This window comes from Xylanibacter ruminicola Ga6B6, assembly GCF_000687715.1.
Taxonomy (GTDB): domain Bacteria; phylum Bacteroidota; class Bacteroidia; order Bacteroidales; family Bacteroidaceae; genus Prevotella; species Prevotella ruminicola_B.
Genome location: NZ_JHXD01000010.1, coordinates 57,672 through 109,937, shown reverse-complemented (window position 1 = coordinate 109,937; position 52,266 = coordinate 57,672). Strand labels below are relative to the sequence as shown.

The following is a 52,266-nucleotide window of genomic DNA, read 5'->3' as shown; positions in this document are numbered from 1 at the left end:
TGTCAGGGCGGTGTACAACTCCGGCATCATGATGTAGCGATAAGTGCCCTCATACTTGCCAATCTTCTGCAACTTTTCCTGTGCTTTAACTTTCAGTGCCATAATGCTAAATTTTAAGTTTGTAAAAATAATTTTAATAGTTAATGTTTAATGTTTAATGTCTCAATGTTTAATGTAGATTTGCGCCCTCGCGAGGGAGAAATTCTTAGTGCACGTGGGAAATTATTTTGCCGCGCGCGGCCGCCATCTGTCTCATTCATTTCAACACTGCAAAGGTACGATATTTTGATTGCGGTTCACGAATCATCCGCACAAAAATACAGTGTGACAGTTAAAATTCTCGCCCTTCCACTACTGTCTGTACTGCTATATATTTATATATATAAATATATAGATATACTTTTGCACCATCACACCCTCGTATTTCTAACTGTCACACTGTATCACTGTATCAACCTGTTGTCTTTTCCTTGTGTCGGCGAATTCTGTGGCATCTTTAAGTTCAAGTGCTCTGCGTCGATGAAGCGCTTTTTTTTGTTGCTTTTTGTGAAATTTGGGGTGATTTTACTTAAAATACCTTAAAAGTTAGAGGGGTGTCCTGAGTTCTGGGACACCCTTGTTTTAGTTTTGCGCCCTGAAATGCTTCTGGCAGGATGCTATGCCGGGGGCGAAAATAATTAATAAACCAACTTTTAAAAAAAGAAAGAAGAAATGAATCAAAACTTTAACGATTTAATGGACTGGAGCGATGGCGCCAGGCGTACGCTCGACAGGGAGCGCGAAAAGATGATGGAACGAGTGGAACTGATCGACGGTCTTTCGCAGGCTATGCAGGCCGTTGACGAGATTCTAACCGAGAACAAAAGTTTGAAAACGGAGCTGGAGAGCTTGCGAACGCAACTGCAGATGGAGAAGGACTTGCGCACCAAGGCTGAGATACAGTTGGGCGAGATGAGCAAGCTGTCGGCAGGCATGGCCAAGAAGGCTTCGCAGGATGAGGTGCTGCAGGCGCTGCGTGTATTCGTCAACAAGTCGAAACGCAAGAAGGTTGAGAAGCGCATCGCCATTAAGGAGATGGTGCTGGAGATGGCGAATGCCAACGGTGTGCTATTGCCCGAAGACCTGGCAACGGCTATCGACAGCCTGGACGACGAGCAGTTGGAACCCAAGGTGGTGAACGTGGCTGGCAACTATAACGACATCCACGATAACAGTAGTGTGACCCGTATATAAAACTATAAAAACTATGGCAGGAAATAACATTTATGTACAAGGATCGTATGTCGACATTCACGACAACGAGGTGGTGAATCTTTCGGTTGATAAGGCGCAGGTGCGCGTGGGCGACCAACAGTTGCAGGCCCAGGCGAGTGATGTGCCCGAGGTGTTGGCCGATAGCGAACAGTGGCAAAAGGTGATGCAGGCAGGTTTGGTGGATGCCGACGGACAGCCCACCGTGTCGCGTACCGAGGCTGCGATGATAGCCGATATGTTGGCCGATAGGTTGGGTATTGCCAATAAGTGGAAGTTTTTTGAGCAGTTGTGGCATCGTAACAATATGCGTGGCGACTACAATACTGCTCTCGACCAACGAAAGACGCTGAAATTCCAAGAACGACTGAAAATTATTCTAGGCTGATAATCAGCTGCTTACGTTAATCCGTACCCCCTACGCGTACCCCCAGCGTAGGGGGTATTTGTGTTTTATTCGCCGTACCTTTGCACTCGCAAACCTGAGGTTGCAAGCGATAATTTGACTTATTGATACAAACATTATGGAAACAAAGATTTTAAAAGTGGTGCGCCAGGGCGAAGCCTTTGGTGTACAGTCGTCGAAAACAGAAAACGGTTCCATCCAGAAGTGCAACATTGTGCTGCGCGAGATGGGTGGATCGAAGTTCGAAAACGAGTATGTGTGCGCCATGCTGGGTAATCTGGCGGCGTGCAGGTTCTACGAAGGTGATGTGGTGGCAGCCACACTTCGTTTCTCTACCCACGAATATCAGAACCAGGTGTTCCAAGAAATACTGGTTACAGACGTGGTGAAGATTTCTAATGTAAAAATGTAACAATTAAATTTTTAACCATGAGTTGAGGGTGAGGAGGATATTCTCGAGTAAATGGCCAAGGAATCCGAAACTTCTTCTCGCTTAAACAACTCAAAATTATGACACAGATTATTAATATTAATACAGTACAAACAATCACGTCGCTCGAAATAGCCGAGCTGACAGGTAAGCAACACAAAAACCTGATGCGAGACATCCGTAAAATGGAGATAGCATGGGAAAAAATATGTGGGCTCAAATTTGAGCTGACATCCCGAACCATCGTTCAGCCTAACGGCGGAACCCGTGAGGTGCCCTGCTATCAGCTAACCAAAACCGAGTGCCTCTACATCGCCACGAAGTTTAACGATGAGCAGCGTGCCAAGTTGGTGCTGCGCTGGGAAGAACTCGAGCTGGAAAGATTAGAAAGATTACCCGCATTGCAAGTTCAGAAAAAGATTCTGGCGCTGGCCGATGGGATTATCGGCGAGGGGCTGCGACTGCTGAACGAGCCAGCAGAAGATACGTTGACTGCCACCCAAGTGGCCAAGACGTTTAACATGACCACCTTCGACTTTAACGCCATACTGCGCGACATGGGCATACAGTACCGCCGCGATGGCCACTGGAACATCAGCGACGATCTGGCCGACCGCAACCTTACACGCCTGCGCACGCACGTATCCTATAGTTTAAAGGGCGTGAAGAAGATAAAGACCTACATGACGTGGACCCTTGATGGTGTAAGATTCCTGAATTCTAAACTTGGTTATCCTAACTTCTAACATTGACCATTATGAGTGTATATACATTGAACAACGACGGGGTGAAGATGATGCGCCCCGTACATTCTAGAGAGGAGTACTTGGCGCTGCGCAACGGCGGGCGCCAGATGGAGTACATGAGGCGCATACGTGCTGGCGAGGAGCGACTGAAATCGGAACTGGTGCAGATGAACTACAGCTGCCTGCCCAACGACGACGGTACGCTGAAAGGTAGCAAGCGCATGAGCACCACCGTAGGCATGGATATCGACCACCTTACAGCCGAAGAGATGCCGGCCGTGCGTGAGCGCATACTGGACAAGAAAGATGAGCTGGGGCTGAAGATGCTTGAGGAGAGTGCCCGCGGCGGTGGTTACCACCTGGTGTTTGCGCGAAAGCCCGAACTGAGCCAGGAGGAGAACCTGAAATGGGCGAGCAATCTGCTGGGTGTGGCCTACGATGCGCAGGCCAAGGATATCACGCGTGTGTTCTTTACAACTACTGAGGCAGAATTACTATATCTGGATGATGGTCTGTTTGCAATAGATGAAGCCGTTTCGACCGAACAGGTTGATACAGTGATACAGTGTGACAGTTTAATTTCTTTGCCTACCCCCACTTACGATGCCTATGCCAAGTACAACGGCATACCGTTTACAGAGATTATTGCCAAGTACTGGGAGCTGTACAATGGCGGCAAGGTGCCTACGGTGGGCGATAGGAATGCGCTCACCTTCGAGCTGGCCGTTACCATCCGCAGTATCTGCGGTTACGATCTGGAGCAGCTGATGCAGGTGATACCCAACTACTGGGCGGCGCCCGACGGCACCTGCACCCAGGACGATATGGACGAATATCAGAAAACCATCGAGAACGCCCTGAAAGAGCCGCGTAAGGGTATGCCGTACCGACTGAAACAGGTGCTGCAAGCACTTAAATCGCAGGCAGGCATCAAGGCCTGTGGCGGCACCATGACCACACCGCCACCCATGCCTAAAAAGCTGCCACCGCTTATAAAACTGCTTACCAAAAACGTGCCATGGTATTACAAACCTGCCGTGGCCAGCGCCGTATTCCCCGCATTGGGTGCCCATCTGCACGGCGTAAAATTCCGCTATTGGGATAACGTTGAGCACGAGGCTACGTTTATGAATCTGCTGGTGGGTCGCCAATCCATCGGTAAGGGCTCGATCAAAAAGCCCATCGATTACATTATGGAGGACATTAAGCAGCGCGACCAGCCCAACCGTGAGCGCGAGGCTGAGTGGAAACGCAAGAATCCACCTGGTAAGCAGAAGAAGGACCCGCGCCCTGCGGATATCTGCATTCAGATGCTGATTGATAACCTGACCGATGCGGTGTTTAACCAGCGCATAGTAGATGTTAACAACAACGGCGAGCGTTACATTTTTACCATCGTAGATGAGGTGGAGGCGCTCAAGAAGGTAACATCTAAATGCTCGGTTGATGAAGTGGGCTTGCTGATACGTAAGGCCTTTGATAATTCGCTGGCTGGTCAGGAGCGCGTGGGTGCCGATAGCGTATCGGGTATCGCTCCGCTCAGATGGAACTTCAATGCCAGCACCACGCCGCCAAACGCCCGTAAGTTCTTCTATAAGATGGTGAACGATGGTACCGTGGGCCGACTGGATGTGGCCACCATTATCCGCAACGATGATGACGACGACGAACCGCCTATTCAGGGCATCTACGACGAGCAGTTTGCTGCCGAACTGAAGCCTTATATCGACCGGTTGGAGGCTGCCAACGGACTGATAGAGTGCCCGCAGGCCAAGAAACTCTCGCTCGATATCCGTATAGAAAACAAGGAGGCTGCCAAGCTGTTCGAGAGTGAGGCCTATCGCGTGCTGTCGTATCGTGCCAACGTTATCTCGTGGCTAAAAGGCATGCTGCTGTATGTGGCCCACGGCTATAGATGGGACAGGACGATAGCCGACTTTGTGCGTTGGAGCGAGCAGTACAACCTGTGGTGCAAGATGCTGTACTTTGGCGACCAGCTGGAGAAGGAGTTGCGTGAGGAAGTAGAGATACAGCGCCGCTCGGGCCCCAAGAACCTGTTGCGCCTGCTGCCCGATGAGTTTACCCGCGAGCAGTATATGCTGATGCGTCAGCAGCAAGGCAGGCAAGGCGATGGCGATAGTGCCCTGCGCCAATGGCAAACCCGCGGCCATCTGGTGTACGACGAGGTGAGTCGGCGCTATTGTAAAACCGAACAGTTTAAACAAAAATACGCCAACCTATGATACAAGTAGATAATACCCGCGAATGCTTTGTGCAGCTCTGGCTACGGCTGGAGCGCACAAGGCGCCTGCTTGGCATGCAGTGCAAACGCTACTGCATACGTAACATACTGAAAGCGTGGTTCGGTCCACAGGCTACCGATGATATGATTTGGGAGGTATGCCACCTGTGCGAGCAGGAAGGTTGGAACGAGTTGCCTCTGCCCAGTCTCTATCCGCGCAAGCACCGCGAACTGCTGCGCGCTATTGTAGCTGTAAGCACAGGCATCAGCTTTTACAAGATCGACCTGAAAGCCCTCGATGCCGCCTACAGCCAGGCCTTCCCCCACAGCACACCCCTCAACGTGAACAAGAAGAGAAAGGTAAATTAAACATTAAACAATATGGAACCAATCATACAATTAAACAGTGAAGCTAAGTTGAGTGATCACTTCACTCTAGGTGAGATGACAAAGAGTAGTAGTCACCCCGAAGTGTATAACATCCCTAGCCATGAGGCGATTGCAAACCTGAGGCGATTATGCGTTTGGCTGGAAGTGCTGAGAGAACGGGCCGGACGATCTATTGTGATCAACTCGGGCTATCGCTCGCCGCAGTTGAACCGGAAGGTTGGGGGAGCGCCCACCAGCAACCATCTGACAGGTTGCGCCGCCGACATCCGTACCAGCGGGATGGAGCAAGCCATCACCTATGCCGCCATCCTGCTGGCCTACGCCCGGGAATCGCAGCAGGAGTTCGACGAGCTGCTGATAGAAAAGAATCGCTACGGTGCCGTGTGGCTGCATTTTGCGGTGCGGCCAAAAGAAAATAGGCGCAAGGTGGCGTTTATAAATTGATGATTCTGGGATAGAGGCCTGCAGTGATTGCAAGCCTCTGTTATTTTTTTACTGTTTCAGCACAGGTTGATAGGTGATCTTCTGTACAATCTGTCCTGGATCTACAATCGAGAGCGTGATAACATGCTGCCCTCGGGCCTTATCGAGTGGCAACGTAAGCACGAAATCCTTGCGGTTCTCAAGAATCTGTATCTTCCATTCGCGCCCCCATTCCTTGAATTTATTCTCTAAGGTGGCGGCCTTACCCTGGTCGATGCTCACGGCCAAACGGTTGCTGCGATCGGTAGAAACGGGCCACATGGGTACCACCGAGATGCACAGCTGGATGGAGTCGGCACTGGCTGGCAGCGATGGGATAGGGATATTGATGCTGCCCGATGCTTTCTGGTCGAGCGGCTGTCCCATCTGCAGCACCTGCCAGTCGGTACCCATACCATCTAACAACTTGAAGGGGGCTTTGACATCGAGATCGCCCAAGTTGATTTTATGCTCGAACTCGGGATGGCGCTGGTTGTCGGGCAGGCGATAGGCCGTGGTAGGCTGGGTGGTAAGTGTGGGCATCTGATGGTAGAGTGCGGTATAGCCAGGTGTAACCTCCGACATCATCTGGTTCCACTTGCCGCCTAATTGTGTGTTGTAGCGCTCCAACAGCAGGTTTATCTGGCGGTTGGCATCCCTGCATTGCTCGGCATACAGCACGTTGCCTGTTTCGTGGTTGGCCTGTGCGTACAGGTACTTACGATTCATCTGGTAGGCTGAGTGTACGGCATAGCCTAACATCTCGAACAGGGCAGGGCGTTGTTCGGGTGCGAGGGCCTGCTCGATGGCATCGTAGGCAAAGCAGATGTTCTGATAGTCGACCAATCGTTTCTGAGCGGTACCGGTTTCGAAGCTGAAGTCGGTATCGTAGAGTCGGGCAAACTCAGGGGTGTCCCATTCCATCTCATAGCCCATGAACTCTGGCTTGCGGTCCCATGCCAGGCGGTAGTAGTTGTCGAGGATGTATTGGAACGCCTCCTGATGCTGCTGTCCGAACACTTTTGCCAGCCACTGTGCCTGATAGGCATTGGCATTATCGTAGCTGAACTGCTTGAAGTTGTAGGCCATGTCCATGAACATCTGTGTCTCGATTTCCATGGGCTTGATATCGCCTACGTTCAGCAGCCAGTAGCGGTCGGCACCGGCGGTATAGGCTTTCAGCAGCTCTTCGTACATGAGCATGGGGGCTGTAGAGAAAATCCACAGATTGTCGTGGGGCACCCCGCAGTAGCTTATGTGGTAGTACACGCCGCTGCCACCGCTGCGCTGCTGTTCGCGGGTGTTGCTAACACGCTTCATATAGCCGTAGTTGTCGTCGGGCCACACCAGGGTGATGTCGTCGGGTACGCGCAATCCGGCATCATAGATGTCGAGTGTTTCTTTGTAGGGCACGAATATCTGCGGCAGCTGGGTGGCTTTCTTTTCCTTATATTTCTCGAGTATCTCACGCTGCTTGGCAAACACATTCTCGAGCGTGCGGGCGCGATCCTTGGGATCGGTACTGCCTTTCATCGCCTCGTCGTGCAATCCGCGCAAGCCCATGGTGTAGATGTTGTCGAAGGCTTTGGTATCGCGAATGCGGTCGTCGAGCTTCTTCAGGATAGTGGCGCTGTTGGTTTCGTAGTTCCATTCGCCATCGCGCTGCTTGTTCCACTCCGATTCCGCGGCGTTGTTGAACAGCAGGGGCTCGCAGTGGCTGGTGGTGATCATAATGCCATAGGCATCGGCCACCTGCTGACTCTCGGGATGGCTGTAGAAAGCACCCGTGCAGGAGTGCATGGCTGGGGCCAGCATGTTGGCCTTGAGGCGCAGCAGCAGCTCGCAAACCTTGGCATAGGTCTTGGGGCCAATATCGCCTAACTCCTTCTCGAAAGTTTTGGCGGCCCAGGGCTTCAGTCCCCAGTCTTCGTCGTTAATAAAGATACCACGGTATTTTACCGAAGGCTCGCCCGAGGCATAGTAATCGCAATCTACGGCTGCATCGGGGTTTTTAGGTACAGCTACGTCGGCCCACCAGTACCAGGGTGATACGCCAATGCGTTGCGACACGTCGTAGATACCGTAGATGGTGCCACGCTTATCGCTGCCTGCTATCACCAGGCGCGGCTGTTTCTCGTTTGTGATGCTGATAACGTAGCTTTCCCATTTGCCTCTCAGGTCCTTATCCTTCAGTACACCCTTGGCAATAAGCTGTTTGATAGTCTTACTTCCATAGGTGCCTACGATGATTTGCGACGGATTGCCAGAGGCTGAACCTGTAACCATGGCTATATCGTGCTTCAGGTCGCCGATGGCACGTATTACCTGTGGTGATTCTGTTTTGTCGTAACTCACAGTTGCATTTGCAACTTTGAACGTCCTGCCTTGCATGCAGAGCGGAACAAGTAGTAATAACCATAAAAATCTTTTCATAACAAATCTAGTATTTGAGTGCAAAGATAGAAAAAAAATTAAAAGTAAAGCCCAGACTTTCACAAGCCTAGGCTTTTTTTATCAATTACTAACTAATTATATTAATTATTCAAATTAATAACCAGGATTCTGTTCGAGAACACCGTCCTTGTTGGCTTGGATGGCCGACAGTGGGATGGGGAACAGGTCGAAGTGGGCATCGTAATCCTTCTTGTCGGCGCTGTTGGCTGCGTTGAAGTAAGGATTGTACTTCTTGATGCGCTCGGCCAGCTTGCCTACACGCGACAGGGTGAGGCGGCGCTTCTCCTCGCAAACCAGCTCGCGGAGACGCTCATCCAGAATGAAGTCGATGTCCATCTGGTCGGCAGTTACAGCCTTGGCCTTGGCACGGGTGCGCAGCACGTTGATGTCGGCTGCAGCCTCGGCTTTCTTACCCAGATTTACATATGCCTCGGCACGCAGCAGATAGGCTTCGGCCAGACGGAAGAAATACTGATCGGTGAAAGTCTTACCGCCGGTTCCTGCCAGCTGGTAGGTGGCCTTGTCCTGATACTGGGCATCGGGATAGTGGAATGGTGTGGTCATCTTGGTAGAGTAGCCGCACATAAAGCGGTTAGGCAGCTGGTTGGTGGCATTTACACCGCCGTCGAAACCTGTGGTCATCGAGTAGCCAGCGGGCAGTACGGTGTGCTCAAGGTCGAAATAGCCATCAGGCATGGCAGCTGCCAGCTCAGGACGGTCGGCCAGCACGTTGGTGCGATGAATCTTGAAACGGCGAGGCCAGTTGAACTCTGAGTTACGCATATCGTTGAAGTCGTCGGCCCAGATGCCGTTATACAGATGATCTACAGCATAGTGTGTACCGATACCACGGCCACCGGTCATATCGCCGATAGGCCAGTTGAACAGCTGCACGTTGGTGCCGTCGGGGGCAATGAGCTGGAACTTGTCGACCTGAGGAGCAAAGAAACGCTCGCCCCAGAAGCTACCGGGATTCCAGAAGAAATGACTGGTGTTGTTACCACCACCATCAACGTTGGTCTCGAACTGAATCACCCAGATACCCTCGGTATTGCCTGCCGAACGGTTCTGATTGTTGGGGCGGAACAGATCGTAGAACACGTCGCCATCCTCCTTGGCCTGCGAACCGAAACGCTGGGTCATCAGGGCCAGGTTGGTGTTGTTGATAACAGCCGAAGCGGCATTCACAGCCTTGTCGTTAGCGCCTGTTGCCAGGTAGGCCTCGGCCAGCAGCATGTTGGCGGCAGGTTTGCTGATCTCACCATCCTTTACGGCGTTGATCTCGGGCAGATTGGCTGCGGCATACTCCAGGTCTTCGATCACCTGAGCCCATACCTTATCTTTCGACTCGCGTGTGAAATCGGTCTTGGGGGCTGTTACCTCCTCAATCTGTAGGGGCACATTGCCATAGAGCAGAACCAGCGTGCGATAACCTAATGCGCGGAAGAAACGGCCTTTGGCTTCGAACTCTTTCTTCTGATCGTCGGTCAGAGCGGTTGCGTTAGGCACACGGCTGATAACGGTGTTGGCCTGGGCAATCAGCTTGTAGTTCTCGTCCCAGTAGAACTTGGCAATGGCGCCCGAGGGAGAGAGGTCGGCAGTTATGTTCGACTTGAGCGGGTCGGCAGTAATCCACATATCTGCAAACTTCGAAAGGTCGGTGGTGCGGTCGTATGTGGTGTAGAACTCCTCACGTGTAAGGTAATAGAGTTCGGTGGTAGCAGCATCAAAGTCTGCTTTCGTATTGTATGAGTTGGATGCCGAATTAAAGTCAAGGGCTTTCTCCTCCAGGAACTTGTCTTCGTTGCATCCTGTCAGCGTCAAAGCTGAGATAACGGTGAATAATAATATCTTTTTCATGTGTAATGGCAATTAAAGATTGATATTGATACCAAATGTCACGCTCTTCATAACCGGGCGGTTGTCGTAGCAGCTACCGGTTGTACGGTTCTGGCCGTTGATGTCCTGATAGGTCATGTTAGGCTCGGGATCCCAACCATGCCAGCCGGTGATGGTGAGCAGGTTCTTGCAGCTCATGTAAACATTGATGCCGTCGATACCGATGGTGCGCATCCACTGCTTGGGCAGGTCGTAAGAGAGGGTGATATCCTGCAGGCGCAAGAACGAGCGGTTCTCGTAGCGATAAGGATTGATGGCAGGGTTGGCATTGTAGAGCGCGTAGATACCACCAGGATTGCTTGGTGTCCAGAAATTGTCCACCTGTTGGGTCAAGCGGTTGTGACGCAGTGTGTTATCGTTGACGAGCTCGGCAAACGAGTTCTTACCCATAAAGCTCTTGCTGCCACCCAGAACGGCGTTGAGGAAAAAGCTCAGTGTAAGGTCCTTGTACTTGAACGAGTTGAGCAAGCCCATGCGTACCGATGGATCGGTCTTACCGATGATGCTGCGGTCCTTCTCGTTAATCTCGCCATCATCGTTGATATCTACGATGCGGTAGTTACCTGGGTGATAGCCCTCGGGGATATTGTCGCCTACCTGCCAGATGCCATCGATGGTGTAGTCGTAGATAGCCGAGAGCGACTCGCCGATGAACAGTGATGATGAGGTGAGGTCGTCTTCCTTACCGTCGCCGTTGGTGTCAAGACCTGCCAGCTTGTTGATTTTGTTGCTGTTGGTTGAGAGGTTGAACATTGATGTCCACTCAAAGTCCTTGGTCACAATGTTGCGAGAGTTGATGGTAATCTCGAAACCGTTGTTCTGAATCTCACCTACATTCGACATGATAGATGTGAAACCGGTGATTGAAGGAATCTGTACAGCATAGAGCAGATCCTTGGTCTTGGTGGTGTAGTACTCGATATTACCCGAAATGCGGTTGTTCAGCAGGGCAAAGTCGATACCAAAGTTGAAACCTGCAGTCTTCTCCCATTTCAGGTTGGCATTCTCCATCGAAGCCAGCTCCTGGCGCATAGATCCGCTAACGCCATCGCCGAAGATGTAGCCGATAGAAGAGTTAACACGGGCCAGTGAAGAGTAGCGTGAGGTCTGGTTTCCGCTCATACCCCAACCGGCGCGCAGTTTCAGGTAATCCAGCTGTGGCACCTTGAACCACTCCTCGTTGGTGAGAACCCAACCCAGAGCTACTGATGGGAATACGGCACTCTTGTTGTTGGCCGAGAAGCCTGAGTAACCATCTCGACGTACGGTGGCGGTCAGCAGATAACGGCCGTCGTAAGAGTAGTTTACGCGAGCCATCTGGTAGAGCAATGTCTCCAGCCAGGCATCCGAATTTGTATTCTGAGTAGAAGCCAGCTCCAGTGAGTTGTAACCCAGCGTCATACGTGGGAACAGCTTGGCATCGGCACCAGTGTAGCTGTACTTGCGGCGTGAAGCACCGTAAACCAATGTGGCACCAACACTGTGCTTGCCAAAGTCGTTCATATAATTCAGAATGTTATCAAGCGTATAATCATAATAGGTAGTGTGGTGCTTGTAAGCCTGACCATTGTTGTTCTCGGCAAACTCGCTGGCATAGTTATGCTCGCCAATGCGGTAGTTGTTACCGAAGTTAAGGCGATAGGTGAGGCCCTTCAGAGGCAGCTGCACCTCGGTGTAGAGGTTGGCAAAGAATGAGTTAGAACGATCGTAGTCGTCAACCAGCGAGCCATGGTATGGATTCTCGCGGGCATCGTGAGCGGGATAGTGAATCATATCGCCGTTCTCATCGTAAGGCTTGGTAAGTGGGCTGCACTCGATGAGGAATGGCAGATAGGTTTCCTGGCCATCGCGGTTCTCGAACGAACCGAATGCCTGTACACCTGCCTTCAGCCATTTTACTGGCTGGATGTCTAAGTTAACGCGGATTGAGTTACGGCTGTAGTCGTCGTTAAGCAGATAGTTCTTCTGCTTGGTATTACCCAGTGAGATCAGGTACGACATGGCATCGCTACCACCCGAAATATTCATCTTGTTCTCCCAGATAGAACCATTGCGGGTAAAGTCGCTCCACCAATCGTAGTCGCCAGGAACAATGTTGCCCTGGTCGTCGGTCATCCAGGCATCCGGCATGCGCTCAGAGAGCTTGAAGTTGGGATTCTGCTGGGTGTAGCCCGACTCTGCCGTCTTAGAATACTGCCACAAACACTCATTGTCGAAGTTCAGCATTTCGCTGCGGTTCATGGTGTGCATCTTTTTGGTAGGTGTCTGGAAGCTGTAACTGCTCGAGAACGATACCTTGGCCTTGCCCTTGGCGCCCTTCTTACTGGTGATGAGCAGTACACCATTGGCTGCCTGTGCACCGTAAACGGCTGTAGCCGAAGCGTCCTTCAGTACGTCTACGCTTTCGATATCGGCAGGGTTGATGCTCGACAGATTGCCTGTGAAGATGATACCATCGAGGATGATCAGTACGCTGGTGTTACCCGAGATGGTATTGGCACCACGGATAGAAAGCTCGGGACTTGAACCGGCAGAACTGGCCTGACCTACATTCAAGCCAGGTACTGTTCCCTGTAACGACTGCAGAAGGTTAGTGTTAGGACTCTTTTCGAAGGCCTGGATGTTGGCACGGCTCACTGCACCGGTAACATCGCTCTTTCGCATGGTACCATAACCTACTACAACAACCTCGTCGAGCAGCTTCTGGTCGTTCTCCATCTTAATCTCCAAAAAGCTCTTGCCTTTTACCGATACTTTCTGAGTAAGAAAGCCTACAAAAGAAATCTGAATCTCACCTTTTGTGATGTTTTTCAGTTCAAATTTTCCGTCGAAGTCGGTCACGGTACCATTCGATGTACCAACTTCTCTTACAGTGGCACCGATAACGGGCTCGCCCGCATCGTCTTTCACAACACCTTTAATGATGCTTTGGGCCGAAAGCAGCATAGGAGCTGCCAGCAGCGTGAGCATCATTAAGATTCTTCTCATTGTTTTTTCTTTCATACACAAATGATTTTAATTATTAGTAAATTTGGGTAAATCTGCCGCAAAGGTAAGGCAAAAATATGTTTTTGTTGCAAGGAATTTGTTGCATAGCCCTGCGATTATTGTGCAATATATAATATATCGGTATTTTGCAACAAAATCGCAAAATACCGATACAAATGTCACTGTTCTTGCAGGATGCTACTCCTTATGTGTCTCGATGTATTCCGAGGGCGACATGCCGAAATGTGTCTTAAATGCGGTCGAGAAATGGGCCTGATCGGCATAACCTACCTTGAAGGCAACCTGTGAAACGTTTACCTTGCTTTCGCGCAGCAGGCGGGCGGCTTGCTCCATGCGCAGGTTGCGCAGGAACTTACCACTGGAGATGCCGGTAATCTCCTTCATCTTGCGATGCAGTTGTGCACGACTGATACCCACGTCGGCAGCCAGCGTGTCGATATTGAATTCGGGATCCGACAGGTTGGCATTGATTGAGTGCATCACACGTTCCATCAGCGCATCGTCGTTGCCTTTAACCTGAATTTTCTCCACGCGCTCCTCCTGTTGCATGGCTCCGCTGAATTTACCACGCAGGCGGCGGACGTTGTCAATCAGATTGTCAATCTGGATATGAAGCTCCTCCATACTGAACGGCTTGGCAATATAGGCGTCGGCACCCGACTTCAGACCTTCGAGCTTGTGCTCTACTTCGGCTTTCGAGGTGAGCATGATTACTGGAATCTGCGAAATCTGAGGATTATCTTTGATACGTTTCAGTAAGGTGAGTCCGTCCATCTCGGGCATCATCACATCGCTGATAACCAGGTCGTACTGTTGGGTGAGAAGGATTTTAAGCGCCTCTTTTCCATTCGGGGCATGGTCGAATTTGTAGTGGTTGCCCAGTTCGTTGTTGATGTAGTCGGCAATCTCCTGATCGTCGTCAACCACAAGGATATGGAACTGGTGGAATGCTTGTCGGGCGCTTGCACCGCTAGACAGAATCTCGCGGGCAGGGGCGTCGGTGATAATCTGTTCAGGTTTCAGATGGCCATATCCCTTTGGAATGGTTACCGTGAAGCAGGCACCTCGCTCGCCATCCTTACGATTGGTGGCTTTTATCTTGCCGCCGTGCATTTGGGTGATGGAGCGACTGAGATTCAGTCCAATTCCTGTGCCCTGCATGCCAAGGTCGTCGGCATTACGTCCCTGATAGAAGCGGTCGAACAGTCTTTCGGCCTCTTCTTCTTTGAAGCCCACACCAGAGTCGATCACCTGTATCTCGATTTCTTTCTCCGTTTCGCGCAGAACCACTTTTACCTCGCCGCCGTCGAAGGTGTATTTGAAGGCGTTTGAGAGTAGGTTAGAGATAACCTTGTCGAAGTTGATGCGATCTACCCATGCCAATACATGGTTTTTCTCGTGTTCGAACAGGAAGGTGATGTTACGCTGGTTGGCGTTGTATTGGTATAGCTTACAGATGCCGCTGATAAACTCCACGAGATTAGTCTCCCTGCAGTGCAGCTGCATCTGGTTCTTGTCGATACGTCGCTCGTCCAGAATCTGGTTCACCAGTACCATCAGGCGCTGGGCATTACGGTCGATCGTGTCGATATAAACCTGCTCTTCGCTGTTTGTGGCAATGCTTTTTAACTTGGCCAGAGGACCCATAATCAGTGTGAGCGGCGAGCGGATGTCGTGAGTGGCATTCATCAGGAACTTCATCTTCTCCTCGTCCATTCGCTGATGGGCCTTGCGGCGAAGGCTCAACACCAGGGCTACCAATAATAACACACCAACTAACAGATAGAAGATGTGGGCCCAGGTTGACTGATACCAGGGAGGGGTTACCTTAACCGTTATGGTTTTTATCTCAGAGTAAACACCCGCTGAGAGGGCTCTTACCTCAATCTTGTATATGCCTGGCTGCAGATGGTTTAGCTGGATACTGTTCTCGCCCTCGGCTTTCTGTATCCATTTCGAACCGTTGATTTGATATTCGTAAATAATATTGTCGGGACTTACGAAATCAAGCAGCGAGAACTCGAGTGTAATGCTGTTGTCAAGATACGATACCTGATAGGCGTCGGTTTCAATCACGGGGCCGTTGGTCATGGGGTTGCCTGCAACGAAGAAACCTGTTAGCTTGATGGGGGGCAGATCTCTGTGGCAGCCGGTTGCACGTGTGGAGTTGAACACCGTTAAACCGTCGTTGTTGGCAAAGTATATCATGTCGTCGCTGGTATGCATGCCAACGCAGTTTATGTATTCCTTGGTGGTAAGTCCGTTACCGATAACATGGCCAATGAAGTTCTTTCTTTGTTGATCGAACTGCCAGATACCCATTGAGGTGGCGCACCAGATGTCGCCATTGTTGGCTTTTACAATATAACCCACTACTTTGTTGGACAGACCCTCGCCATAACCGAATCGGGATACTTGCTGGTCGCCAAGATGGTAGGTGAAAAGCCCCTGGTCGGTGCCGATGAGTATATCGCCGTTTTGGGTCTCACAAAGCGAATAGCACATGGTGCCTTCAAGTAGACTATTCCAACCGTAAGGATGGAAATTGTCGTCTTGTGGGGCGTAGCATGAGATACCAGCAGATGTGGCCATCCAGATATAGCCATTCCTGTCGGGCATCATCGCCATAATCCAGTTGTTATGAAGTTGTCCTCTTACAGCATCGTGCTCTGTTGCCAGAAATTTGCGTACGGAGTGGTCTTCTGGGTTGTAAATACAGAAACCACGCGAGTATAGGGAAATAAACAATCGCCCATCGCCTAAATCCGTCATGTCGTTCAGCTTGTCACAAACAAAGGATGCCTGATATTGCGATCTGCCTGTCTGCGGGTCGTACGAATAAAGCGCTTTATCAGTGCCTATCCAGTAGCGTTTCTTGCGGTCGCGGTAGATTAATTCGGCCGATGGCGGTGAGGCAGGGTGTGACACAATATGGCCACGCTTGTCGAATCCATACACGCCGTTGCCTTGTACAACAGCCCAAACCATGTCCTGATCGCCTTTGCAGATGGAGGTAATGGTGGAACTGATGCGATAGCCTTGCGACGAAAAACTCCATGAAGAGAACTGGGGCTGGATGCGAGGTATCATGACCAGACCTTTTGACTGGCAGCCTAACCAAATGTTGCCAATGCGGTCTTCGTAGATACACCAGATCTTGGCCGTGTTCAGATCCAAACCGTTGAGTTGGCATTCAACGCGCTCCAGCTTCTTACTGCCTTTCTTCAGTATGAACAGACCGTCGCCTCGCGTACCAATATAGATGTTGCCATTCCTACTTTGGAATGCACTACTGATAACCACATTGTCGTCTCCAAGGGCTGTGAGGTCGATATCTGCCTTAGTCATTTGTCCTTGGTGATAGCGATTGATGCCATGCTGACGAATAACGAGAATGTCGCCATTGATCTCCACCATCTTGACCACAATGCCTTGTTGGACAAAGAACTGATGTACTTGATGCTGATCCTTCATCGTGATTTCTTCGCCATAGCCACACTTCCAGAAACGGCCGTGACTATCTTCCATCATCTGATTGAAATACCAATTGCCACTTTGGGTGGTATGCCCATCCGGCACTTTGTGCAGGGTGTTGTCTTTCAGTTCAAAAAGTCCCATTCCTGATGTGCCAAACAGAAATTCGCCGTTCTTACGTTCAAGGACGGATATGATGCGTGGGTTGTTTGGCGTAGGAAATGTGTATTGGATGAAACGATTGCTGGCGTAGTCGTAACGCGAGAGGCCGGTTCTTGTCCCCACCCAGAGCTGCCCCTTTTTGTCGCAATAGAGTCTGGTAACGATATTACTGCTCAATGTGGTAGAATCGTCGGGAAGCGACAGATAGGTGGTGAACCGATAGCCGTCGAACTTGTTGAGTCCGTTCTCGGTCGCAATCCAGATGTAGCCATATTTGTCCTGGCACACATCGTTAATCAGACCGCTTGAAAAACGTTCTGACGGGAAGAATTGGCCTGCCTGTCCATGCGCCATCAATGGCATGACGATTAGTAGCAAAGATAGTAATATTTGTCTCATATCGTATCATTTTGCTGCAAAATTAAACAAAATTCCTGGAACTACCATAGGTTTTTGTTTCATAGACATGGAAAAATGTTTCGAACAGCCATGAGTGCAAGTCAATACGTAAAAAAAAGCTTGTTCTGCTCTGTTGCGGGCAAAACAAGCTATTTAAATGTTGAAGAGATTTACTCTATCTTACTCCCAGCCTGGGTTCTGTGTCAGGTTGGGGTTCTTCATCAACTCGGTTTGTGGGATGGGGAAGAGGTACATCTTATCGCTCCACTGGCGGCTGACCGTCTGGCGCTTGTAGCTGATGCTGCCATCCTCGTTCTTGGTAAGCTTCATCTCTACGATGTTCTTAAAGAACTTGTCGGCCTCTTTCCAACGGCGTACATCCCAGAAACGATGACCCTCGAATGCCAACTCTACAAAGCGCTCGTTCTGCAGCTTGGTCCAGAAGGTAGTAGCATCCAATCCCTCGGCAAAGGCAGGCATGCCTGCACGCTGGCGGGTTTTGCTGGCTGCCTCGCGAGCCGACATGGGGAACTCGGCGCTGGTAGCATCGGCCGAACCCAGATACCTGAATACAGCCTCGGCATAGTTCAGGTAGAACTCGCCCATGCGGAAGGTGAGCCAGGTGTGGCGGCTCTCCTTAAGCTTTGAGTTGCTGGCCAGCGAGATGGCACCGTTACACAGCTTCTTCAGGTAGTAGCCGGTAGGTGTGGCGCCTGTAAGAGGCTCGCCGTTGATACCGCCCTGGAAGGTTTCGAGCTTGGCGGCACCCGAGTACGTGGGCCACTGATCGCCGTTAACGGCTACGGTAGCTGCCAGGCGTGGGTCGCGACCTGCGTAGGGGTTCTTGGCGTCGTAGCCCGAACCAGCCTCGTTGATTGAGAGACCGGTAGCCTGCATATCGTAAGCGTCAACCAGGTTCTGGGTAGGACAGTTTCCGCCTGTACCGCCCTCGATACCAACGGGGTAGTTGTTGGTCTCAACAAGATTGTCGCCACTCGAATTCTTATAGTAACGACGGCCAAACAGTATCTCCTTCATGATGGTTGGCGTGTTGAAGCTGGCGGCATCCCACAGGTCGGCGTACTTGGCGGTAAGGCCCTTGCCACGTGCCTCGGCTGCATCAAGCAGTTCCTTGGTGTAAGTGGCTGCTGTGTGGTAGCGCTCTTTATCGCCGTTGGCATTGAAGAGGGGGCTTGCCCAGTACAGGGCTGCACGAGCCTTAAGGGCCAGAACGGCCAACTTATCGGCACGACCACTCTCCTCGGTACCAGTAGCATACTGGCCCAGGTTGCTGTAATCCTCGGTAATCTTGCCCTGGATGTCGTTACACTCATCGATGATGAACTTAAACACATCGTCGGCACTGCTGCGAGCAATGTTGTTAGCCTCTTCGGCAGTAATCTCTGATGTTACCAAGGGTACACCGCCATACTGGCGAACCAGTGCAAAGTAATAGTAAGCACGCATGAAACGGGCCTCGTACTGATAGTGCTCGTAACGGTACATCTGTGCACCGTAGTCGGCATTCAATTTGAGCTCCTCGAAGTCCAAGCCCTGCATCTCGGCCAGGAAGTGGTTGGCCACCTTAATGCCCGAGTACATGCTGTTCCAGATAGAGTTCTTTGCGTTTGATGGGCTCCAGGCACCATTGTAGAAATCGTCGATACCGTTACCCAGCTTGCTATACATGGCCTCGTCGGTAGCCGAAGCCTGCATGGCGCCACTCGAGTAGTTACCGAAGTCGTAATCTACCGTATTATATAAATCGGTCATAAAACCGCCGACATTACCGAAGTTCTTGGTGATGTAGTCCTTGTCGTAGATGTTATACTCGTTGTAATCCATCTTATCGTTACAAGAGGCCATCGCCAGTGTTGCCAGGGCACCGATGAATAATTTATTCAGTTTCATATTCTCTTAATTCTAAATTCTTAATTCTCAATTAAAATGTTACGCTCAAACCAAGTGCGATGCTCTTGTTAACGGGGTTGATGTCGTAGGCCTCGGGATCGCTCTCGTCGATGTGGTCGAAGCAGAGCAGGTCGATACCACGTACATAAAGCTTGGCACCGTTTACAATCTTGGTTTTCTCGAGCAGCGAAGCGGGCAGGTTGTAGTAAACCTCCAGGTTGCGCAGCTTCAGGAACGAGCGGTCGGCCAGCCACAGTGTTGAGGTCTGGTAGTTGTTGGCGTTGCTCTCGCTGCTAAGGCGTGGCAGCTTGGCGTTCTGGTTCTCAGGCGTCCAACGGTTGTCGTAGGCATACTGCGAGATGTTGGTGTTACCAACCAGTGGCCAGTACATGCTCTTGGTGTTAAGCACGGCACTGTAGTTGCCAGTGCCCTGGAACATGGCGTAGAAACCTAATCCCTTCCACTCGGCTCCGATATGGAAGTTGTAGTACAGTTCGGGGCAGGTGGTGCTATGACCGATAGCTACCTTATCGTTAGCGTCGATGATGTTATCGCCGTTCACGTCGCGATACTTGATGTCGCCAGGCTTAACGGTAGAGAAAGTCTGTGTGGGGCTGGCAGCGATGTCGGCCTCGTCCTTAAAGAAACCGATAGCCTCCAGACCGTAGATCTGTCCGTAAGGATTGCCTGTCTGAATGAGGTTATCGTACAGGCGTGGCTCCTCCAGCATCTCCTTAATCTTATTCTTGGTGTACATCAGGTTACCGCCCAGGTTGAAGGTAACGGCACCAAAGTTCTTGGTGTAATCAAGACCGAGCTCGAATCCGTGGCTATCCACACGACCGGCATTCTCGTAAGGGGCATCCATACCCAGTACGGCCGAATACTTTCCGGCTGCAGATACCCAGATGTCCTTGCGCTGCTGCATCCAGTAGTCGAAGGTTACATCGAGTGCACCAAACAGCTTGGCATCGATACCAACATTATACTTGTAAGCCTTTTCGTGGCTGGGGTTGGCTGTTGCCATCTGGCCCAGGTAGGTGCGACCGAACTCTGAGTTCCAACCGCTATCGAATGGATAAACACCACCCGATGTAGCATACTGTTGAGCGTAGTAGGTCCACACGTCATCGCCAGGCAGGTAGTCGGCATTAATGATGCCAGCCGATGCGCGTAGCTTCAGGTAGTTAACCCAGCTTGCCTGCTGCATGAAATCCTCGTTAGTGATAACCCAGGCTGCTGAGAGGGTGGGCGAGAAGGCCCATTTGGTGCTGGGAGCCAGACGGCTGCTGCCACTCTCAACCAGTGCCAGATCTACAAAGTAACGGCTGTTGTAGCCATAGTGAGTGAACCAGCTGAAGTTCTGGCGGTAGATGGTGTTGTTAACGCCATTAGGATCCTCGTACTCGTAATCCCACTTAAGCTGCGAGTAGATGCTGTGCTTACCAAAGGTGCGGTCGTAGTTAAATCCACCATCGAAGTGCAGGCGACGTGCAAAGGTGTTAACATTGGCATCGGTTCCCATCTCGCTGTCCTTGCCATAGGTAGCGGTTTTTACGCTCGGCTCGGCATCGCCATCGGCCCATGAGGGAGCGTTTACGCTATATACATAGGTCTTAGAGTGGTCCTCGTAAATATTCGATGTGTTGTCGTAACCCACGCGTACCTGAGCACCCAGACCCTTTACAAACATGCCAAGGTCCTGCTTCAGGGTAACGTCGAACATCAGCGAGCGTGAGTGGTTCTTGTAGTAGGCGGCGCCTACGCTCTGAGCCACAGGGTTGCTGGTTCCTGCCCATACATCGCTACCACCCCAAACGCCGTTGGCATCCTTTACAGGGAAAGCAGCTGCGGGAACGGTGTAAACCATGTCCCACAGGTCGGCCTGCGAACCTGGGCGCGATGTTTCCTGCAGTACTCCCAGTAGGTTTACGCGTACATCGGTAGTCTCAGTCAGGTCGATATCCAGGTTCATGCGCAGGTTGCCCTTTACATACTTGTCCTGTGTAGAGTAGCCCTCGTTGTTGTTGGGCGACTTAACAAACCCCTTATCCGAAATCAGGTCAACCATGGTGTAGTAACGGAATTTCTTGGCACCACCACGGAACTCGATGTTGTACTTGTTGGTCATAGCGGTGTTGCGGAAAGTCTCATCTACCCAGTTTACGTTTGGATAGAGATAAGGCTTGGTGCCATCGCGCAGGGCGTTAAGCTCCTGGGTGCTGTAGCGGGCTGAGAGCCCATCGTTGATACGAGCCTCGTTAATGGCCATACCATAGGTGTAGGCATCAACAAACTTTGGCTTGTTGGCGATGGTGTTAAACAGGTGGTCGTAAGTAACCTTGATGCTACGGCTATCGTACTGTCCACGCTTGGTGGTAATGTTGATGGCGCCATTGGTACCCTTGTAACCATACAGAGCAACAGCAGCGGCATCCTTCAGGATGGTTACGTTCTCAACCTCCTCGGGCGAGATGCTGGTAATGTCGCGCTCGATACCATCTACCAGGATGAGTGGCGAGTTATTGCTTGATGTTTGCAAACCACGTACATAGAATGTAGGGTTCTGAGCGGCATAGCGACCACCATTCTGCAGCGAGATAAGGCCATTGCCCTCACCCAGAATGCTGTTGCCGATATTCTTGGCGCTACGGCGGTCGGTCTTATCGGTCTTGATGACCGAAACGGCTGCCGTTTGCTCCTCGGGTGCCAGCTCTTTGTCGATCTGTGCCATAGTAGGCAGGGAAATACCAGCCAATACTGAAAGCACAACTATATATCTTTTATTCATATATTTCAATAAAAATTTTCAATTTTCAATTTTTAATTATCAATTCCCTTCTTACCATCCGGCATTCTGATACAGGCCATAGCCCTTGTTAATCTCGGTGATGGGGAATGGCTGCAGATACCACTTAGGATCGAAACCGTCGGTCCACCACTTGCGGGCACCGGTTGTAATGGCAAAGCGCTCAAAGTCGAAGTGCGAAGGCTCGTAGAAGTTAGGATCGTCCTCTTTCAACTTCTTGTTGAACGACTTGTTGTACCACTGACTCTCCTCGCGTACCCAATTGTCATTCTTATCCTTAACCAGACGGTAGATACGCAAACCGTGCAATGTGCGCTCAAACAGGTCGGCACGCTTGTAGCGGGTCATATCAAAGTAGCGCTCCATCTGGAATGCCAGGTCGCAAGCACGCTCACGCAGAATCTCATCAAGCAGGGCCTGCTTGTTGCTGGTAAGATTCATGCCAGGGTTGCACTCAACCAAGCCCTTCAAACCTACGCGGGCACGTACGGCATCAACATACTTGATGGCTTCGGTTGCGTTGTTGTCGGCCTGCAGCAGTGCCTCGGCATAAGTCAGGTAGATATCGCTCAGCATGATGGCGTTCCACTGTGGCTTTTTACGGCGCATAGCCTCGCCAACAATGTACTTCAGCATGCGGTAGCCGGTACCATACTTTCCCGAGTTGGTTTTCGAGGCAGTACCTATGGTTGTGCCGCCAACCCACATCTCCCAGTTGGCACCGCTGGCACGTCCGTCGGCCCAGTTCAGGGTTTGGCGGTCGCCGTTAACCATTACTGATTCGTAAAGTCGTGGGTCGCGGGTGTACTGCAGGTTCTGCAGCAGCTGCTGGCCCTTAACGGTATCACCCTTTACAAACATATAGTCGAGCTTGCCTTCCTGTTGGGCCTTGTCCCAATCAAACGGTGTACCATCGGCCCATGGGAACATCTCTACGTACTCCTGAGTTGGGCAATAAGCATAACGGTCGTTACCGCCGCTACCATCGGCTTTACCACCCCAACCAAGGTTGTACCAACCGTAGTCGTTACCATGTGCATTGTTACTACGACGGATGCTGTGCAGAATTTCAGGACTGTTCTGCAGGATATAGCCGCTGCGGAAAGCGTAACGGTAATCCTCCTGGGTGGTGCCAAGTGGCTGTACCAGGTGATAATGGCCGTTGGCGTTCATCTGAGCAAAGAAGTCGGCACAAGCCTGCTTCAGCTGCTGCCACAGTTCGGGCTTGCTGCCACCATACCAAGCGCAAGTGTCGGCCTCTACAGTGTACTTTCCCTGCCAGTAAGGCTGAGCATCGTTAAATAAGGGTGATGCTGCAAACTGCAATACCTTACACTTCAAGGCCATAGCGCCAGCCAAGGTCCAGTGCCCGGTCTCGGTATCGGCTTCAGAACCCTCGTAAGCCCAAGGCAGAGCCTTGTTCTTAATAACGGTGTTAAGCTGATCGACCATGAAGTTAACGGTTGACTCTACGCTGCGGCGAGGCAGGTCGTAGCTGCCCTCGGAACCTGTAAACGAACCGGTGATGATGGGCAAACCGCCATAAAAACGGAAAGCAATAAAGTAGGCATACGACATGAGGCAGCGAGCCTCGTCCTTAATGCGAGCCTTCTCGGCATCGGTCATATTGGGCACCTTGTCGATATTCTCAATCAGAATCCAGCAGTGGCGCACATTCTCCCAGATGTACTCGTTTGTATAGGGGTAGATATTACCATTCTTATTACCATCGATGGCTGATGTGAGCGAACCATTGTAATACTTACCAAACACAATGGTATTGTTGAACAACAGGTGGAAATCGTCGCCCAGTGCATCGGGCATACCCTTCCAGTAGTTCTGGCACTGAGGTGCTGCGTTGGTTGAGTTGGTAGGCAGGTTGTAATACTGGGTTGCATAGATACCTGCCAGGAAGTTGCGGGTGTATTCAGGATTGCTGAATACAGTATCCGCTGTTACCGTTCCACCGGGAGCCTTCTCAAGGAAAGCATTTCCGAACTTAACGGTATCGGTGCAAGCGCCAAGGCTAAGCGTTAGCAGGCTTACACCTATTATATTTTTTATATTCAGTTTCATGTAGCTTTTAGAAATTAAGTTTCAGACTTGCTGTATAGGTTCTCTGGAGGGGATAAGATGGAGATGTGCTGGCACGTGTCTCGGGATCGCCCCAGATATACGGTGTGAAGGTGAGCAGGTTGTAACCGCTGAGTGCTACCTGTGCACGGTTGATACCCAATGCCTTGAGGAATGGGAAGTGCATGTTGTAGGCAATCATCAAAGTCTTCAGGCGCAGATACTTAGCATCCTTCTCGTAGAGTGCGCAATCCTGGTAGTTGTTGGTAGTACCATTAGTCCAGGTGGCACGTGGATACTCGTAGTCCTGACCAGGAGCATCGGGGTTCCAGGTGTTCTCAAGATGATATTTCAGCAGTCCACCACGGTCTTTTGTGGTACGATCCAGGAATGGGTAGCGGAACACGTCGCTGATAACACGTGATACGTTCCAAGCGGCTGTCCACTGCATGTTGAACTCGAAGTCCTTCCAAGCAAAGCCGGCGTTGATACCTGCCATGAACTCAGGATCGTCGGTGTAACCCAGGTCGCGGGTCTTATCGTCCTCGTTAATTACGCCATTACCATCCAGGTCAACAAATACGGCGTCACCATCTTTCAGGTCAACCAGCTGCTTGGGGAATGGCTGTCCGAAGGTCTCCTCGTACAGGCGTGGAGTGTCGGCATCGTAGAAACGGAAGAACTTGTACATGTAGCGTGCGCCAATGCGGTGGCCCTTCTCATACTGATACTCGTTGGTGTAAGGAGCCTCTTTCTTCTCCTTAATCTCATTCTGGTTGTGCGAGAGATTAACAGTTGCCCAGTAACGGAAGTCGCTACCAATCTTATCGTTCCACTTCAGCGAGAGTTCCCAACCCCAGCTGTCAACAACACCAAGGTTAGAATAAGGTGGCTGGAAACCTACAACTGATGGCGCAGAGTAGTCGCGCAGCAGAATGTTGGTACGATGCTCCTTATAGTAATCGAAGGTAGCACGCAGACGGTCGTCGAGGAAGTTCACATCTACACCATAGTCCTGCTTAAAGGCCTTCTCCCAAGTAACCTCGGGGTTGTTCTTATTGTTTACATCCTCGTAGTAAGCAGGGATAAGGGTAGAGTTCTCGATACCGAAGTTATAGGCGTAACCGCCACGGGCAGCCATGGCTGTGTTGTACAGATAGGGGTCGGAGAGATACATGAATCGGCTACCACCTACCTTGTCGTTACCAACCAAACCCCAAGAGGCACGCAGCTTCAGGAATGAAACAACACTCTTAAGAGGCTTGAAGAAAGGCTCGTCGCTGGCCACCCAACCGATAGAGCCGGCAGGGAATGTACCAAAACGGCGATCGGGGTGGAAGTTCTCCGAACCGTTGTAACCAACGTTGAATTCGGCCATATAGCGGTTTTTCCAGTCGTAAGTTACACGGCCAACCAAACCAACGTAACCACGAGGAATATCAGAGTAAGATGAAGGATAATACTCCTTGCTCTGGTTGTACAGGAACAGGGCTGTTACAGTGTGATCGCCAAATGTGCGATTATAGTTCAACGAAGTCTCGAAGTACCAGTTACGAGCCTTGCCTGTGCTCTCAGAGAATGAAACAGGTGTGTTCTCGCCGCTCTTACGATAGGCAATTGAACCATCGTCCTGAATAACTGGATAGTAAGTAGCACGACCAACGGTTCCCTCCTTGTTTACTGAGAACAGACTGTTGTACGACCCCTTAATCTTAAAGAGCAGACCCTTTGTGAGGAAGTCGAGTTTCTGCTGCAACTGCAGGTCCATCTGCAGCTTATTATCGTTATAATGGAAATAACCACCTGTACCTGCATTATTATAATAGGTCATAGCGTTACCGCCGATGAATGGCATGTTAACGCCATCGGTATAGTCGGTAGTGGTAGCCACCTGTTTGCCATCAATGATACCAGGGCTTGAGAATGGGGTAGACTGGGTCATGGCCATAATCATACCCGAAGCACCTTGACTGGTGTGAGGCTTCTGAGCGTTGCTCACGTTACCTGCCACGTTGAATGACAGTGTGGTGGTTGGGGTAACATCAAGGTCGAGGTTGGTACGATAGTTGAAGCGCTGGTAGCGATAATCGTAGTGGAAATCGTCGCCAAACTCCTTGAACAGTCCGCCCTGGGTCATGAAACCAGCTGATACAAAGTAACGCATGTTCTTGGTACCGCCGCTGATGTTTACATTGTGCTTGGTTTGCAAGGTCATATTCTTCATGATATAATCGTTCCAACGCATGTTGGGGAAACGGATAGGATCGCTACCGCTCTTGAACTTCTCCAAAACCTCATCCGAGAACATCGGCGTAAAGGTTTCGCCCGAAGAGAAGTCGAAGTCGTTACGCTGCATCTGATTAAAGAAGGTACCATACTCATACGAGTTGGCCAATTCAAGCATCTTGGTTGGCGTAAGGGCTGAGAACGAGGTTGAGATATCAATCTTTGCCTTGCCTTCCTGGCCGCGCTTGGTGGTAATCAGTACTACACCGTTAGCACCACGTACACCGAATACGGCTGTGGCCGATGCATCCTTCAGTACGGTGATGCTCTCGATGTCCTCTGGGTCGATATCGCCCATCGAGCGCTCAACACCATCAACCTGAATCAGAGGAGCTGAATCGGCCCAGGTTCCCTGACCACGAACGAATACTGTTGCTGCATCGCTACCTGGCTCACCCGAGTACTGCACAGTGGTAACACCTGAGAGCTGTCCGGCCAGAATATTGTTAACTGATGAAACTGGTGTACGGGTAAGGTCTTCGCTCTTTACACTCGAGAGGGCACCTGTTACCGTCACCTTCTTCTGAACACCGTAAGCTACAACCTCGACAGCCTTCAGCATGGTTGCTTCTTCCTCAAGCACAACACGCATGCCATTCTTGGCTGTCACACTCTGGGTTTTGTAGCCCACAAATGAAATTTTTAACTTCGCACCAGTTTCGGCATTCAGTACAAAGTTACCATCGAAGTCCGTTACCGTACCCGTGGCAACCTTTGCGCCTTCAATCAAAACGCTGGCACCAATCACAGGCTCACCTTGTGAATCTACTACCGAACCACGGATTGCAGTCTGAGCAAAAGCCGCGGCACTAAGCAGGCACATCACAAAAGTTAGTGAGACTTTCCTTAGTTTTAGCATCATAAATAATTTTTTTTAGTTTGACTTAATTAAAATTGTTACATTAGGTTTTAATTTCGTTGCAAAATTATACCATATAATATATTTTAACTTGTAAAATTATCCAAAAACTTGGAGTTTTATTCTTATTTCGAAAAAAAGTTGTTACCTTTGCGCTCGCTTACTATACTACTGATTATGACTAATAAACTAAAAGTTGCACTGACACTATTGTTGTGCGTGATGCTACTATCAAAATCGTACGGCGAGAAACGCCTGACGAGCAAGGTGGTTACAACGATTGACGGACTGCCTACGAACAGAGTGAATGATATGGTTCAGGATCGCGATGGTTATCTGTGGTTTGGAACCTCGAACGGATTGTGCCGTTACGACGGCTACTCGTTCCTGGTTTTCCCTACCATCGGTACTGGTGGCGGCATCACAAACGCTAATGTGGGTACCATACATATCGACGAGAAGAACCAGCTGATGTGGCTACGTTCGGCTACCTTTAATTATGCCTGCTATGATTTAAGGCGAAAACAGTTTGTAGATTATACAGGTACGTGCGACGCGCAAAAGATATTTGAACGATTTTACCCGGAGGAGGGTGGTATATGGATGTACGAGGCTAATGCCGGTATGCGCCATGTTACCTATCGTGATGGTAAATATACCTGCAGGGATTATACGCAGGCCGATGGCAGTTTGCCTGTATCGAAAGTAAGGCGCCTTAAAGCCGATGGTGCTGGCAATATCTGGATACTGACGGATAGCGGACTGCTCAGGGCTGATAAAAACGGCAACCTGCAGAAAGTGGTGAAAAGCGGCGATTTTATGATGCTGAACCACTGGAAAGATAAGGTTTTTGCGCTGTCGAGAGACGGACGTGTGTTGGTATTTAATAACCAAGGCAAACTGCTGCGCGAGTTGCGTGTGCCCAATGAGTATGGTAACATGGGTAGGGTTAACGGCAACATCGTATGGCACAACAAGTGGTTGATGATGACGCGTACATCGGTGATAGCTATGGACTGCCAAAAGCTGACCTTTGAAAAGCCACAGGATTGCCAGATGGAGTACGGTATTGTGCTCGACGAGGACCATGGTAACTTTTGGGTAGCCGATAAGTATGGCACGCTGACACTCTTTCCGGCTGTAGGACAGGCTAAAAAGTTTCCTTTACTACACGAACACGATTTTGCCATTACCCGCAAACGCAACTTCTCGACGGTGATGGGGACTACTGGTAAATTCTATATAGCTACGTATGGTAACGGCTTGTTTGTGTACGACCCTAAAGGCGGCGATATAACACATTATTCGGCCAGCGATCTGCATCCTATTATAGGTACCGACTACCTTACTAATATACATGTGGATGGTAGTGGAAATATCTGGATTGGGCAGGAAGATGCTGGTATCGTATGCCTCACTGAGTCGCGCCAGCCAAATACGGCACACCTGTTGCCCGATCCGCTTCATCCAGGCATGAAGACCAACTATATTACCCGAATGGCCAAAACGCAGGATGGGCGTGTGCTCTTAGAAACGCAGAGCCGAAACTTGTATCTGTATAACCCCAAAGCCAGTACCATCGTTAATGCCGAATCGGCTTTTTCGAATAGTACCGTGCTCGACAGTGTGACCGATAAGCGTGGGCGCACCTGGCTTGCTTCCTGGGAAAAGGGATTGATTATGCAGCAGCCTGGCAAGAACGGGAAAACACAGGAAACATACTTCCTGACACGCAGCACTTCGGAAAGCAGAATCTACGATTTGGCTATCGACAAGCAGGATATCCTTTGGGCTGCCACAGAATATGGCGTGTATGCTATCGACACCAAGGTTAGGAATATCTCGGAAGAGGCATTCCTACACATCGGCGTAAAAGAGGGGCTGCCTTCTAACAGCATCTATTGTATTCTCCCGTCGAAAAATGGTCAGGTGCTGATAGGAGGTCAAGGTACAGGCGTAGTTAAAACGGCCTATCAGAGCGATGGCGACTTTGTGTTAGAAATAGTATCAACGAAACAAGGATTGAACAGTAACAACATACACTCGCTGGCCGAGGATAAACTGGGCTATGTTTGGGCTGCCACCGATAATGGTATATCGATGATTGATATGAAAACCCATCAGGTGGTGAACTATCAAGTGGGCAGTACTCTGCTCAGGAATATCTACTCCGACCGTTGTGCCCTGACGCTTGATGATAACGGCATGATACTGTTTGGTACGCACGATGGTATTACTACGCTGATACCTAATAGCCAACGCCTTGAACAAACACAGGCCAAGAAGGCTGCTATTACGGATATTGATGTCAACGGCAAATCGATATTCCATGATGAGCAGTACGAGGATATGCGTATGATGGATGATGAGATATCGTTTGCCCACAATGAGAATTCGCTCATTATCCACTTCTCGTGTTTTGATTATGCACACGCGGAACGTACCAGGTATCAGTTCTATCTGGAGGGAGTTGACCAAGGATGGCGCGAAGAGACCACTCTGCATAGCGTAGAATACAGCAATCTGTTGCCAGGAAAATACATCTTTCACCTGAGAACTACCGGAGATGGTGAAGAAACGATTCTGACCATTGTGATTCGTGAACCTTGGTACAACACCTGGTGGGCCTGGATGCTATACCTTATTATAATAGGTACGGGTGTGGCTATCTTCTATCGCCAGAAACGTGAGCGGTTTAAAATGCGCCAGCAGATCATGGTTGAGAAAAAGGTGGCCGAATTCCGCACCAACTTCTTTACGCAGGTGGCACACGAGTTCCGCACGCCTATTGCCATCATCAGTGGTGCTGTTGACAAACTGGAAGCAACGGGTGACGTACAGCGAAAGCCCCTGCAGACGGCTAAACGTGGTGTAAGGCGACTGAGCAAGCTAGTAAACCTGTTCCTGGAATTCCGGAAAATAAACACCGGTAATTTGCGTCTTGGTGTAGAAACTGGCGATATGGTTAGTTTTGTGCGCGATATCTATCAGGACTTCTGGAATGCGGCCCAGCAGAAGGAGCTGCAGATGTCTTTTATGCCATCCGAGAAAAAATATGATATGGTATTCGACCGTCATATTGTAGATACCATTACCTATAACCTGTTGAGTAACGCTGTGAAATATACGCCTCAAGGCGGTTGCGTACAGGTGCGCTTTGGTGTTGCTGACGGAAATGTCGTGCTGTCGGTTGAGGATTCGGGGCCTGGTATCGACGCAAACCGTATGCAGCAGCTGTTTAAGCCCTTTATGCATGGTTACGCATCGCAAGGCGGAATGGGTATCGGTCTTTATACGGCCTATATGATGGCGCAAACCCATAAAGGCACGCTTACTTACGAACCTTCAGGGCGATTAGGTGGTGCCCTGTTTAAACTGACGTTGCCTGCCGACGAGGCTCTTTATGATGCAGCCGACTATAAGCAGGCTGTGGCTGTAGAAACGGAGGAAAATACCGACAGAGAGGCCGAGAAGGTGATTAAGGAGATGCTGCCCAAGGCTTTGAACGATAAGACCATTGCGATTATTGAGGACGACCTTGATATGCTTGAGCAGATTAAGGCTGAGGTTGGCGTGTATTTTAATGTGGTAGGCTATACCAATGGTAAGAATGGTATTGAGGGCTTGATGAATGAGGCTCCATCGTTGCTGATATGCGACGTGATGCTGCCCGATACCAATGGCTACGACATTGTGAAACAGATGCGTGCCAATGATGCCTTGAAGCAGATACCCGTTATTATGCTTACAGCGCTCGACGACGAGAAGCATCAGATTAAGGGCTATGAGGCTGGGGCCGACGACTATATGGTGAAGCCTTGTAATTACCGTATCCTGATGGCTCGAATCATACAGTTGATTAAGTGGAGAGAGGAGCAGATGCGTTTGGCGACAGCCGTCGGGAAGACTGAAACCACTGATGAACCCTCATCGGTTTCGTCGGCACCATCGGCTACCCTCATCCTTACATCGCAGGCCGATAAGCGATTCCAGGATAAGGTGTACAGCATTGTGGCGCAGAATATCAGTAACTCTGAATTCAGTATAGATATGATGGCCGAACTGATGCACATGGGACGTACCAAACTGTATGGCAAAGTGAAGGAGCTAACAGGAATGTCGCCTAACAAACTGTTGGTTTCGGAGCGTATGCGTATTGCTGCCGACATGTTGGCTGAGGGCGAACTGAATATCTCGGAGATTGCTTATAAGGTGGGATTCCCTGAGGCTTCGTACTTCAACAAGTGTTTTAAACAGCATTATGGTGTAGCGCCCAGTAAGTATAGAAAAGAAAATTGATGAGCTAAATGCCCATCAATTCTCTTTTTTTTTCGTTTTCCAGAAATTCGATTTCTACAATTCGTAGTTCGTTTTTCGTATCTCCAACGTTCTTTGCTTTATACAGGTCGAGTTCGCCAGCGGCAGGTTCGGCCACTTCAACAATACCGCCAAAGGCATCCTTATCCTTGCCAGCACCTTTCAAACGGATGGTAATCTGGTTTGTTTTTACAGCCTTGGTAGGCTTTAGGTGGATATAGCCCAGACTGCGCTGTGTTTCGCCGCTCCAGATGAGCTGCTTGCCAGCATAAATCTCGAGTGGGTAGCTGCGCATGCGCCAGCCTGTAAGCTTCAGGCAGATATCATCAACAACGGTTTTCTTAGCCAGGCGATAGGTAATCCATGCGGTTGAAAGTCGACCATCGTTTTTCCACTCCGACAGCTCGTTATCATCAAAACTTTTGGCAGCATGTTCGCTGTCGCAACCAGCTTTAGCCGACACGATATCGATGCCGTGGACCTGCTCGGTGTACGATGAGGTGAGTGGTGTTTCGCCACGATCCAATCTACCTTTCAGCGTGAGCTGTGGCAGATACTTCTCGGCATCTACCTTCTCTGTATTTATCCCAATGTAAGCAGGCTGAAGCCCTTCGGCCCAGGCTGATAGATTAATCTTGCCAGCGGTGGTGGTAGTGCGAACCAATACACGGTTAACGCCACACTCTACGGGCAGATTCATGGCACCCACATAGTTGTCGGATACGTTCTTGGTGTCAGCAGCATCTAACAGGCCTGCCGGACGGTTCTTGTCGGGGCGCTGCATATCGTTGTTGTTGCGTGTGGCTATACCGCCAATCCATTGGCCCTGGCCCCACATTTCAAAGTGTATCAATTGGTTGGCAAGTGGGCATCGGCGCCCCTGCTTATCTACTACCTCAACCTCGAAGAGGGCCATATCGGCACCATTGGCCTTCGTGCCCTCAGGATTCTGGATGGCAGTAAGCTTTAACTGGTAGGGCTGGCCTGCGGTTTCTAATTGGAAGCGGCTACCATCCGCTGCTACAGCCTCAAGCTTACCCGGCTCGAAGGTAACGTTCTCGAAGGTGTAAAGATAGCGATAGCTCTGTTTGCCGTGGCCTAACGACTTGCCGTTGAGGAATAGCTCTACATCGTTGGCGGTTGAAACTACATACACATTCTTGGTGGTGTTTTCGGGGTAGTTCCAATGACCGATAATATAGGTTTGCTGATGTTCGGGCTCTACCCAACCGTTCCACATCACCTGGTGTACATAGTAGGCATCCTTAGGAATACGCATAGCATCTGTAACGCCACTGGTACGGTAGTTCGACTCGCCGCGATGGTGGGTGTTGGTATCCGAGAATACAATTTTTACACCACCACTGCTCACACGGGTGCCTGTACCTGGGCGTTCCATATAGTAATCGTACCAGCGGCGCACCATCTCGATGGCAAACGCATCCATGTTGTGGTTGTAATCAAGGGCAGGGGCATTACGGTAGAGTGGGCCATTGCCTTCCTTGTGGTAAGGGTAACTCTGCTCGTCCCAATACTTGCGCAAACCCTCGTCGCGACAGTATTCCATCGCCCACATGGGGTGTTTTTTGCTCTTGTTGATATACAGCATCTCGCCACCATACTCGGCTTCGTTGATATCCAGCATCTCGCGACTGCCGATAGCACGTCCGCCGTTGGGGTCGTAAGCATCGCGAATCTGCTTCATCTCAATCATGTGTTCGCGACTGATACTCTCGTTACCGCACTCGTAGAACAGGATCGAGGGATTGTTGCGGTTATAGATGATGGCATCGCGCATCAGGGCTGTTCGCTGCTGCCAGCGAGGCCCCTCCACATCTTTCTCGGCATCGCCTGCAGGCATGGCCTGGATGAGCCCCACACGGTCGCACGACTCGATATCCTGTTTCCAAGGGGTTACGTGCATCCAGCGCACTAGGTTGCCGTTTGATTTTACCATCAAATCGTTAGAGTAGTCGCTCAACCAGGCTGGAACCGAGATACCTACACCAGGCCATTCGTTCGAGGTGCGCTGGGCATAGCCGTGCATCATCAATACACGGTCGTTCAACCAAATCTTTCCTTCGGCAAAGCGGGTTTTGCGGAAGCCGGTACGGGTTGTAACCTGGTCGATCTCCGATCCATCCTTGGCTTTCAACAGGGTTTGAACGGTATAGAGGTATCCATAGCCCCACGACCAGAAATGCAGATCGCTTACAGGCTGCTGTATTTTTACTGTACGTGTTTCGCCTGGCTGTATGGTGGTAAGGGGGCCCTGAAACAGGGCAACCTCTTTGCCATCCATATCAAGCACCTTGGCAAAGAAGGTAAACTTACGGGGCTTACTATCCTCGTTGCGCACCTGCGATTCGGCATGAATGGTGGCCTTGTGACCTGGAATGTCGAAATCGGTAGCATAGATATAGGTACCTGTGGTGCCCAGATTGCTATACAGCGGCAGGGTCTGGTAAAGCTTGTCGGTAATGTGCAGGAACACGTTCTTGGGTATGCCGCCATAGTTGGCATTAAAGTTACGGTCGTTCCATTGGTAACGACTGTCGTACTGGCGCGAACGGTAGGTCCAGCTGTTATCGCAACGTACGGCAATGGTGTTGCTGCCTTCCTTGATGTAAGGAGTGAGATCGAAACCACAGGCCATCACGCCATTCTCGCTAAAACCAAGATGCTGTCCGTTCAGATAAAAATCGGCGCCTTGGCGCACACCTTCGAACTCAATAAACACTTTCTTGTTGGCAATATTCGCCAACTTGAATCTTTTGCGATACCAACAGATGGTGTCGGTCAGGTTCACAATGTCTTTCTTAAAGGCCTCATCGCCATTAAAAGCATAGGGCAGGGTAACCCGTGTCCAACGTGTATCGTCGAAATCGGGCCTCGATGCCTCCTTCACATCGCCAACAGTCAGTCGCCAACCGCTGTTGAAATTCTGTTTTGTGCGCTCGGTTGCCTGGGTATATGTACAGCCTAACAGCAACAGGGCGCAAAGAGTTGTTCGTAGTTTCATTTTTCCTTTTTTATTAGTTTTGCTATTTGTTATGTTGTAGTACTTCCTGCATGTAGATGGCATCAAGGCTCCAAAGGGCTGCATCGTTGGTGTTAGATGTGCTATCGCCGTGTTTCCATAGGGCTTCCCATACGGTTGCTGTACGCTGTGGATCTCTATCCTGCCAAGCTGCATATGCTTCCAAACGGCGTACTGGGAAATTGCTGTGACGAATATCGTGCGACATCTGTTTATAGCGGCGGGCAAAATCTTTCCACGTGTGAGCGAATTTTTCCTCACGTGTGAGCGGTAGTAACTCGTTCATCACCTCGAAACCGCCCATGATAGTCATCAGGTGGTTGGTGCTGCGTACTTTGGGGGCGCCATCGTAGGTAATTCGGCCTGTGGCAGGATCGTAGCCCTTGGCCAGATTGCCTGTAAAAATACCATCTGGCAACTCGGCTATACTGCGCAAACCGGTAAGTATTTTTTCGCGATATTTGGTGTCGCCAAAGCGTTCCCACTCCGTCAGCCAGTTGCCTGCGTAGGCTAACCAGTCGGGGCCGATACGCAGTCGGGCTGGCGCGTTACAAGGGTACTGACTGCGAGGCTCGGCCAATCGCATGGGGTCCAGATGGTACAGTAAGGTATCGGCATCTTTCTGTTCGCGCATCAGGTCGCCTGTACGTTCATCGGTAGTCAAGTAATAATAAAAACGGTTAAATGCTGCTTGACTGATACGGGCCTCTTTGGCGCCGCAGCCCCAGTGGGTGACATTATGACGGCTACCCAGCGGCGCAAATGGTCCGATGTGGTAGGTATCTACCTCGCTGCAATGGCGGGTCATCGCTTCGGCCATGCGCCAGATATCCTGTCGGCCTGTGCGCAGGAAGTTGTACCAAAGCCACATGGGTGTGGCCAACTCGGTGTTGTCCCAGGCAAAGCCGCCTACATCGTATCGCCATTCCTGGCGCTCATCGTCGTAGGTGTGCATGATGTCGCCATAGTTCCAGAATCCATACCATTTATATCGTTCGATGTATCCCAGATAAGCCTTGATGTAACTATCTAGTCGCTGTTCTACCTTATCGGTGGTGTCTTTTGGTAGCGACCATATGCCAAAGGCGCGCTTCTGGTGCAGGTATTCGGGTGTGGGGAGCAAACGATAGTTGGCAGCCAAGGCTTGTGCCGACTGGCTGAGTGTCTCTTTGCCAGGATAGCTATCGTAGGTCATCAGTGTGATTGTGCTGGTGCGGGCAATGCCGTAGGGCGTACTCATACCCGCCTGCACATCTTCGTAACTGGCCTGTAGGTCATGGGCAATCGTATCGTAGTGGCACAGGTTCATCGTCTCGGCCTCGGGGCTCCATAGCCACATGGTAAGTTCGGCTTCGCTGCTGCGGGCTTTGTTGATTTGGATGGTTGAGGGGTACGACTGCCAGAAATCTTTCAGGCATACACCCAGTCCGCCGCTCACATCGCCAACAAAAGCATAGCCTGTGGCACGACTACCAGTAAGGGTGCCTATCCAAGGGCTTTCGGCGGTGGCTCGTTTACGGATTGACCATGCATTATCGGTTAGCTGCGACAGACGGTAGCTATCCCATTGTGCCCAGTGGTCGAGTAGGAAAGCGTTGTTGGCATCGAATGCGTCGGCCTCAGGAATTCTCATGCCAGCCATCTGTTCGGCTTGCAGATTTCTCTTCTTGTCGCCATTGATGGTGAGTATTCTACGTCCATCAAGTGGCTGAACAGGTTCTGTCCAGATACCGTTCTCGGTGGCAAATGCGATATGACGGTTGTAGGTCGCCTCGCGCATGGGTACATCAAACTGCACACCTATCGAACGGATCATGTCTTTCTCAGCCTCGCCGTCGTAAATAAAGGTATGCACCATGTGAACCTGTTCACTGCCAGTATAGAAATATAGACGTAGTGTAAAGGGTAACCATGAACGATTGTTTGCCGATGCGTGCTTACCTTCTAATTTGACGACGGTGCAGACAGCTCCTGTACGTTCAACTCCAACCTTTGTTAATTGTGAGCAGAATGTGGCATCGTTCGTGGTGGCTATCAGTTTGGCAGCGCCACCAATCTTCTTGCCCTCCAGGCACAGACTATCGATGATATGGTTGCCATTTTTAGGAATAGAAACCATCAGTCGGCCTGTATTTACTACGATGTGCTGGTTATCGTTTGAAGCTATCATCGTTTGGCCGCTTTTACGTGGCTTCTTGCCAGATTCCATAGTATAGTTTTCGCCTTGGCGGATAACAGCCGAAACACCAGCCCACTTTATTGAACCATCAGGCCAACGGGCATTTACCCAAGCATCAATGGGCGTGTTATTGGATAATGCCAAAGCCGAAACGTCCTTTAACTCGCCTTGGGCAAAAGGTACACCAAAGCTAACAGGAATAGCAGCCTGGGGCTTTTGGCCTATCCAATGCAAGGGCACACCTGTGGTGGCGTATGAGTAAGCTGGTGTGGGATAGGATTTGAAATGTGTGATCCGCGTTCGCGAGAGGGTAGTGCGGAATCCGAACCATCCTTCGTGGAGAGGTTGTGGGTCGAGGTAATCCACGATGCACTCTCCATCGATATAAAAGCGGGTGCGACCAGTAGTGGTACTCTCTATCTTGATGTGATACCAATGATTGGGTTTCAAAAGATGCTGCTTGTCGGTATATTCCTTTAAAATAGCAGGGCGTTTGGCGGCATCATCAATACCTGCCTCATCGCCATTGTATCTACGGAATCGGGTAGTGGTGTTATGGTTGCCACCATAGCCCAAGTAGTACATCTGTAATGAGTAGCAGCGGGTAAAAATGCCACTTCGCCATGTTGCTCTTTTCCAAAGGTCGTTGGCATGAGGGTCGGATGCCATCCAGAAGCTGTTCATATCGCTCAGACGGTCGCCGGCTTTCCCCTCATCCATCACGCAGGCATCATATTCTACCGTTGTACCGATAGTCATCTTTTCCTTGCGCCAAAGCGTTAATCCCTTGGGGGATAGTATCTCGCAAGTGTCGCCCTTGAAATGTAGCTGGTAGTCGGCAGCTTCTGATTCTATTTTCCAGTATTTGGCAAACTGCTGCTTGTTAAGGCCTGACTGTGCGTGGGCTGTCAGACCTGCTATCATCAATAGAAATAGTATCGTTTCCTTTTTTATCATAAGTTAGAATGATTTGAATATACGTAGTTGATCGAAAACAATATGGTTATCGAGGGCACGCACCGTAATGGTGTGATGCCCTTGATGCAGATGTACTTTCGTATTGCGTACAGCTTGTCCGCTCAAAACATTCTGCTTCCATCGTTCAGAACGGAAAGGCTCTTTGAATGAATAGACCACAGATTGTCTATCATCAACGCTTACGCAGAATCGCAAGTCGCCATCATCGTTTGGTTGGGTAGGGATGAGGGCTGTTTGCAATATGTAATCTCCCTCATCTTCAATCATAATGTCGTATGTCATATGCCCATCCTTTGGCATGGCTACTGCATTCATAGAATGCCCTAACATCTGGATGATGCGTGTGCCATTGGAGGCTGATTGGTAATCAGCGGCTTTAAGCATCATGATGCAAGGTTGGTCGGCACCAGTAAGTTGGGCATGTACGTTATCAAATACCGGCAGTTTGCGTGGGGCGGCATCCATCAGATGGCGCCACTTGCCACCGTTCATCTCGTTGTATCGCTTGGTAAGTGCTTGTATCTCTTCGTAAGCGCGATGGCTTTCTATGGAATCACTTAGAATCTTGGTGCTCATAGCTGCGGCTGCAGATACAGGATACTCGATAGCAGCAAAGAATGCATCGTTTAATTCAGAACGAACGAGCATACGAATGGCCATAATTTCGGCCTTGAGGTGTTGGAATGCTGACAGACGCTGGGCTGCCTCGATAGCTGAAAGGGGAATATCGCCAACAGCAGAGAGTCCGCGGGGGTATTTCTTTTTGTCGAGTTCTACCTGTGTGTAACCCATAAACTCTGGTCGGCGCTCACCACAAAGGCGATAGAACTCGTGCATCACAGGTAGTAGGCGTTTACCTGCTTCCTGGCCAAACTGTCGGCATAGCCAGGACTCCAAGTGTTTGGTGAGTGTTTGACCATCTTCACAGTTGATGTTCCAAGCTAAATCGAGGAACAACTCCAAATCGTAGGCAGCTACCTTGGGATCGTGTACGTTGACTATCCATAGTTTGCGTACGTTGTGATTATAGGCTTCACGCATTTCGTTATAGATAAGGCCAGGCTGGGTGGTTGTGAGCCAAAGATAGTCGTGCGGACGCCCCCAATAACTTAGGTGGTAATATACACCCGCTCCGCCTGATCGTTGTTGCTCCTTGGCATTCGACAGACGTGTCATGTAACCATAGTTGTCGTCGCACCACATCAAAGTGACGTAGTCGGGCACCTGTAATCCTTTTTCATATAATTGTAGCACCTCTTTGTATGGCACAAAAACCTGCATTTGTTTTGCTGGATTACCTACGTGTTGGCGCAGTAGTTCCTGCTGGTCGTTGATAACCTGCTGCAGACCGTCAAATTTCTCCTGTTCGGTCTTGTAGCCCTCCATCGAACTGTCGTGTATGCCGCGCATGCCGATGGTAAACATATTATCCTTTGACTTCTTGACCTCTTTCAGGCGTTCTATCCAGTACTGGTGTACTTGCTCGCGATTGGTGCGGTAGTTAAAGGCACCACGTTCTGCAGTATTCCACTCATCAACATTATTGCGTAGTAATGGTTCGCAATGCGATGTGCCAATCACCATACCACACGAATCGGCGATAGCTTTAGCGCCAGGAATCTTGAAGAAGGCTGTTGTGCCAGGATGCATGGCGGGCCAGATGGTGTTGGCGCGCAGACGAAGCATTAACTCGAATACCTTGCGATAAGTCTTCGGGCCAATCTCGCTTTTTGCCGATGGCTCAAAGTTCTTGTGGCTCCAAAGGCGCAGACTCCAGTCCTCGTCGTTTAAGAAAATACCACGATATGCCACGCTAGGGTGTTGTTCGGTTTCGAAATCATCATTCATCACCAGTCGATTCTTCTTTTCAGGCACCACATCGCCCCACCATATCCAAGGCGATACGCCTGCCAGTCGAGATAATTCCAATAGCCCATAGGCCATGCCGCGCCCATTGCCGCCTTCGATGATAATCTGTTTACCATTAGTGTATATACGAAAACCATCGGCTGGCAACGATGGGGCGTGGACGAGTTTTATGGTTGCTTTGGTTGAGGCTACAGGTGTCATACCTGTCACCTGCAACATGTCACTTTTCCACATATCGAGGGCTGTCATCACCACAGATTCTGTTTTCTTTGGAGCACAATAGGTTATCGGGTGTTGCCCGTCAAACCAAACCACCTCGGCATGCAATGCCATGAGTGATAACTGTAGCGTAACAAAAATAAGTAGCCTTCTCATGTTCATAACGTTTTAGTTGAATTCATGGTGCAAATTTAGATATAAACATAGTTGTATAGTTCGAAAACTATCCGAAAACATACAATTTTGTACAAAAATGGACGATAATCCTATTTACTATTCCATAAAAATAGCTATCTTTGCAGCAAAAATACTAAAACATTAACTATCTATGAAGGAAAATTACTTTGCGGATAAGAACCGCTACGATAATGGGATGGAGTTTGAGCGTTGCGGACGCTCGGGTGTGTTGCTGCCAAAAGTGAGTCTGGGATTCTGGCATAACTTTGGTAGTGTTGACCCCTATGAGCGCAGTCGTGAGATAACGCACTATGCCTTTGATCATGGTATCACCCATTTCGACTTGGCTAACAACTACGGTCCTGTTTACGGCTCGGCCGAAGAAACAATGGGACGCCTGATGGATGAGGACTTCCGTCCTTATCGCGATGAACTGTTTATATCGAGCAAGGCTGGTTACGATATGTGGCCTGGACCTTACGGCAACTGGGGCAGCCGCAAATATCTGATGGCGAGTCTGGACCAGAGCCTGAAACGCATGAAGATAGATTACGTGGATTTGTTCTACAGTCACCGTTACGACCCCGAGACACCACTCGAAGAAACACTGCAGGCACTGGTGGATATCGTTCGCCAGGGTAAGGCACTCTACGTGGGTATCTCGAACTGGCCTTTGGAGCCGCTGAAGTTTGGCTACGAGTATCTGAAGGCACACGACGTGCCCCTGCTGATTTATCAGGGCCGACTGAGCATGCTTGACCGTAAGCCGATGGAAACGGGCATTCTGGATTTCTGTGCCGAGAAGGGTGTGGGCTTTATCGCTTTCTCGCCATTGGCGCAGGGCTTGCTGACCGACCGCTATCTGAATGGCGTGCCTGCCGACAGTCGTATGTCGAAGGGTAAGTTCCTGAAGGAGGAGGTGCTTACACCCGAGTTGCTGGCCAAGCTGAAGAGATATAACGAAATAGCTACCAGTCGTGATGAGACAATGGCCGAGATGGCATTGGCATGGGTACTGCACCAAAAGGGTGTGACATCGGTATTGGTAGGTGCCAGCTCGACATCTCAGTTAGAGAAGAACCTGAAGTGCGTAAGTGCAGCCCCGTTTGATGATGTGTTGTAAGATGAAGAAATTTTTTACATTATGCATGATGGCTTGCGCGCTGGGTGCACAGGCACAGGTGGCCGAGGCCCCCAAGGATGTGAATGGGGTGGTTGATAATACGCCCGACAGTATAGCCAAAGCGATGACGGCACGTCCTGTGCCAGGTTCGAGCCGAAGGGGTAACAATCCTGTGCTGTTTCTGATCGGTAACTCAACCATGCGTACGGGAACCTTGGGTAATGGTAACAACGGTCAGTGGGGCTGGGGTTACTATGCGCATGAATACTTTAATTCTGATAAGATAACCGTTGAGAATCAGGCACTTGGTGGTATGAGTAGCCGTACGTTTTATAACAAGTTGTGGCAACCCATCAAGCAGGCTATCCGCCCTGGCGACTGGGTGATTATCAGTATCGGGCACAACGATAACGGCCCCTACGACGAGGGCCGCGCGCGTGCCAGTATTCCTGGCGTGGGCGATGATTCGCTGAACGTGGTGATTAAGGAAACGGGCGAACATGAAACCGTATATACCTACGGCGGCTACATGCGTAAGTATATTAATGATGTACGTGCGCAGGGCGGCAACCCCATCCTGATGTCGCTCACCCCGCGTAATGCCTACGACGAGAACGGTAAGATTATCCGCAAACCCCACACCCAGTGGCTGATGCAGGTGGCTGCCGAAGAGGGCGTGCCCTTTATCGACCTGAACGAGATATCGGGCCGAAAGCTGGACAGCTATGGTGTCTGGAAAACCGATTACCACTTCTTCTTGGATAAGATACACACCAGTCGTTTCGGTGCGATGATGAATGCCCGTTCGGCTGCCGAGGGCCTGATGGCGAGCCACAACCCTGCGCTGAACCCACTGAAGGCGATGATGCAGAACGTGGAACTGAACACCTGGCAGGTGGATCGTACAGATGGCAAGCCCGTGGTATTCATCACTGGCGACAGCACCGTGAAGAATGCCGATAAGGATAAGGACGGCATGTGGGGCTGGGGCGCCGTGGCCAATACGGTGTTTGATGAAAACAAAATCAGTATTGTGAATGCCGCCAAGGCAGGTCGTAGCTGTCGTACCTATCTGAATGAGGGCCGTTGGGAACAGGTGTATAATAGCTTGCAGCCAGGCGATTTCGTGCTCATCCAGTTCGGACATAACGATACGGGCGCTATTGATGCGCCCAAATATCGTGCAGCCATTGCCACTGGTTTGGATAGCTGCCACGTATATCAGATGAAGGCTGCCAAGGAAGATTTGGCTAAGCAGAACATTATTGATAAAACGCTGAAGACTAATGCGGTGATAGGTTCGTACGAGGTGGTTTACAGCTTCGGCTGGTATCTGAAGAAGTTTATTCAGGACGTGCGCGAAAAGGGTGCCACCCCCATCCTGGTATCGCTCACCCCACGTAACGAGTGGGAGAATGGCAAGATTGAGCGTCGTAACGACTCGTATGGTGCCTGGTACCGTCAGGTGGTAAAAGAAACGGGTGTAGAGTTTGTGGATCTGCACAATCTGGCAGCCGACTTCTACGACAGGAAATGTGGTAGCAAGGCCAAGGCTGAGATATATTTTAAGCAGGACCATACCCACACATCGCTGCTGGGTGCCAAAACCAACGCCCAGTGTGTGGCCAAGGGCCTGCGCGCCAACAATAGTGCATTAGCAAAGTACCTAAAGAAGAAATAATAACGTAAAACCAAATGAAACGATTTGCATTTAAGATGCAACTGAAACCCGGTTGCGAAAAGGAATACAAGCGTAGACATGCTGCCATCTGGCCCGAACTGGTAAAGATGATTAAGGACGGCGGTGTGAGCAACTACAGCATTTATTGGGACAAGGAAACCAACATACTGTTTGGCTATCAGGAGTGTTCGGGCGAGGGTAACTCGCAGGATACCGACAACGTGGATCCCATCACCCAGAAATGGTGGGATATGATGGCCGATATCATGGACGTGAACCCCGACAACTCGCCTGTAACCAAGCCTCTGCAGGAGGTGTTCCATCTCGACTGATATGAAACTGAAGTTAATGGGCTGTCTGTTGATGCTGGTGTTACCCGCACTGGCCCAGCAGCATATCGATCTGAGTGGCGAGTGGCAGTTCCGTAGCGAACGCGAAACAGGTGTGGTACGATTGCCCGGTTCGATGCTGACAAACGGCAAGGGCGACGAGGTGACCGTGAACACTAAGTGGACCAGTTCGCTCTACGACTCATCGTTCTATTTTAATCCCTACATGGCGCGTTATCGCCAGGCAGGGCAGATGAAGTTCCCGTTCTTCCTTACCCCCGACAAGCATTACGTGGGTAATGCCTGGTATGAGCGCACGGTGATGGTGCCCAAACGATGGAAAGGCAAGCCTGTAATGCTGTATCTGGAGCGCCCGCATATCGAGACAACGGTATTAGTGAATGGTAGGAGGGTAGGGCACCAGCAGTCGCTCTCGGCACCCCATGTGTACGATGTTACACCTTATATCATATATGGCAAGCCCAACCAGCTTACCATCCAGGTGTATAATGGTATTGAGAACGTGTGCGTAGGGCAGGATTCGCACAGCGTGACTGACCAGACGCAAGGCAACTGGAACGGTATCGTAGGTAAGATAGAACTGCGACAGGGCCCGAACATCTGGCGCAAGCGTGTGGTACCCGATATCGCCAACGGTATGGTGACTATCACCATCAACGAAGCCACCTATCGTCTGCCTTTGGGTAAGGACACCGTGCGCTGGGACGAGTTCCACCCGCAGCTATACGCCCGTACCGTAAACTATCAGGGCATGCCAGTGAACGTAACGTTCGGTCTGCGCGAGTTGAAGATTGACGGCGTCCGCATGCTGATTAACAACTACCCCATGTACCTGCGTGGTACGGTGGGCAACTGCTGTTTCCCCGAAACGGGTTATCCGCCAACGGACGAAGCCTCGTGGGAGCGTGTGCTGGGGCAGTGCAAGGCATGGGGTATCAACCACATCAGGTTCCATTCGTATTGTCCACCAGAGGCAGCTTTTGCTGTGGCCGACCGACTGGGATTGTATCTGCAGCCCGAGGGACCGTCGTGGCCCAACCATGGCGTAAAGTTGCGCAATGGTATGGCTATCGATCAGTATCTGATAGACGAAGGTAAGCGTATGATTGACGAGTATGGTCATCACCCATCATTTTGTATGATGGCAGCTGGCAACGAGCCTGCAGGCAACTGGGTGCCCTACTGCAACGAGTGGGTGAAGCAGATGAAGGCCTACGACCCAACCCGACTGTACTGCGGTGCTTCGGTTGGTGGCGGCTGGGCTTGGGATGATGGCTCGGAGTATCACGTAAAGGCTGGTGCTCGCGGACTGGATTGGGATAAGCATGCGCCACACAGCGATGACGACTACTATCAGCAGTTGCAATATCCTAGAAATTACAAAGGTAAGGAGCCTAATAATTCACCCATCATTGCCCACGAACAGGGTCAGTGGTGCGCCTTCCCCGATTTTAAGGAGATACCACAATATACTGGTGCTTATAAAGCCAAGAACTTTGAGATATTCCGCGATTTGCTTTCTGATAACGGTATGGCCAGTCAGGCTGAGAAATTCCTGCAGGCCAGCGGACGGTTGCAGACGCTGTGTTATAAATACGAGATAGAGCGCAATCTGCGCACTAAGGATTATGCCGGTTTCCAGCTGTTGGGCCTGAACGACTATTCGGGTCAGGGTACGGCCCTGGTGGGTGTGCTGAATGTGCATTGGCTGGAGAAGGGCTATTGTAATCAGGAAGAATGGACACAGTTCTGCTCGCCAGTAGTACCATTGGCTAAGTTCCCAAAGTTTGTGTATACTAACAACGAGCGTTTGGAGGTGCCCATCGAGGTGTATAATGCCTCGGCTGGTGCCTTGCGCGATGCCCAGGTAACATGGCGCATAGCCGACCATACAGGTACGTTGCCTGCAACCACCATTCCACTCGGCAAGAATACCGAATTAGGTAAGGTACAGATAGATTTGGCCGCTTATCAGCAGCCAACCAAGCTCACCCTGCAGGTGGCCATCAACGGACAGGCCTGCAACCAGTGGGACTTCTGGGTTTATCCCCAGCAGCAGACAGAAATTGCTACTAAGGTATATGAAACAGATACCCTGGATGCCAAGGCACTGAAGGTGCTGGCTGATGGTGGCGATGTGCTGCTGACGGCTGCTGGCAAGATACGTTACGGCAACGATGTAAAGCACACGTACCTGCCTGTATTCTGGAACACGTCTTGGTTTAAGATGCGTCCGCCGCATACCACAGGTGCCTATATTCAGAACACCCATCCAGTGTTCCGCTATTTTCCAACGGATGATTGGCAGAACCTGAACTGGTGGGAGTTGACCAACCGTGCGCAGGTCGTCAATATGGCCGAGTTCCCCGCCGATTATCAGCCCATCGTGCAGCCCATCGATACCTGGCACGTAAGTCGTAAACTGGGTATGCTGTTAGAGGCGCGCGTGCTGAACGGCCGCCTGCTGATGACCACGATGGACATTACCCGCAATCTGGACCGCCGACCCGTGGCCCGACAGTTGCGTTACAGCATACTGCGCTACATGGCATCGGACGATTTCAAACCCGCCATCCGTGTGGCACCCGAGGTGATTCAGCACCTGTTTGAGCGCGAGGCACCCAGAGTGGATATGTTTACGAAAGAGAGTCCCGACGAGCTGAAACCTAAGTTAAATTAAGCGTATTGTACGCCAAAAATAACTAAATCCGTACGATAAGATAGCAATTAGTACAATTTGTATCGCTGCTAATTCGGAAATAATCCGTAATTTTGTAGGCGATTAAAACAAATAACTGAAAAATGAGAAGAATAGTGCTCTTGTTGCTTGCCGTGGCGCTGGTTGCTACGGGAGTTGCAAAACCCAAGAAGAAAGCCGCCGTTGAGGTTTGGCCCGACCAGACCGTGATGGACGCGTGGTTTAAGGATACTACTAAAGTTGATGTGGCTAAGCTGGGTAAGCAGTATGTGATTACCGACTTTGGTGTGCGTTGCGATTCTACCGTGGTGCAGACCAAGGCCATCCAGGCTGTCATCGACCGTGCTGCCCAAGAGGGTGGTGGCGTGGTGGTTATCCCCGAGGGCACTTTCCTTACAGGCGCCTTGTTCTTTAAGCAGGGTACGCACCTGCATGTAATCGGACGATTGAAGGGCTCCGATCGCATCATCGATTTTCCCTATATCAAGACCCGTATCGAGGGCGAAACCTGCACCTACTTCTGTGCCCTGGTGAATGCCGACGGACTGGACGGTTTTACCATCAGTGGTAAGGGTACCATCGATGGTAACGGACTGAACTACTGGCAGGAGTTCTGGATTCGTCGCAAGTGGAATCCCCAGTGTACCAACAAGGATGCGCAGCGCCCACGACTCACCTATGTGTCGAACTCAACAAACGTCACCATTCAGGATGTGCATCTGGTTAACTCGCCCTTCTGGACTAACCATGTGTACAAGAGCAACCACGTGCGCTATCTGGATTGCTACATCTATGCCCCCACCGAGAATATCTGGGAGCCCGACCCCACACGTGGCGCGCCATCGAGCGATGCCATCGATATCGACGCCTGCACCGATGTGCTCATCAACGGCTGCTATATGCACGTGAACGATGATGCCGTGGTGCTGAAAGGCGGTAAGGGAACCTGGGCCGACAAGGACGAGACCAACGGCGATTGCGAGCGCATACTGATTCAGAACTGTCACTACGGAAAGGTACACGGCTGCCTGACGCTGGGTTCGGAGTCGCTGCACGACCGCAACGTGATTCTGCGCAACTGCTACACCGAGCGTGCCGACCGTGTGCTGTGGTTGAAAATGCGTCCCGACACGCCGCAGCACTACGAGTATGTGCTGGTTGAGAACATCACCGGTCACTGCAAGCGCTTTTTGTTTATCCACCCCTGGACCCAATTCTTTAAGCCCGAGCAGCGCGACGACATGCCGCTTTCGAGATGCAACAACATTGTGATGCGAAACATCCAGGTGGAAACCCCGACGCCTTACGACGTGAAGACATCGGATAAGTACAAACTGGTAGATTTTACCATCGACGGCAAGCCATTGGCCTTTGCCAAGAACCCCGTTTCGAAAGAACAACTACAACATATGATATATGAATAATCAAAAATACTTTTTTTCGGTAGACCTTGGTGCTACCAGCGGTCGAACCATTATCGGCCGTATCAACGATAACAAATTCGAACTGGAAGAGGTGACCCGCTTTCCCAATAACCTGATTGTGCAGGGCGGTCATTACTACTGGGATATCTACGCCCTGTATTTCGAGATTATCAAGGGCCTGAAAGAGGTGGCATGCCGCGGACTGGATATCGTGAGCATCGGTATCGATACCTGGGGTGTCGACTTTGTGATGATAGGCGAGGATAACGCCATCCTGCGTAATCCGCGTGCCTACCGCGACCCCATCACCTTCGAGGCGATGGACGATTATCTGCAGAACGTCGTTACAAAGAAAGAGGTGTATGATGTAACAGGCATACAGTTTATGTTCTTTAACTCGCTGTTCCAGCTCTACGCCATGCGCAAGGAGGATAACAGCGCGCTGAAGCACGCCAAGCAGATACTGTTTGTGCCCGATGCACTGAGTTGGATGCTGACGGGCGAGGCCGTTTGCGAATATACTATCGCATCTACCTCGCAGTTGCTCGACCCACGTACCAAGCAGCTCGACGAGCGCCTGCTGGCATCGGTAGGATTAGACCGCGGTAAGTTTGGCAAGATGGTGATGCCTGGCACCCGGATTGGTGTGCTGACTGAAGAGGTGCAGCAGCTGACCGGACTGGGCGCTGTGCCCGTGATAGCTGTGGCTGGTCATGACACCGGTTCGGCTGTGGCAGCCGTGCCTGCCAAGAACGAGCAGTTTGCCTACCTGAGCAGTGGCACCTGGAGCCTGATGGGTATCGAGACCAAGGATGCCATCATCAACGACCTCTCGTACGATCGCAACTTTACCAACGAGGGCGGTGTAGAGGGTACCACCCGTTTCCTGAAGAATATCTGTGGTATGTGGCTATACGAGCGCTGCCGACTGGAGTGGCCCGACGAGGTGCGCAAGTTGTCGCATCCCGAGCTGCAGGGTTCGGCCATGCAGGTTGAGCCATTCCGCTCAATTATCAACCCCGACGACCAGCTGTTTGCATCGCCCAAATCCATGATTGGTGCCATCCAGCAGTACTGTCGCGACACCCATCAGCCTGTGCCCGAAACACCGGCCGAAATCTGTCGTTGTATCTTCGACTCGCTGGCTTTGCGTTACAAGCAGGTGTTCCAGTGGCTGCAGGAGTTTGCTCCATTCGAATTAAAGACACTGCACGTGATTGGTGGTGGCAGTTTGAACAAGTATCTGAACCAGTTTACCGCCAACGCCACCGGTGCAACCGTACTGGCCGGTCCGCAAGAGGGTACCGCCATCGGCAACATCATGCTGCAGGCCCAGGCTGCCGGACTGGTAAAAGATATCTGGGAGATGCGCCGCATCATTGCCAACAGTCTTGATCTGGTGAAGTACGAAGCAGCAGATAAGGCTGCTTGGGATGAGGCTTATGAGAAATATTTGAGAATAACGAATAATAAATAAAAACAAACAGAATTATGGCAAAACCATTAGTTGAAACTAAAGCAAAGGTAGGTGTATTCAGTATAGCCCTTCAGGCTTACCTGCCACAGTTCCCTCAGCTCGTTCCTGAGTTCGAAGCACAGTATGAGGCATTCAAGAAAACACTGCCCGATACCATCGAGATTATCGATGGTGGTATGGTAACCACCAAGGAGCAGTCGATGGCTGCAGGTGATAAGTTCCGCGCAGCAGATGTTGATCTCGTCATCCTGCAGATGCTCACCTATTGCACCTCTTATAATATGTTGCCTGCCGTTCGCGACCTCGACGTACCTGTTGTGATTGTGAACCTGCAGAAGAAGTTGGCACCCGATTATGCTAAGACCGATATCCCCACATGGTTGGGAGAACTTTATGCCTGCGGTGCCATCGGTGAGATGGTGGCCGACCTGAATCGTGCCGGAAAGCGCTCGGCTGTGATTACAGGAGTTGTTGAGGGCGGCGACCCTGCTTGTCTGGCTGAGATTGAGGACTGGTGCCGTGCTGCTCAGGTACGTCGTCGTTTCCGTGATACCAACATCGCTCAGATCGGTCGTCCATATCCTGGTATGATGGATCTTTATATCGATGAGACCAACCTCTACCATCGTATGTTTGTTTATACCAAGCAGTTCGATTGGGAGAAGATGTGGGCTATTGCCGACAATATTACCGACGAGGCTGCCATCCGTGCCAAGGCTGAGGATATTCTGGCAACCTTCGATATCGAGGGTGGTGGTACTATCGAGAAGGTTTGGGATATGGCCAAATATGTAGTAGCCTTTGAACAGTGGGTAAAGGACGAAAAACTGGGTATGATTGCCTCGCACTACGATGGCTTTGCACAGGGTGTTGCCGGCAAACTCGACTCGATGCTGATTCCTGCTTTCTCTATGCTCATCAAGCAGCATACCGCTTGTGCCGTTGAGGGTGACATGAAGGTGGCTATGGCCATGTCGCTTCTGAAGACTATCTCTGGTACAGGCACACTGGCCGAGATGTACTCTATCGACTTCCCCAAGGATATCTGTATCATCGGTCACTCAGGCTCTGGCGACTTTGATATCTCTCAGGCCAAGAAGCCAACCATGAAGATTGTGCCTGTATTCCACGGCAAGGCTGGTGGTGGATACCTCACCCAGTTCTATCCTCCCACGGGACCTGTTACCTATCTGGCTATCACACAGGACAAGAATGGCGTATTCAAGTTCGTGGTTGCTGAGGGTGTGAATGAAGATGGTGAGATCTTTACCTTCGGCGATACCAACATGCGCACCAAGTTCTCGCTGAGCTGTCGCGAGTTCGTCAACAAGTGGAGCGAGGCTGGTCCTACCCACCACATGGCTGCTGCTGTAGGTCATCATATCGATACCATCCTGAAGGTGGCTAAGATCTTTAATATTGAGTGTGACGTAGTTTGCAGATAGAATTATGGCTAAAAGTGGAAGTTTGAAGAGCACGCTAGCTGTGTCTCTTAATAACTATCTCGATGCAGGTGCCATCGTAGCTGGTGCCAGTGGCGTAACGCTGTGGCAGAACTACTTGGGTTTGAGCGAGATGCACTTAGGTTGGCTGAACGCACTCAGTGCCAATGCGCTGGGTGCCGCCATCGGTGCTATCATCGGTGGTTTCCTGGCCGATAAGTTCGGTCGTAAGTTCATCTTTACCTACAACCTGCTGGTATATATGACGGGTGTGCTCATCATCATGCTGTCGATGAACTTCCCCATGCTGCTGGCAGGATTCCTGGTAACGGGTATCTCGGTAGGTATTGGTGTGCCCGCCTCGTGGACCTACATCTCTGAGAGTTCGGAGGTGAACAACCGCGGTCGTAACATCTGTATCTCGCAGATGTCGTGGGGCGTAGGTCCGATGTGCATCCTGCTGTTCGGTATGCTGTTTGCGCCGGGCGGTTATCTGTACGGTCCGGTCGAGGCCATCGCACACGATATCATCGGTGCCGATGCGGCTCAGGCTGCTGTCGAGGTGTTCTCATCACGCGTGGTGTTTGCAACTCTATTTGTTGTAGCTTTCATCGCCTGGAACCTGCAGCGCCAGCTGGAGGAGAGCGCCGAGTTTACCGCCAACAAGGAGAAGGACCAGAGCAGCATAGTAGATAACATCAAACTGCTGTTTACCAATAAGATTGCTGTGAAGACAGTAGCTTTCCTGGCAGCCATCTACCTTACCTGGAACCTGGTGGCCAGTGTGATGGGATTCTTTATGCCACACATCTACGAGACCGCTGGCGGACTGAGCAACGAGGCAGCCAACATGCTGAGTTGCATTAGTTGGGTGTTTGTGGTGGTTACCACGTTTATCATCTCGTTTATGGTTGATAAGGTGGCACACCGCTTCTTCTATGTATTCGGCCTGGCTGCAGCACTCACGGCGTGGATTCTCATCATCGGTGGTGGCGTATCAACCATCGCTGGTATCTGGGTGTTCACCATCCTGTGGGGTGTTAACAACGGTAGTTCGGTACAGGTGTTCTACGCCTTGTGGGGCTCGGAGTTGTTCCCTGCCAAGTTCCGTGCCGGTGCGCAGGGACTGATGTTCTTCATCGTTCGTGGCCTTTCGGCTGTATGGGGACTTGTGTTCACCTTTATCTATGGCGACAATGGCGAGGGCTTTACACTGGCTGCCTACTGCATGGTGGCCCTGCTGCTGGCATCGCTCGTGGTAGGTCTCATCGGCATGCCTAACACCCGTGGTAAATCATTGGAACAAATAACAAAAGAAAGATATGGAGAAACAGTTTAATAGCATTTTGGACGGCCGCGAAGGTTTGAAAGCGGTTGTTGACCAGATAGCCGAGGTAACAGGCTATCTTTGGCAGAAAGGTTGGGCTGAGCGTAACGGTGGTAACATTACCGTGAACGTAACAGAGTATATGGACGATGCCTGCAAGCAGATGCCTGCCATCGCTCCTGTGAAGCAGATTGGTATGACGCTGCCTCAGCTTAAGGGTAAGTATTTTTATTGCAAAGGTACTGGCAAGCGTATGCGCGACCTGGCAAAGCAGCCCATGCAGAACGGCAGTATCATCCGTATCTGTGACGATTGCGCCAGCTACGAGATTATTGCCGACGAGCCCGTGGCACCCACCTCGGAGCTGCCCACACACCTGGCGCTGCACAACTATCTGTTGGAGACAGGTTCTACCTACAAGGCTACCCTGCATACGCACCCCATCGAGCTGGTGGCTATGAGTCATATCCAGCGTTTCCTGAAGGGCGATGAGATGACACGCGTGCTGTGGTCGATGATTCCCGAGACACTGGCATTTGCACCACTCGGCATCGGTATTGTACCTTACGCTATGCCATCATCGGTAGCACTGGCCGAGGCTACACTCGAGCAGATTAAGACCCACGACGTGGTGCTGTGGGAGAAGCATGGCACCGTGGCCGTTGGTACCGATATCATGGATGCCTTCGACCAGACCGACGTG

The 52,266-nt window shown here is 50.7% G+C and carries 28 protein-coding genes and 1 pseudogene (1 of these 29 cut by a window edge); 17 read left to right on the top strand and 12 right to left on the bottom strand.

Annotated features, from left to right (window positions below; translation table 11 throughout):
• A pseudogene (locus tag T500_RS15515) lies at positions 1-102 on the bottom strand (DNA-binding protein); the annotation flags it as partial.
• Positions 103-711: 609 nt separating this feature from the next.
• On the opposite strand from T500_RS15515, the gene T500_RS0107910 reads away from it, so the two are divergent.
• The 7 genes from T500_RS0107910 to T500_RS0107880 all read left to right on the top strand — a co-directional run bounded on the left by T500_RS0107910 (position 712) and on the right by T500_RS0107880 (position 5,909).
• Complete coding sequence (locus T500_RS0107910) at positions 712-1,233, top strand: hypothetical protein (protein WP_036908848.1); 522 nt, start codon at positions 712-714, stop codon at positions 1,231-1,233.
• A 13-nt stretch (positions 1,234-1,246) separates the two neighbouring features.
• Positions 1,247-1,639, top strand: a complete 393-nt coding sequence (locus T500_RS0107905; RefSeq protein WP_028907668.1) for a hypothetical protein — start codon at positions 1,247-1,249, stop codon at positions 1,637-1,639.
• Between the two features lie 136 nt (positions 1,640-1,775).
• Entirely contained in the window at positions 1,776-2,069 is a 294-nt protein-coding gene (locus tag T500_RS0107900) for a hypothetical protein (RefSeq protein ID WP_028907667.1), read from the top strand.
• A gap of 98 nt (positions 2,070-2,167) precedes the next feature.
• Positions 2,168-2,833, top strand: a complete 666-nt coding sequence (locus T500_RS16670) for a Rha family transcriptional regulator (protein ID WP_080694827.1) — start codon at positions 2,168-2,170, stop codon at positions 2,831-2,833.
• 11 nt (positions 2,834-2,844) lie between these two features.
• Entirely contained in the window at positions 2,845-5,076 is a 2,232-nt protein-coding gene (locus T500_RS0107890) for a hypothetical protein (protein ID WP_028907666.1), read from the top strand.
• Positions 5,073-5,444 (top strand): hypothetical protein, encoded by a 372-nt coding sequence (locus T500_RS15500; RefSeq protein WP_036908844.1) that lies wholly within the window; start codon positions 5,073-5,075, stop codon positions 5,442-5,444. The genes T500_RS0107890 and T500_RS15500 overlap by 4 nt, the downstream gene beginning before the upstream one ends.
• Positions 5,445-5,456: 12 nt before the next feature.
• Positions 5,457-5,909 (top strand): D-Ala-D-Ala carboxypeptidase family metallohydrolase, encoded by a 453-nt coding sequence (locus T500_RS0107880; protein ID WP_051611954.1) that lies wholly within the window; start codon positions 5,457-5,459, stop codon positions 5,907-5,909.
• A 48-nt stretch (positions 5,910-5,957) separates the two neighbouring features.
• On the opposite strand, the gene T500_RS15495 is transcribed toward T500_RS0107880, so the two are convergent.
• The 8 genes from T500_RS15495 to T500_RS0107835 all read right to left on the bottom strand — a co-directional run bounded on the left by T500_RS15495 (position 5,958) and on the right by T500_RS0107835 (position 27,226).
• Entirely contained in the window at positions 5,958-8,282 is a 2,325-nt protein-coding gene (locus T500_RS15495) for a glycosyl hydrolase 115 family protein (protein WP_196243489.1), read from the bottom strand.
• A gap of 192 nt (positions 8,283-8,474) precedes the next feature.
• Positions 8,475-10,241 (bottom strand): RagB/SusD family nutrient uptake outer membrane protein, encoded by a 1,767-nt coding sequence (locus tag T500_RS0107865; RefSeq protein ID WP_028907663.1) that lies wholly within the window; start codon positions 10,239-10,241, stop codon positions 8,475-8,477.
• Between the two features lie 12 nt (positions 10,242-10,253).
• Complete coding sequence (locus T500_RS0107860; protein ID WP_051611952.1) at positions 10,254-13,268, bottom strand: SusC/RagA family TonB-linked outer membrane protein; 3,015 nt, start codon at positions 13,266-13,268, stop codon at positions 10,254-10,256.
• 198 nt (positions 13,269-13,466) lie between these two features.
• Entirely contained in the window at positions 13,467-17,324 is a 3,858-nt protein-coding gene (locus T500_RS0107855; protein WP_028907661.1) for a hybrid sensor histidine kinase/response regulator transcription factor, read from the bottom strand.
• 180 nt (positions 17,325-17,504) lie between these two features.
• Complete coding sequence (locus tag T500_RS0107850; protein WP_028907660.1) at positions 17,505-19,235, bottom strand: RagB/SusD family nutrient uptake outer membrane protein; 1,731 nt, start codon at positions 19,233-19,235, stop codon at positions 17,505-17,507.
• A gap of 31 nt (positions 19,236-19,266) precedes the next feature.
• On the bottom strand, positions 19,267-22,026 hold the full coding sequence (locus tag T500_RS0107845) for a SusC/RagA family TonB-linked outer membrane protein (protein WP_028907659.1): 2,760 nt from the start codon (positions 22,024-22,026) through the stop codon (positions 19,267-19,269).
• 51 nt (positions 22,027-22,077) lie between these two features.
• A complete protein-coding gene (locus T500_RS0107840; RefSeq protein ID WP_028907658.1) occupies positions 22,078-24,120 on the bottom strand; it encodes a RagB/SusD family nutrient uptake outer membrane protein in 2,043 nt (680 codons plus the stop codon).
• 7 nt (positions 24,121-24,127) lie between these two features.
• On the bottom strand, positions 24,128-27,226 hold the full coding sequence (locus tag T500_RS0107835; protein ID WP_230580875.1) for a SusC/RagA family TonB-linked outer membrane protein: 3,099 nt from the start codon (positions 27,224-27,226) through the stop codon (positions 24,128-24,130).
• 213 nt (positions 27,227-27,439) lie between these two features.
• Between T500_RS0107835 and T500_RS0107830 the strand changes: the two genes are divergently transcribed.
• Positions 27,440-31,561, top strand: coding sequence for a hybrid sensor histidine kinase/response regulator transcription factor (locus T500_RS0107830; RefSeq protein WP_028907656.1), 4,122 nt, complete (start codon positions 27,440-27,442; stop codon positions 31,559-31,561).
• Positions 31,562-31,565: 4 nt separating this feature from the next.
• Here T500_RS0107830 and T500_RS0107825 read toward each other — a convergent pair whose 3' ends face one another.
• The 3 genes from T500_RS0107825 to T500_RS0107815 are packed head-to-tail and all read right to left on the bottom strand — an operon-like array spanning position 31,566 to position 40,020.
• Positions 31,566-34,601 carry a glycoside hydrolase family 2 protein gene (locus T500_RS0107825; RefSeq protein ID WP_028907655.1) on the bottom strand — a complete coding sequence of 1,012 codons (3,036 nt, stop codon included), beginning with the start codon at positions 34,599-34,601 and terminating at the stop codon, positions 31,566-31,568.
• Positions 34,602-34,623: 22 nt separating this feature from the next.
• The gene (locus T500_RS0107820; RefSeq protein ID WP_036908841.1) at positions 34,624-37,755 is read right to left on the bottom strand and encodes a DUF6250 domain-containing protein; all 3,132 of its coding nucleotides are present in this window, start codon (positions 37,753-37,755) and stop codon (positions 34,624-34,626) included.
• A 3-nt stretch (positions 37,756-37,758) separates the two neighbouring features.
• Positions 37,759-40,020 (bottom strand): glycosyl hydrolase 115 family protein, encoded by a 2,262-nt coding sequence (locus tag T500_RS0107815; RefSeq protein ID WP_155267478.1) that lies wholly within the window; start codon positions 40,018-40,020, stop codon positions 37,759-37,761.
• A 172-nt stretch (positions 40,021-40,192) separates the two neighbouring features.
• Here T500_RS0107815 and T500_RS0107810 point away from each other — a divergent pair, with 172 nt between their 5' ends.
• The 9 genes from T500_RS0107810 to rhaD form a co-directional block, all read left to right on the top strand.
• Positions 40,193-41,164, top strand: a complete 972-nt coding sequence (locus T500_RS0107810; protein WP_028907652.1) for an aldo/keto reductase — start codon at positions 40,193-40,195, stop codon at positions 41,162-41,164.
• A 1-nt stretch (position 41,165) separates the two neighbouring features.
• The gene (locus T500_RS0107805; RefSeq protein ID WP_028907651.1) at positions 41,166-42,845 is read left to right on the top strand and encodes a rhamnogalacturonan acetylesterase; all 1,680 of its coding nucleotides are present in this window, start codon (positions 41,166-41,168) and stop codon (positions 42,843-42,845) included.
• Positions 42,846-42,859: 14 nt separating this feature from the next.
• On the top strand, positions 42,860-43,177 hold the full coding sequence (gene rhaM, locus T500_RS0107800) for an L-rhamnose mutarotase (protein WP_028907650.1): 318 nt from the start codon (positions 42,860-42,862) through the stop codon (positions 43,175-43,177).
• A 1-nt stretch (position 43,178) separates the two neighbouring features.
• On the top strand, positions 43,179-45,875 hold the full coding sequence (locus T500_RS0107795) for a sugar-binding domain-containing protein (protein ID WP_028907649.1): 2,697 nt from the start codon (positions 43,179-43,181) through the stop codon (positions 45,873-45,875).
• Between the two features lie 122 nt (positions 45,876-45,997).
• Positions 45,998-47,317, top strand: a complete 1,320-nt coding sequence (locus tag T500_RS0107790) for a glycoside hydrolase family 28 protein (RefSeq protein ID WP_028907648.1) — start codon at positions 45,998-46,000, stop codon at positions 47,315-47,317.
• Entirely contained in the window at positions 47,310-48,794 is a 1,485-nt protein-coding gene (locus T500_RS0107785; protein ID WP_028907647.1) for a rhamnulokinase, read from the top strand. The genes T500_RS0107790 and T500_RS0107785 overlap by 8 nt, the downstream gene beginning before the upstream one ends.
• A 14-nt stretch (positions 48,795-48,808) precedes the next feature.
• Positions 48,809-50,239 carry an arabinose isomerase gene (locus T500_RS0107780; RefSeq protein WP_028907646.1) on the top strand — a complete coding sequence of 477 codons (1,431 nt, stop codon included), beginning with the start codon at positions 48,809-48,811 and terminating at the stop codon, positions 50,237-50,239.
• A gap of 4 nt (positions 50,240-50,243) precedes the next feature.
• Entirely contained in the window at positions 50,244-51,575 is a 1,332-nt protein-coding gene (locus tag T500_RS0107775) for an MFS transporter (protein ID WP_036908836.1), read from the top strand.
• On the top strand, positions 51,559-52,266 hold the 5' portion of the coding sequence (rhaD, locus tag T500_RS0107770; RefSeq protein ID WP_036908833.1) for a rhamnulose-1-phosphate aldolase. Its footprint extends 126 nt past the window's final position; the window shows 708 of its 834 coding nt (coding positions 1-708); its start codon is at positions 51,559-51,561; its stop codon lies beyond the right edge, outside the window. Before T500_RS0107775 ends, rhaD begins: the two co-directional genes overlap by 17 nt.

Bases quoted from the DNA above. Each gene is read 5' to 3' on its own strand.
- T500_RS0107845 (WP_028907659.1), bottom strand. From the start codon at position 22,026: ATGAATAAAAGATATATAGTTGTGCTTTCAGTATTGGCTGGTATTTCC.
- T500_RS0107830 (WP_028907656.1), top strand. From the start codon at position 27,440: ATGACTAATAAACTAAAAGTTGCACTGACACTATTGTTGTGCGTGATG.
- T500_RS0107775 (WP_036908836.1), top strand. From the start codon at position 50,244: ATGGCTAAAAGTGGAAGTTTGAAGAGCACGCTAGCTGTGTCTCTTAAT.
- T500_RS0107790 (WP_028907648.1), top strand. From the start codon at position 45,998: ATGAGAAGAATAGTGCTCTTGTTGCTTGCCGTGGCGCTGGTTGCTACG.
- T500_RS0107805 (WP_028907651.1), top strand. From the start codon at position 41,166: ATGAAGAAATTTTTTACATTATGCATGATGGCTTGCGCGCTGGGTGCA.
- T500_RS16670 (WP_080694827.1), top strand. From the start codon at position 2,168: ATGACACAGATTATTAATATTAATACAGTACAAACAATCACGTCGCTC.
- T500_RS0107890 (WP_028907666.1), top strand. From the start codon at position 2,845: ATGAGTGTATATACATTGAACAACGACGGGGTGAAGATGATGCGCCCC.
- rhaM (WP_028907650.1), top strand. From the start codon at position 42,860: ATGAAACGATTTGCATTTAAGATGCAACTGAAACCCGGTTGCGAAAAG.
- T500_RS0107840 (WP_028907658.1), bottom strand. From the start codon at position 24,120: ATGAAACTGAATATAAAAAATATAATAGGTGTAAGCCTGCTAACGCTT.
- T500_RS0107860 (WP_051611952.1), bottom strand. From the start codon at position 13,268: ATGAGAAGAATCTTAATGATGCTCACGCTGCTGGCAGCTCCTATGCTG.
- T500_RS0107835 (WP_230580875.1), bottom strand. From the start codon at position 27,226: ATGTGCCTGCTTAGTGCCGCGGCTTTTGCTCAGACTGCAATCCGTGGT.
- T500_RS0107795 (WP_028907649.1), top strand. From the start codon at position 43,179: ATGAAACTGAAGTTAATGGGCTGTCTGTTGATGCTGGTGTTACCCGCA.
- T500_RS0107825 (WP_028907655.1), bottom strand. From the start codon at position 34,601: ATGAAACTACGAACAACTCTTTGCGCCCTGTTGCTGTTAGGCTGTACA.
- T500_RS0107855 (WP_028907661.1), bottom strand. From the start codon at position 17,324: ATGAGACAAATATTACTATCTTTGCTACTAATCGTCATGCCATTGATG.
- T500_RS0107865 (WP_028907663.1), bottom strand. From the start codon at position 10,241: ATGAAAAAGATATTATTATTCACCGTTATCTCAGCTTTGACGCTGACA.
- T500_RS0107905 (WP_028907668.1), top strand. From the start codon at position 1,247: ATGGCAGGAAATAACATTTATGTACAAGGATCGTATGTCGACATTCAC.
- T500_RS0107910 (WP_036908848.1), top strand. From the start codon at position 712: ATGAATCAAAACTTTAACGATTTAATGGACTGGAGCGATGGCGCCAGG.
- T500_RS0107880 (WP_051611954.1), top strand. From the start codon at position 5,457: ATGGAACCAATCATACAATTAAACAGTGAAGCTAAGTTGAGTGATCAC.
- T500_RS0107820 (WP_036908841.1), bottom strand. From the start codon at position 37,755: ATGATAAAAAAGGAAACGATACTATTTCTATTGATGATAGCAGGTCTG.
- T500_RS0107815 (WP_155267478.1), bottom strand. From the start codon at position 40,020: ATGAGAAGGCTACTTATTTTTGTTACGCTACAGTTATCACTCATGGCA.
- T500_RS0107785 (WP_028907647.1), top strand. From the start codon at position 47,310: ATGAATAATCAAAAATACTTTTTTTCGGTAGACCTTGGTGCTACCAGC.
- T500_RS15500 (WP_036908844.1), top strand. From the start codon at position 5,073: ATGATACAAGTAGATAATACCCGCGAATGCTTTGTGCAGCTCTGGCTA.
- T500_RS0107900 (WP_028907667.1), top strand. From the start codon at position 1,776: ATGGAAACAAAGATTTTAAAAGTGGTGCGCCAGGGCGAAGCCTTTGGT.
- T500_RS0107780 (WP_028907646.1), top strand. From the start codon at position 48,809: ATGGCAAAACCATTAGTTGAAACTAAAGCAAAGGTAGGTGTATTCAGT.
- T500_RS0107810 (WP_028907652.1), top strand. From the start codon at position 40,193: ATGAAGGAAAATTACTTTGCGGATAAGAACCGCTACGATAATGGGATG.
- T500_RS0107850 (WP_028907660.1), bottom strand. From the start codon at position 19,235: ATGAAACTGAATAAATTATTCATCGGTGCCCTGGCAACACTGGCGATG.